The organism is Paenibacillus sp. JZ16, assembly GCF_015326965.1.
Classification (GTDB): domain Bacteria; phylum Bacillota; class Bacilli; order Paenibacillales; family Paenibacillaceae; genus Paenibacillus_AQ.
The window spans coordinates 1,903,158-1,960,828 of the sequence record NZ_CP017659.1 but is presented as its reverse complement, the minus strand read 5'-3'; the positions used below and the strand labels follow the sequence as shown (position 1 = coordinate 1,960,828).

Genomic DNA, 57,671 nt, shown 5'->3' with positions numbered 1-57,671 from the left:
GCAGCGGGGACAGCGAGTATTTCATTAATAGGCAATCATGCCGACTCAAGGATATTACGGAGCTGTTCATGGACACCGGAATTGGTAAAGAAGCCTATTCCATCATTGGACAAGGCCGGATCGAGGAAATATTGAGTACACGTTCAGAAGATCGCCGGGGGATTTTTGAGGAAGCATCCGGGATCGTTAAATATAAATCCCGTAAAAAAGAGTCTGTACGCAAGCTGGATGAAACAGAGCAAAATCTGCTTCGCATCCACGACTTGGTCACGGAGCTTGAGGATCAGATCGGACCACTCAAAGAGCAGTCCGAGAAGGCCATTCGCTACAAGGAGCTTCGGGAGAAGCTGAAGCACAAGGAAATCTCGCTGTATGTGTATCAGATCGAACAGATACATACCTCATGGAGCGAGGCCAATGCCAAGCTTGAACAGCTGAAGGAAGAACAGCTCGCGCTGTCCACCGTTGTATCCGCGCACGATGCCAAGCTGGAAAGTGACAGATCAGCGCTGCGCCAGCTGGAGCAGGAAGTTGAGGATCTGCAGAGCCAGCTGCTTCAATTCAGTGAGCTGTTCGAGAAGAGCGAAGGCTATGGCGAGGTGCTCAAGGAACGCCGCCGCAACCTGGAACGTACGCGCGAGCAGCTGGAAGAAAGTTTGCAGTCAGGCGATCAACGTCTAGGAGCGCGCGTAGGCGAGCTTGCGAGCATGAAGAGCAAGCTGCAGGAGCTACAGCAGGAATTAACCCAAGTGCGGGACCAGCTGTCAGCGGAAGAAGCGAAGCTGGTGGGCGTAACCGGCGGAATCAGCCAACAGCAGGAAGAGAGCTTGAAGGGGAATTTACTGGAGCTTATGAACCAAATGGCTCAAGCCCGGAATGAAATCCGTTACGCCGACCAGCAGCAGGAAGCGCTGGATCGGCGGATGAATCGGGCGCAAGAGGAGTCGGGTAAATGGGAAGCCCTGAAAGAGGATCTGCTCCGCCGCAAAGATAGCATCGATCGAAGTATTGAACGCTTCGGTAAAGAGATTGCAGAACTCCGCAGCGGTTATATCAGCGAGAGTGAGCGATATCAATCCCTGCAGAAATTGCAGGAAGAGACGCAGGGAGCGCTTCGGAAATGGGAGCAGAAGCGGGAGGCGCAGATTTCCCGCCGCGATACCATGAAAGAGCTTCAGGACGATTTTGACGGATTTATGCTGGGGGTTAAGGAAGTACTGAAGGCTTCCCGCAAATCCGTGCTCCACGGGGTCCATGGTGCGGTGGCCGAACTGATTCGTGTACCGGAAAAGTTGGAGCTTGCGATGGAGACAGCCCTTGGCGCATCGGTTCAGCATATCGTCATGGAGAACGAATCCGTATCCAGGCAGGCGATTGCCTTCCTGAAGCAGCGCCAGTTAGGACGGGCAACCTTCCTGCCTTTGGACGTCATTCGTCCACGGAACGTATCCGCTTCGGATCGGCACTTGGCAGAAGGAGAAGCCGGGTTTGTAGGCTTTGGCTCCGAGCTGGTGAAGTATGATTCAAGATACAGCAACATCGTCGGCAGCCTTCTGGGCAATGTCGTGATCGCCGAGACCTTGGAGCAAGCGAACAAAATTGCTGCAAGATTCTCCTATCGCTTCCGTGTCGTCACACTCGAGGGCGACGTGGTCAATGCAGGCGGATCCATGACAGGCGGCAGTCAGCACAAGAAAACGAACAGCCTGCTGGGACGCAAGCGTCAGTTGGAGCAGCTGGATCAGGAAATCACGGAGACCGAGAAGCAGCTGGAGAAGCTGCAGCAGGGCATTGAAGGCGTCCGGAATCAAATGATCGAATCTCAGGATAAGCTGGACGAGCTTCGTAAAGCCGGAGACGACAAGCGAATCGAGGAACAGCAGGCTGCAGGGGACCGCAAGCAGCTTGAGCATGAGTTGCGCCACGTCCTCGAACAAGCCGAGCTGGCAGGCGAGGAGAAGAGCAGTCAAGAGAAGGAAGCCAAAGAGATTCAGGCAAGCCGTGAACGCGCGCAGAAGCTGTTGTCTGAGCTGGAGGAGGAAGAGAAATCAACCCATCTGGCGATCCAAGCTGCAGAATTTGCCCGTAAAGCTAATGAGTCGGCGAAGGAAGAGCTTCAGAGTCAGCTGACAAACCTTAAGGTTCGCGAAGGAAAGCTGGATCAGGAAACCTTCTCGCTGGAGGAGCAGCTCAAGCGCCTTCAGTCGGATGTCGACAACCACGAGAAGGAGCAGAAACAAAACCGTACGATGCTGGCCTCCGTTCAAGCCGACCTGAATCAGAACGAAAGCGAAAGCGTAAAGCAGATCGAGGATCTGAACCAGTACAAGCTGAAGAAGGAAGAGGCTACGCAGCAGCTGGAATTCAAGCGGGCTGCACGCACCGCGCTTAGCCGGAAGCTGGAGCTGGAAGAGAGCGAAACCAAGGAACAGCGCACGCAGCTGCGGGCCGTGGATGATCAGCTTCGCCAGACCGAGATTGGGGTAAACCGGCTCGACGTTGAGCTTGAGAATATATTGAAGAAATTAAGCGAGGACTACGAGCTGAGTTATGAGCTTGCCAAGCAGCGGTATCCGATTCCGGAAGACATCACTGCCGCTCAGAACGAAGTGCGTGACTTGAAGAGGTCGATAACTTCCCTGGGAGATGTCAATCTTGGGGCCATCGAAGAGTATCAGCGCGTTAATGAGAGATACCTGTTCTTAAGTGAGCAAAAGGCGGATCTGGTTGAAGCGAAGACAACCCTGTACCAGGTCATTAAGGAAATGGACGATGAAATGTCCAAGCGTTTCAAGCTGACGTTTGATGCGATCCGGCGCGAGTTCGGCACGGTATTTACGAAGTTGTTCGGAGGTGGACGTGCCGACCTGGTCCTGATCGATCCGGACCGATTGCTTGAGACGGGGATCGATATCGTTGCGCAGCCTCCTGGCAAGAAGCTGCAAAATCTGCAGCTTCTCTCCGGTGGTGAGCGTGCATTAACCGCTATGGCGCTGTTGTTTGCCATTTTGCAGGTGAAGCCGGTTCCGTTCTGCGTACTGGATGAGGTCGAAGCTGCGCTTGATGAAGCGAATGTGGTGCGGTTTGCCCAGTATCTGCGGGAGTTCTCTGAGCAAACGCAGTTTATCGTGGTCACCCACCGCAAAGGAACGATGGAAGAGGCTGACGTGCTGTACGGCGTCACGATGGAAGAAGGCGGCGTGTCGAAGCTGGTGTCCGTCAAGCTTGAGAATGAGGAAGCGGAGATTGCCTAATTTAACATAACGACATGGAGGGTACGTATGAGCTTTTTTAAGAAGTTAAAAGAGAGCATTTCCAGCAAAACGGAAAACGTAACAAAACAGTTCCGGGACGGACTCGAGAAAACGCGGAAGGGATTTATCGAGAAAGTGTCGGACCTGGTCATTCGCCGGAAAAAGATCGATGAAGAATTTTACGAGGAGTTGGAAGAGATTCTGATTGGCGCTGACGTCGGCGTCAATACGGTGATGGATCTGATGGACGATCTTCGTGCCGAAGTGAAGAAACGGCGGATCGAGGACGCTGCCGATCTGCAGCCGGTCTTGTCCGAGAAGCTGATGGGACTCCTTCGTGATGACAGCAGCAATGAGCTGAGAGAGAATCCGGATGGAATTACGGTCATTCTGTTTGTAGGCGTTAACGGAGTCGGCAAAACCACCACGATTGGTAAGCTGGCACATCGTTACAAGCAGGAGGGCAAGAAGGTTTTGCTCGCCGCTGGCGACACATTCCGTGCAGGTGCGATTGAACAGCTGGAGGTATGGGGAGAACGGGTTGGCGTTGAAGTCATTAAACAGCAGCCCGGCTCAGACCCGGCAGCTGTTATGTTCGATGCGGTTCAAGCAGCCAAGCAGCGGCAAGCGGATGTTCTGCTCTGCGACACGGCGGGACGTCTTCAGAACAAAACGAATCTGATGGAAGAGTTGAATAAAATCTTCCGCGTTATTCAACGCGAAATCCCGAGCGCTCCGCATGAGGTGCTGATGGTCCTTGATGCGACGACAGGACAGAATGCGCTAAGCCAGGCGAAGCTGTTCGGAGAGAAGAGCGGTGTGACCGGCCTCGTATTAACCAAGCTGGATGGTACGGCTAAGGGTGGCATCGTTATCGCGATTCGGCAGGAGTTGAATCTTCCGGTGAAGCTGGTAGGCTTGGGAGAGAAAATGGGCGATCTCCAGACCTTTGACTCGGAGCAGTTCGTTCATGCCCTCTTTGCGGGTTTGATTAAAGAAGAAGAGAATGCCGCAGAACAACAAGGCTAGGCACTTGTCTAGTCGCTATGTATACAAAAGGACCGAAAGTATAACTTTCGGTCCTTTTCCATGTTCGGTTCAATCTACGGGCACATGCATTTTTATGAAGAGACGATTCGAACGAACTCAATCGAACGAAGCGGGATGATGGCAGTATCTGTAGGAGGACCATAGATGATGGGTGGTACTTTTAAGGTGATGGTTCCCTCGCCCACTTCGGTCAGCGTGCCGATGATCACATCTCCCGACACCGTTACTTCGGTTTCCGAGCCGATAAATCCTTGCAGCCAATCCACGTAGCGCATATCGGTTAACCTCCTTGCCGTAATGAAAGTTTGAAGCTGACATTCCGTATCATCTGAAGGTATTACTGAACGGAAGTAATATTGGCAAATGGAATCAGCACAAGGTCACCCGATGCTTCACGGAGCTGAACACCATCTTCAGCAGTAGCCAGAACGACTCCTTCCAGCGTAACAAACGTTGTGCTGACCCGTACTTGTTGGCCGGTACGGACTTCGAAAAATTGAATCAGCTCCGGATTAATCGTTAAACCCGTGAGAACCTGACTCTCCAGTGACTCTACCCGTTCGGTTAGTTGACTGGTTTCCTGGCTTAGAAGTTCGACCTGCCGTGTTAACATTTTGACTCTGCCGGCAAGTCTTCTGCAGAACAGGAAGCAACACATAGTCATTCTCCTTTCTGTATTACCAACGGTTGTGCTCCTCGATATGGTTCTTTAAATCCAGAAGTGAAGCGGTGCTTTCTTCCTCCGCTGCGCGGATCATGGGCATAACTCGCTGCACATGACCAGGGCCGTATTTAAGGAAGGTTTCGGTTTTATCGACCAGCACATCAAGCGGCTGACGATAATCCGTAAAGTACTGACCGAGACGAAAAGAGCTCAGCAGGCTATGCACTTTGCTCATGGTGCTAAGCGCCAGCACAGGCTTGCCGCCGCGTAAAGCGGCTAGCGTCGGGTGAAGCTTGAATGATATCAGATAGTCCACGGATTGTATGAAGCTGTAGGTGAGCTCGATATCCATGAGAAACGGCAGTGTTTCAATGGAAGCGCCGGGGGTTAGCTCCCTTACCTTCTGCTGCAATTGCAGACATGTGTTGTAATCGGAGTACGCGTTGCCCGGATGATGAATAACAGGAATAAGGACGGCATGATAACCTTTGGCGATAAGATGCCCCAGCAGTTTGGTCATGTTCTCCATCGGGAACGATTCATAGGAAAACACAACAACGCCAACGGTGGGGCGCTTAGAGAATCGTTTCACCGGGATATCGGGTTGACGGTAGCCGAATACCATATCAGGGGCGGTTTCAACATTTCGGTGGAAGCCTGCCCGCCTGGCGATGGCCGACGATCGCTCATCCCTGAACACTGCGCGGTTTGCCTTGGAGATCATCTCCCGGTAGGCGGATACCTGCTCCTCAGGCCAGGTGTGTTCCGGGTAGGCGTCCACGATGCCGACACCGTAGACCCAGGTAGGCTGTCCTTTGAGCTGCGGAGGGAAGTAATACGAATTGAATGAGTAGGGTGTAATTAAATCGCCACCACCGATGATGAAGGCATCCGTCTGGCGGGGATCCAATCGGGAGTTCCATGGATAGACGTGATGATCGTGGAATACCTGGCGAAGGGTGTGAAGAAATAAATCATCACCGAAGTTTCCCATTCCATAGTACCCGGAAGCGGCAATATGCATTTACGTATCACCTCCTTTTCAAGCGTTGTCTAGCTCTTGCCTGTTTGCTGACACCAGGCTTCGAAGAGGCTGCGGTTACGTTGGCTGGTGCTGCTGCCATAAAGGACGCGATGATACAAGACGGCATCGACCTGAACCGGTGAGCTGTGCTTAAGAAGCCTGGCGGTGACATCGATATCTTCGAAGATACGCCCGAGACGATCCTCCCGATTCCACCAGCCCCCAATGGCGATTAGGGATGACTTGCGATACATTCGAGGGACAAGCGGGTGCCCATGTTGAGTCGTTCGATTTACGGAAGCAGACCAAGACGAATAAAGATGGCCCGAATCAACATTTTTTCTCCATAGAGGACCGAACTGCCGGGTTCGTTCCCAGCATCCATACCGCCCCGTGGCCATTCTGCCGTCCGGATTCTGGTCAAGCGCGTCGGACAGGAGTTCGATCGCATCCGGTGCCAGCCAGTCATCTCCATCCAATTCCAGAATATATCGCCCCTTTGCTTCAAAGAGCAGCCGATTCATCATGATCGCCTTTCCGCGGTTACGCGATTGGGACAGGACCCGAATTCTGCTGTCAAGATAAGCACAGGCTTCCTCGAGACTGTCGTCCTCCGAGCCGTCATCGCCTATTAGCAGCTCCCAATTATCGCTTGATTGAGCCAATACGGAACGGATGCTCCAGCCTAAAGAGTCCTTCATATTATGAATGCTCATCAGAATGGAGACGACAGGTTGCGGAGGAATTTCAGGGGATAAAGCCCCTTTCGAGCTGGCGGTATTCTCTCGTATCCTTGTTGCCGACAGAATAGGGAGAATATACTCCAGATCTTTTTGATACGGAGGATTTTGCGTCGGGTCCAGATGCATCGTAAGGCTTGGATCGGCGGGCAGCAGATCGTAAGACAGAAATTTAGCAGCCGGAAGCCTGTTATCCCAGCGGGTGAGAGCAGCAAGCAGCCAGGTTTTTCTCCAATATAGAGGGGCACCGTTCATGCATATACAGACAACACGATCTGGAATATGGGGTGGTATCGGAATGCAATGCTGTGCGCTTTTATGGGAAAAAGACAAGGTACCGCTCCATAGAATCCACTCATGATCTATTTGTGAGACTTCCTGAATGATTTGTTCACGATAGGCTGTCGTATCGATGGCCCTGTAGCCGAATGGCTGGGTACGGATTCTGGCATAAGGTTTCAATGGGGGTTCATGCCTTTGTCCAGGATGGCCTGACGGATCACTTGATCGGCTTTCAATCCGCGTTCAACCCAGCGATTCTCTCTGGCGTAGGCAATGCGGCCCAGTTTATGCTCTTCCGTGTCCGGGTGATGGAGCATGGAGGACAGTTTGCCCAAGAAATCATCATGGGTGGTCGCTGTAGTAACATGCGGCTCCATGGCGATGCATTCCGGCAGAGCCGTCGACAATACCCTGACACCGGATGCCAAATACTCGTATGCTTTGACTGGATTGGTTGCCAGCGTAATCGGATGATATTGGAAGGGGATCAATGCAACGTCTATATGAGTCAGATAACGCTTGAGCTCCTGGTGCGGCTTTTCACCGAGTATATGCACATTGGGGAGCTTCGAATAATCACCGGAGCTGCCGTAAGGAGCTCCAATGGAAACGAATTGGACGTTTGGAAAACGGAGGGCCGCCTTAGCGAACAGCTCATGATCTACCCAATAAGCCCAGGCGCCGATATAAGCGACAACAGGACCCGGAGGGAGATCGGTGGGTCTTTCACTGAATGGAATATGGAAAAATGAAGAGTCTGCGCCATTCGGGATCAGGGTAAGCGGTTTATCCGGATATGCCAGGGACAACCGGGTGTGAATCACCTCTGCGGTACATACGACATGGTCCGCTTCATCAATCATTTTAGGTTCATATTTTGCCCAATGCGGAAATTCATCACAGCAGTCGTAGATGGTGACGTCGGGTTTGAAGAGTGTGGAAATGCGCGTACGGAGCTTAGACCAGGTCGTCCAGACGACAATCGGATGTTCTTTGCGAAGGGCAGGCAGCTTTTTGTGCAAAAAGGTTTTGGTATCTGTGAACAGGAACACATTCGGTTCAATTTCTTTGAATTCCTTATCCAGCGGTGCCAGGTTTTCGAAGAAAACCTGATGACCAAGCGCGCCCAATTGAGCCATAAGCTGCTGCGGTCTCTGTTTCATATACGACCAGTTCATCGTTCTCGGATAAATGATAACAGCCAAGAGGTTTCCTCCTTTCTTTGTACTCGGGATAATATATGCGTTGCTAGCTTCATAGAATTGGACGAATAAGCCGAATCGCAGAAAAATGGTTGATTTCTACAAGCTTGCTCATGACCGGAACGAATCTATCAACTTTCCATATAATGCTTAAGATATGAGGTTTCAGATCTATCTTTTCATATAAAACGAGGGGGAGTGAAGGTTCGTGAAACATAAAAATGTTCTGGTTATATTCGGAACGCGTCCGGAAGCGATTAAAATGGCACCTTTGGTCAAGGAATTGGAGTCAGCCCCGGGATTAACTCCAATCGTATGCGTAACCGCCCAGCACCGGGAGATGCTGGACCAGGTGCTTCGTTTTTTTGAAATCCAGACGCAAACGGATCTGAATATCATGAAGGAAGGGCAATCCTTATACAATTTGAGCGCTGACCTGCTAAAAGGGATGGAGAAGGTATTCCAAGCGAGAAAATATGATCTAGTGCTGGTCCATGGAGATACCACAACGGCATTCATTGGTGCTTTGGCAGCTTATTACGCAAAGGTTCCGGTGGGACATGTGGAAGCAGGGCTGCGGACGTATGACAAATACGCGCCGTTTCCAGAGGAGATGAATCGCGAGTGGATCGGCAGGGTGGCGGATATGCATTTTGCTCCGACGGCGCTGTCGGCAGCAAATCTCAAAGCCGAGAATCGATCGGCTCACGTGTATGTAACGGGAAACACGGGAATCGATGCAATGAAGTGGACGCTAAAGGCTCCCTTTAAACATCCGATACAGCACAAATTACGGCAAGATAGCCGCTTAATACTGATGACCATGCATCGGCGGGAGAATTGGGGAGAACCGATGAAAGGGGTATTTGAGGCTGTGAAGCGGGTGATCCAGAAGCACCCTGACATTGAAGTGATATATCCGGTCCATCCGAACCCCGTACTGCAGGAGGCGGTCGCGCAAGAGCTTGAGGGGCACGAGCGAATCCACTTGACCGAACCGCTCGATGTCGTTGATCTCCATCATATCATGCAGCGTTCCTATCTGGTCTTGACGGACTCCGGCGGCATACAGGAGGAAGCGCCGTCACTGGGGAAGCCGGTTCTGGTGCTGAGGGATAAAACCGAACGCCCCGAAGGGGTTACAGCAGGCACTCTAAAATGCGTTGGTACGGAGTGTGAAGCGGTTCAGGCAGAAATAGAGCGACTGCTGACGGATAAGGAAGCGTACCACAGCATGGCCAGAGCCCATAATCCGTTTGGCGACGGCACCGCGTCCCGCCAAATCGTCAGCGCCATCCAGCGATTCTTCCAATCGCAGAGGGGTTGATATAGGGGACGGCTTTGATTTTGCATGCCCGAAGGGCGTATAATGAAGTATAAGTCGGGTTCAAAAAGTCAGTTTTTTGAATAACCTCTATAAGATTTCAAGCGAAAGGATACCTGTTATGGCCAATACTTACACTTATCCACGCAGAGAAGAGATAGCGAATGCAATAACACATGGCATAGGAGCGGCACTGAGCGTTGCTGCGCTGGTGCTGCTGATCGTATTTTCAAGTTTGAAAGGAAATGCCTGGCATGTGGTGAGCTTCACAATCTACGGATCAACGATGCTCCTGCTGTATTTGAGCTCCACGCTCGTACACGGTTTGAGAGACGGGAAAGCCAAGGATTTCTTTGAGTTTATGGATCACTCTTCCATTTACTTGTTCATCGCAGGGACGTATACGCCATTCCTGCTGGTTGCCATCCGGGGATCGCTGGGCTGGAGTCTCTTTGGGATCGTATGGGGCATTGCGCTGTTCGGTGTCGTGTTCAAAGCATTTTTCGTCAAGAAGTTTCTGTTCCTCTCCACGATATTCTATATTGCGATGGGCTGGCTGATTGTCATTGCCTGGAATCCGTTAACGGCGGTTGTAGCGTCGCAAGGCATGAATTTGCTTGCCCTTGGGGGCGTACTGTACACGCTGGGTACCATATTCTATGTATGGCGGGGGTTTCCTTACCATCATGCCATCTGGCATTTGTTTGTTCTGGCGGGTTCGATTCTTCACTTTTTTGCGATACTGATATACCTTCTTCCTATCGGTTGAACGGGTAGGAAGAAGGCTTCCTGCACATGAAGAAGGATGACAAGGGAAATGGCTTGACATCCTTCTTTGTTTTTTGTATGATAAGGTTCGTTAAGCGAACTGTAAAGTGTTTTTCCTTGACGAGGGGGTGCCCTTAAATGAGTCAGGAGAATCGGCTCGAGAAGACGAACCGGATCAATTTGCTGTTCGATTTCTATGAGCAGCTGCTGACAGAGAAACAGCAGACCTTTTTGAAATATTATTTCCATGATGATTTTTCCCTTGGAGAAATCGCTGGTGAATTTGAGATTAGTCGTCAGGCCGTCTATGAGCATATTAAGCGCGCAGAACAGGTGCTCGAGTCCTATGAAGAGAAGTTGGGCCTCTTGAGCAAGCATGAAACGCGCATCCGGGAGCTGGATAAGTTTCGGGTAATGGTGGAGCGTAGCGACCTGGGTGAACATGATAAGAATGTAATGACCGATATGGTCGAACGATTAAAAGTATGGGATTAAGTATGAACGGAGGTGGCGGATATGGCGTTTGAAGGATTGACCAGCAGACTACAGAATGTGTTTAGCAAGCTTCGTGGTAAAGGCAAGGTGTCCGAGGAAGATGTAACAGCCGCCATGCGTGAAGTCAGACTCGCGCTTCTCGAAGCCGACGTTAACTTCAAAGTGGTTAAGGATTTCGTATCCAAAGTAAAAGAGAAGGCCATCGGCAAGGAAGTGATGGACAGCTTTACGCCCGGCATGGTGATCATTGACATCGTTAATAAAGAACTGACGGAGTTGATGGGAGGAAGCCAAGCCAAACTGGCGAAGAGCAACAAGCCGCCAACAGTTATTATGATGGCCGGTTTGCAAGGTGCCGGTAAGACAACGACTTCGGGTAAGCTGGCCAAGCTGCTTCAGAAGCAGAACAGCCGACCGCTGCTCGTTGCCGGCGATATTTATCGTCCAGCGGCGATCAAACAGCTCGAAGTACTCGGCAGTCAGATCAACGTACCGGTGTTCTCGCTAGGAGACAAGACAAGCCCGGTTGAAATCGCAAAACAGGGCCTCCAGCATGCCAAAGATAACGGTCACGATTATGTCATTATCGATACCGCCGGCCGTCTTCATGTCGATGAAGAGCTGATGGAAGAGTTGAAGCAGATTCACAGCGTAGTGAATCCTGATGAAGTCCTGCTTGTCGTTGACGCGATGACGGGTCAGGATGCGGTGAATGTCGCGGAAAGCTTCAATCAGCAATTGACGCTCACGGGCGTCGTACTGACGAAGCTGGACGGCGATACCCGAGGCGGTGCCGCCCTCTCGGTTAAGGCCGTTACCGGATGTCCGATCAAATTCGCCGCACTTGGCGAGAAGATTGATGCGCTCGAACCGTTCCATCCGGAACGGATGGCATCGCGGATCCTCGGCATGGGCGATATGCTGTCGCTTATCGAGAAAGCACAATCGAACATTGATGCAGACAAGGCCAAGGAAATGGAACGCAAAATGCGCAATGCCGAATTTACGTTCGAGGATTTCCTGGAGCAGATGGATCAGGTCAAGAAGCTCGGTCCTCTGGATCAGCTGATGGATATGATTCCCGGCATGGGCAAGATGAAGCAAGCCAAGGATCTCAAGGTGGACGAGAAGCAGATGGGACGCATTGAGGCTATTGTTCACTCCATGACAACAGCGGAGAAGCAGCAGCCTGACATTATCAATCATAACCGTCGTAAACGGATTGCGGCGGGAAGTGGAACCTCGCTGGCTGAAGTGAACCGGCTTATCAAGCAGTTTGACGAAATGCGCCGCGTGATGAAACAGTTCTCGGATATGATGGGTCCTAAAGGCGGCAAGAACAAGGCCATGAAACAACTGAAAGGCTTGACTGGCGGAAAAGGCATGAAATTCCCGTTCCGTTAAGTTACGGTGATATCGAATGGACATTTTTTGAAGGAGGTGAATTTTCAAATGGCAGTACGTATTCGTCTGAAACGCATGGGTGCTCACAAGGCTCCTTTCTACCGCGTGGTGGTTTCTGATTCCCGTTCCCCGCGTGATGGCCGTTTTATCGAGGAAATCGGTTATTACAATCCGGTTGCTCAACCGGCTGAAGTTAAGATCGATGAAGAGAAAGCACTGAACTGGCTTCAAAATGGTGCGCAAGCATCTGACACGGTTCGCAACTTGCTTAGCAAAGCGGGCGTAATGAAGAAGTTTCATGAGCTGAAGCATCAGAAATAAGACTGATCGCGAGGGTTATCTATGGAAGAATTAGTTCGCGTTATTGCTAAGGCTTTAGTGGATCATCCAGAAGATGTGACTGTGAAGACCGTTGAGAAGGAGCACTTGATTGTATATGAGCTGTACGTGCATCCTGACGATGTCGGGAAGGTCATAGGCAAACAAGGGCGTATCGCCAAATCATTGCGTACAGTCGTAACATCGGCGGCGGTTAAAATGGATAAGCGGGTGACCGTTGATATCATTTCTTAAAATATACGAAAGGGGGTTAGGATGCATGTCCTAGCCCTTTTTCGTACATGCTGAAGAAATCAGCCGGTCATACTAGCGTGAACGTTCATTAAGTGATGCAGGAGGAAGACCATGTCTGAAAAGTTGTTTACTGTAGGGAAAATCGTGAATACGCACGGCATCCGTGGGGAAGTTAAAGTCATGCCGCATACGGATTTTGCCGACCAGCGATTTGCTCCAAAGAGCCAGCTGTACATTGTCCCCGAGAAGGGGAGCAAGATTGAAGCAACGGTGGATACATCCCGTTTTCATAAAAACATGTACATCCTTAAATTCAAGGAGCTGCATGGCATCAATGATGCCGAGAAATATAAAGGCTCGCTGCTGAAGATATCAGCGGATCTTCAAGAGGAACTTCCGGAGAACGAGTACTACTTCCATGAGATTATTGGCTGCAAGGTGATGACCGATGAAGACCCTGCTGAGGAGCTCGGCACGATCTCCGAAATTCTGACGCCGGGCGCTAACGATGTGTGGGTTGTCAAAACGCCTCAGGGAAAAGAAATTCTTCTTCCGGCCATACCGGATGTCGTACTTGATGTAGACAAGGAAGCGAAGCTTGTCCGCGTGCATCTCATGGAAGGGTTGTTATAGTCCATGCGGATTGATGTGCTGACGCTGTTCCCCGAGATGTTCGATGGCGTATTTCAATCGAGTATTTTGGGTAAAGCGGCCGAGAAACAAATTGTGAGCTTGAATGCAATCAACTTCCGCCAGTATGCGGGAAACAAGCACGGTCAGGTCGATGACACTCCATATGGCGGAGGCGGAGGGATGGTGTTAAAGCCGGACCCGATTTTTGCTGCGGTGGAGGATATTCTTGCTTCCAATGGGAATGAGATTGCAAACCATGGCGGCGATGGGGCTAATCCTGCCGAGGAGATTCCAGCGGAAGTCTCCGGAACAGTCAAGCCTCCGCGAGTCATTCTGATGTGTCCGCAAGGAGAGACTTTTACGCAGAAGAAGGCGGAAGAATTATCACAGGAAGACCATCTGGTGTTTATATGCGGGCATTACGAAGGTTACGATGAACGAATTCGTGAGTTTCTTGTTACCGATGAGTTGTCCATCGGAGATTATGTGCTCACCGGTGGAGAGCTGCCGGCGATGGTTGCCATCGATTCTGTAGTCCGATTACTTCCGGGTGTACTTGGCAATGAAACCTCAGCGGTGACGGATTCATTCAGTACAGGCCTGCTTGAATATCCGCACTATACACGTCCTGCTGAGTTTCGCGGCTGGAAAGTGCCGGATATCCTGCTAAGCGGTCATCATGCGAATATCGACGTGTGGCGTCGGGAACAAGCGCTTAAGCGGACATGGGAGCGTCGCCCGGAATTGTTAGACAAGCTGGAATTGTCGAAACAGGATCGAGCGTATATAGACAAGCTACAGCGAGAAGCGGGATCCTCATAAGCTTTTTTGCTCAATCGAAGAACAGATCTGTGAGCACAGGTCTGTTCTTTTTTTTATTCCTTAAACGAACCGGTTTCAAGCTGGCACCCCAGAACAAAATTCGTATGAAATGAATAGTGTGATAAATAGGCGTTTGCGGATGTATGAGATCGTAAGGGGTGAAATCGATTGAGGCAAGAAAGAAGGAAGCGTAGGGACAGCAAGGCTGTCATTCAAGGACTTACATCTGGACGAATCCGTGTAGGAAGGAACCAAGCCACTCGATTCGTTACATTGATCTGTCAATTAACGTCACTGTTACGCGCATTTGTGGAACAGCCGGTTAACGAGAATTTCACGCTTATCAAAATACAATTGCAGAGCCTTAACGACCTGGTCTCGGGAATGAGGTTTTCGCTGCGAGAACGGCGGGGGCTTAGCCAGGCCGTGCAGCAAATTGCAAGGATTTCCAATGCGGACAATCTGGAAGGGATCCTAACAAGATTGAACGAAGTCATGACGTTGTTTCAATCATATGGAGAACGACTCGGAGTCGGGGGCGAGATCGGAACGGATATCGAGGCTTCACAACAAGGTATTCAATCTAGGCTGGAGTATGCGTTTCCGAGTGCGGATGCTGTGCCGTTGGTCAATTTAATGAACAATCTGCCTTTATATATTATGAATGCAACGACGAATCCAGGGGCATCGTCGCGCCATCAGCTTGCAGAAGTACTCCAAGGAATTAACCGGCAGGCTGCGAGATTAGGGAGTTCCGGACCACAGTTAAGTAGGCTGCAAGCAGCAGCGGATGGAATTCAAGCTTCGCTTTTGAATGGAGCTTCGCCTGAATTTTTGAATGAACAGTTGACTAATTATACGAATGCTCTTTCAGGAGCGGTAGCGACGTTAAACATTCCAGTGACTGTCCAACAAGCTGCCGTTCAATCTCTGGCAGTTGTAGCAAGGACGAGCGCTGTGAGCGTTCAGGGTCTAACAATCCAGGAAACCCTAGGAAGCGTACCGAGTAACGCTCGGCCGGGCGTGACTGGAGCAACGGGGGCAACAGGAGCAACAGGAGCAACAGGAGCAGCAGGAGTGACAGGGGCAACCGGGGTCACAGGAGGAACAGGAGCAACGGGGGCAATAGGCCCGGCAAGCGCCACGCGAGCTACCGGAGAAACTGGCGCTACGGGAGCAACTGGGGTAGCCGGAGCAACAGGGTCAGTAGGGGCTACAGGAGCTGCAGGCGTGACGGGAGCCACGGGGACAGCAGGTCTCGCTGGTGCAACCGGTGTGACAGGACCGACGGGAGCTACCGGAGCTACCGGAGATGCGGGTGTTACAGGGCTAACGGGAGCAACTGGTGCAACGGTGGCAACTGGTGCAGGGGCTACAGGAGAGACTGGAGCTACAGGGGCAACTGGGGTGACGGGAGCAACTGGTGAAACTGGTGTCACGGGAGCGACTGGAGCAACTGGAGCAACCGGAGTCACGGTGGCGACAGGCCTGACAGGAGCAACTGGTAAAACTGGTGTCACGGGAGCGATAGGAGCAACTGGGGCAACAGGAGCAGCAGGGACCACGGGTGCAATCGGAGCAACTGGGGTAACTGGAGCAACGGGTGCAATCGGAGTAACGGGATCGACGGGTGTAACGGGTGCAACAGGGTCAACGGGAGCAGCAGGAGCAGCAGGAGTCACGGGTGCAACTGGGGTAACAGGAGCCACAAGAGTAGCAGGAGCAACTGGTGGTATAGGTCCAACGGGAGTCACAGGAGCGACCGGTGCAACAGGCCCGGCAGGCCCGACGGGTCCAACCGGCTCCACTACCCTTGTGGGAGGTAGTGTCATCTATGCCAGCAACGGTGCCACTCAAAATGTGGCCACCAATTCACCGGTTTCTTTTTCATCCAGTATGCTTCAAGGCGTAACCTTTAATGGTACAACAACGTTGACTATCGTGACAGCTGGTTTTTACTACTTTGATTGGCATGTTTCTATTGCTAATGGTCAGGCAGCTCCCAACACGTTTGGGATCGTTGTGAATGGAAATACCACGAGTACGGCGAACATGAACTCCATTTCGACCAACGCCGAAGTCTCAGGATCTGCCGTCATCAATTTAAGCGCAGGTAACACTGTAGGGCTCTATAATTTATCGCCAGTGGCCAAGTCGATTACAGCTCCTCAAACCGGTGCCAGAATTACTATCTTTAGAATTGGCTCATAACCCAGCATTGTATACTTCAGGGGCATTTTTTTAATAATGACTGATACAGCCCCTTCATTGGTGGGTAATATGTATCTGGAGAAACACTTGAGAGACGGGGAGGCATCTAGTCATGACAGAACATCGACAACAACAGGAAGCGAAAATAGAAGATACAAACAATACAGAAGTCCAATTTCAAACGGTAGACGACATTCTTGAATACTATGGCAAGCGCCACAAAGGACTGCACGACTCGAAAGAAAGCGTAAATTAAGTTCAGCCTAACCGCTTCCTCGCATGATTTTTCATGCTGGAAGTGGTTTTTTTATGAACGAAAGCTCGGTGAAAAACTGGCCTAACCATGAGGGTGTAAAGATAAAACACTTGATTCGGACTGCGAAATATGTTATTATTTCTTTTGTTGTGAATACGGTGGTCCGCTGCGGATAATGAAGGAAATACATAGAGTTTCCGGAAGATGCAAGAACACCTGTGTGAGAGGAGGGAGTCATAGATGAATATCGTTCAAGCGATTACTCAAGAACAACTTCGTAAAGATATTCCGAGCTTTCGTCCTGGTGATACTTTAAAAGTACACGTTAAGGTTATCGAGGGAACTCGTGAGCGTATCCAGTTGTTTGAAGGTGTAGTAATTAAACGTCGCGGTGGCGGAATCAGTGAGACTTTTACCGTTCGTAAAATTTCTTACGGTGTTGGTGTGGAAAGAACTTTCCCAATCAACTCGCCTAAAATCGATAAAATCGAAGTGGCTCGCCGTGGTAAAGTGCGTCGTGCGAAGCTTTATTATCTTCGTGAACTGCGCGGTAAAGCAGCGAGAATTAAAGAAATTCGTCGTTAATTACAAGGCGGTAGAAAGGGGCTTGTGCGTATATACAAGCCCCTTTTGTATATCCAAAAATCGTTATCATGCGAAAGCGATCTATAGGGAAGGACGGTGGGTTATGGAGAAAGATCAACACCAGGAGGCCATTGAAACCAACGTGGGGAAACCGGCCAAAAAGGCTAAGAACGAGCTTGTAGAATGGCTGAAGGCTCTTCTCATTGCTCTGGTTCTCGTCGTTCTCATTCGCTGGCTTCTCTTTAAACCGTTTATTGTGCAGGGTCCATCCATGGAACCTAACTTTGTATCCAATCAGAAGCTGATCGTCAACGAGATTTTATATGATATCCGCAAACCCGAGCGTGGAGAAGTTATCGTGTTCCATGTTCCTGATGAGGGCAGGGATTTCATTAAACGCGTAATTGCAGTTGCTGGTGATACGGTTAAAGTTGAAGGCGATAAAGTGCTTGTCAACGGGGAGCCTGTGAATGAAACCTACATACAGGAAGCAATTGATCAAGCTCATGCTGAAAACAGATTATACAATAACACGGACTTTCCGAACTCGTTCGTTCAGGACGGCGTTGTGCCAGAAGGCCATGTGTTTGTGATGGGGGACAACCGCTCCAACAGCACGGACAGCCGTATGATAGGATATGTTCCTTTGGGGGATATTATCGGGCGAGCAGACTTGATCTTCTGGCCGATTAAAGACATAGGGCTCATCAACCATTAGCCATGGCGCTATAGAAACGATGAAAGTTTGCAGAGCAAAGTAGAGGTGACGACGTTGACAATACAATGGTTTCCCGGACATATGACCAAAGCGCGCCGCCAAATTCAGGAGAAGCTGAAGCTGATCGATGCTGTAATTGAACTGATCGATGCGAGGCTTCCGCTCTCAAGCCGAAATCCCATGATTGACGAGATTTTGCAGGGCAAGCCGCGGCTCATTATTATGAACAAAGCCGATTTGGCAGATCCTGAGGTAACAAGGCAATGGCAAGCCCATTTCAAAGAAAACGGCTTAACCGCCTTCCCTGTAGATGCATCCACGGGGACAGGTGTTAAGGATATTCCGAATCAGATCAAGCTGCTGCTGAAAGAGAAGATTGACAAACAAATCGCCAAGGGCATGAACCCGCGAGCTATGCGGGTGTTGATCGTGGGGATTCCGAATGTAGGCAAATCCACGCTGATTAACCGGCTTGCCGGCCGGAACATCGCCGAGACGGGAGACCGTCCGGGTGTCACCAAAGGGCAGCAGTGGATTAAGGTTGCCGGCGGTGAGATGGAATTACTGGATACACCCGGTATCCTGTGGCCAAAGTTCGAGGATCAGAATGTAGGGTACCGCCTGGCGGTCACCGGCGCCATTAAAGAGGAAATATTGAATGTAGAGGATATTGCCTTTTTTGCGATCAAATATTTCTCTAACTATTATTGGGAATCGATGAGCGAGCGCTTTGATCTTAAGGAGCGCCCCACGGATCTGGATAACCCGGATGAAATTGTCGCGGTCATGGAAGCGATCGGAAAAAAACGCGGCTGTATCGTAAGCGGCGGAAGAGTCGATCTGGAAAAAGCCTCAAGCATTTTCCTGCGTGAGCTTCGCGCAGGTAAACTAGGGCGATATTCCATGGAATCGCCTTATTGAATCGTTAACGGAGAATGGGAGGATGAACTGCCTCTCACTCCAGCTCAACCCGAAAGAACCGTTCTGCCCGAATACCGGGAGAACGGTTCTTTTTTTTCAATATAGGGATAAACATCAGAGGCATGCCCACACACACTATCGTAAGAAAAACTTTCTTTCCTCGTGTTCCGACCTTCTGTCCAAGTATGTCGATCAGCGTCTTTCTGTGGATCAGCTGGAGGTCCATGGTGGAGTCTCAGCTCCTTCTGCAATCCCCTAGTCTATTTTTTCAGTCGATGCCCTGAATAGCGGTTTTGTTTGGATATGCGTGACTTGATAGGGTAACGCCGGTTCTTTCACCCGGGACAACAGCATGTTGGCCGCAGCAATTCCCATTTCATCGCTATAGATATGTACCGTTGATAAATGGGGTTCAACGATGCGCGATTCAGGCGCATTATCGAAGCCGCATACGGCAATGTCGCCCGGGATGGCGATATGGTTATTCTTCAAGGCTTTCATCACATTGACCGCAATAAAATCATTGGCGCATACAAATGCGGACGGCATCTGTTTCATCTGTTTCAGCCGCTTCTCCATCCAGTCGGACTCGGAGAAAAACTCACGGTCCGGGTTTAGAACACATTGTTCCAGATCCAGCCGGATCCCCATTTCGGTCAAGGCCCGATTAAATCCCACCCAGCGTTCATTAAAGCTCTTGCAATGATGGATGTCCCCGATAAATCCCAAAGACATGTTGCCCTGCTCTATGAGCCGCCTGGTCATGTGGAAGGTGCTGTGTTCATTCTCCATCAGTAGTAAATCCGCTTGCAAGTCCGGGTAGAACATGTCAGCGGCACAATCGATAAATACGGTAGGAAGGCCGAGGCTTGTGAGCTCCTTGCTGTATTCCATATCAAATAACTCAATACAGATGATTCCATCCACTTTGGAGGATTCAAAATTGTTAGGCAGCGTCCGAGAATTTCGATCGATGTCCCGGACGATATGAATGGACAGGTTATAGCCTTCCGCGCTGATTCGTTTCTCAAGCCCGCTGATTAAGCGCGAGCCAAAATGGGAGGTGCTCGGAAGATTCGCCGTGAGAAGAGCGATGTTTCCCGGGGTTTTGGTCAGCAGGTTGTCCGTCTCCATGAAGGCAAATTGTTTGTATTTCAATTCGATTGCTTTTTTGATGACCCTGCTGCGCGTCTCGTCCGGAATACTTTCGCTGCCGTTCAAAGCTTTGGATGCCGTATTTCTGGAGATCCCCAGTGCATCCGCAATATCTTGAATTGTGACTTTTTCTTTCGTCATGTATCTGATTTCACCTCAAATGATCAACTTCATACCAGTCTCGTTGTTTCTCCCAGGCGCTATTGACCTGAATATCTTAAATCAAATGTATAATAGATTAGCTAAAATAGCAACCTCAAATTTACAAATGCACAGTCAATTTAACATTTAAACAACAGGGATTTAGTTGGAATTGACTTCGTTATTCCATTACATTTGTTAAAACATCATCTAACAAGGATGGAAAGGGTGGAAATCCGTAATTCTACGTAATAAACGACATGAATTACCCGTGTTTATGACAAATGGATGAAGTAAACGAACAATGTATATTGTCAATTGCACAAATAAATTTTTACAAAAACGATTGACTGAAGTTACATCATTTGATAAATTGTAAAAGCGACATTCAACAAAAGTGAAAAATGAAAGCCTTTTCTGTAAGCAATATGTAAACTTCTCTAGAAAGAACGGGGGAACAGGTTTGGAAAATTCAATGGAACCAGCCAACCAGGGGGCAGGGATAATCAGAGAACGGAGTTCTGCGGGGCGAATGCTCGCTTTCATCAAGAAAAACTATTTTCTGTACATACTGCTAGCTCCGGCGCTTATATTGACCCTTATTTTCAAATACGTCCCGATGTACGGTGCCGTAATCGCATTTAAGGATTTCAGTCCCATTAAAGGGATTCTGGGCAGCGAGTGGGTTGGGCTCAAGCATTTTGAAAAGTTTATCGCCTCGCCGAATTTTGACGTCATTTTTATGAATACGCTTAAATTGAGTTTTTTTGGTCTGATCTTTAGCTTTCCGGTGCCGATCCTGCTTGCGCTCATGTTAAACCAGGTTCGCAGGGCGACGGTCAAGAAAAATGTTCAGCTGTTTCTATATGCACCCAATTTCATCTCGGTGGTCGTCATTGTCGGAATGCTGTTTATCTTCTTGTCGCCAACGGGGCCGATTAATCAATTGGTCATTTGGATGACGGGTAATCCGCTTATGTTTATGTCGCAGCCGGAATATTTCAGGTGGATTTATATCCTATCGGATATATGGCAGAGTGCCGGATGGGCCTCCATCATCTATGTGGCTGCTCTTGCGAATGTGGACCCGGAGCTGCATAACGCGGCCAGCCTGGACGGAGCTAACCTGCTCCAGCGCATTCGAAATATCGATCTGCCCACGATTAGGCCGATTATGGCGATCGTCTTCATACTTGCGGCAGGGGGCATTATGTCTATTGGCTTTGAAAAGGCTTATCTGATGCAGACCTCCATGAATCTTCCCACTTCTGAAATTATCGCTACCTATGTATACAAGGTCGGCTTACAGTCAGGCGATTACGCGTACTCGGCAGCGGTTGGTTTATTCAATTCCGTCATCAATGTCATTTTGCTCGTGACGGTGAACTTTATTGTCCGAAAACTCAATGAAGGCGAAGGCCTCTACTAGGAAAGGAGACATATTCATGGCCGTTAAACATTCACGCTTCGACCGCTTTCTGTTGTCATTAAATGCAATCTTTTTAACGCTTGCCGTACTGGTCGTGGTCGTTCCATTGGTTTACATTGTCGTTGCTTCGTTCATGGATCCCACCGTGCTGCTGAATCAAGGACTATCTTTTAAAATTTCCGATTGGAGCCTGGAAGGATATCAGATGATCCTGTCCAATCCTGCGATGCTTCGCGGATTTGGCAATGCGGTGTTCTATTCAACAGCATTTGCGCTTCTCACGGTAACGGTTTCGGTCTGTGCGGGATACGCCCTTTCGGAGAACCGGCTGGCCGGACGACACTTTTTCATGACGCTGTTCATTATCACCATATTTTTCGGAGGCGGACTGATTCCTACGTACTTGCTCGTGAGGGAGCTTGGCATGCTCAATACGGTATGGGCCGTGATCATCCCGGGTGCGGTCAATGTGTGGAATATCATTTTGTCCAGAACCTTCTTCAAAGGGGTACCGAATGAATTGAAGGAGGCTGCTAATGTGGACGGGGCTTCCGATATGAAAATCTTTGTCCGGATCGTTCTGCCGCTATCCAAGCCCATTATCTTTGTGCTCGCGCTGTATGCCTTCGTTGGCCAGTGGAACGCATTCTTCGATGCCATGATCTATCTGGACGATCCCAAGCTGCACCCGCTGCAGCTCGTTCTTAGATCGATTCTGATACAAAACCAGGCTGCGCCGGGCATGATCAGCGACCAGCTTGCGATGGCGGAGCTGAAACGGCTCTCGGAAATGATTAAATATTCGGCGATCGTGATATCCAGCCTTCCGCTGCTGATTATGTATCCGTTCTTCCAAAAGTACTTTGAAAAAGGTGTTATGGTAGGCTCGCTCAAATAGTGGCCCGCCCTCAACATAGTAATCCAAATATATGATTCGGGAGGTCATTGATATGAATAAGAAGGGATTCAAGAAACATAACCGTAAAAAAACGGTAACGCTGACAGCTCTGGCAGCCGTGCTGCTCTTGGCCGGATGCGGCAGTGGCGGTGAGGCACAAAGCGAGTCGCCGGACGGTAAGGTCACCCTGAACGTCCTGACGCAAAGCTCTCCGCTGGCTCCTGCCGACCCTAACGAGAAGCTGATCAACAAGCGGTTGGAGGAGAAAACCGGCATTCACATCAAGTGGAAGAACTACACCAGCGATGTATTTGCGGAAAAACGCAATCTGGCCGTGGCGAGCGGCGATTTGCCGGATGCCATTTTCGATGCCGGATACGGAGACTATGATCTACTGAAATTGGCGAAGGACGGGGTTATCATTCCCGTGGAGGATTTGATCGAACAGCATATGCCCAATCTCAAAAAGGTACTTGAGGAAGCACCGGAATACGTCAACATGATTACGGCGCCGGATGGGCATATTTATTCCTTCCCATGGATCGAGGAGTTGGGTTCAGGGAAAGAGCGGATTCAATCGGTGGATAACTTCCCCTGGATTAACGTGGAGTGGCTCGACGCCTTGGGGCTTGAGATGCCAACCACCACGGAAGAGCTAAAAACGGTATTGAAAGCGTTCAAAACCCAAGATCCGAACGGCAACGGACAGGCGGACGAAATACCGCTTTCCTTCATTAATAAGCCGGGCGGCGAGGATCTGACATTCCTGTTTGCTTCATTCGGCTTGGGCGAGAACTGGGATCATACCGTTGTTACGGATGATGGCAAGGTGGTGTTTACCGCAGCAGAGGAGGGGTATAAGGAAGCCATAGCATTCATTCACGAATTATATGAAGAGGGATTAATCGACATTGAAGCCTTCCAGCAGGATTGGAATACCTACCTGGCTAAGGGAAAGGACCACCGGTACGGCATGTATTTTACGTGGGATAAAGCCAACATCACGGGCATGAATGATACGTATGACCTGATGCCGCCGCTTGCAGGACCATCCGGTGAGATCAATGTGACGAGAACGAACGGGATCGGTCTTGACCGGGGAAGATTGGTCATTACCAGCAGCAACAAGAAGCTGGAAGAAACGGCAAAATGGATCGATGCGATGTATGAACCGCTCCAATCGGTTCAGAACAACTGGGGAACCTACGGTGACGATACCCAGCAGAATATTTTTGAGCTGGACGAAGCCAAAGGGATGCTGAAGCATCTTCCGCTTGAAGGCACGGCTCCGGTAGAGCTAAGACAAAAAACAAGCATCGCGGGGCCGCTTGCGATCCTGGACGAGTATTATGGCAAATACACCACGATGCCGGATGATGCTGCGTGGAGGCTCAAACTCATGAAAGACGTCATGGTACCGCATATGAAAGCGGAGAATACGTATCCGAAAGTGTTCTTCTCCATCGACGAGTTGGATCGCTTATCCACGATTGAAGCGGACTTGTTCCCTTACCTGGAAAGAATGCGCACCGAATGGTACCAGAATGGAAAAGTAGATCAGGAATGGGACGCTTATCTGAAGGAATTGGATCGACTTGGACTTCAGGAGTGGCTGACGATTAAACAAACGGGATACGACAGGAACATGAAGTAACCGTGTGGAATGCGGCCGCCGTTGATGCATATGGTTGAAGTACGGTCGTAAACCCATGATAACGATAATGAAGGAGATCACCGAATGTCTAAGACAAAACAACAAAACTATCGAAATGCCTATCATTTTTCACCACAGAAGTACTGGATGAATGATCCCAATGGCATGGTTTATTTTAAAGGGGAATACCATTTGTTTTATCAGCATCATCCCTTTGGCACCACATGGGGACCCATGCACTGGGGGCATGCGGTCAGCAAGGATCTGGTTTCCTGGGAAGAGCTTCCCATTGCATTAGCGCCGGATGAACGTGGCACGATTTTTTCGGGGAGTGCCGTTGTAGATTGGAACAATTCCAGCGGATTTTTCGACGAAGGGCCCGGGCTTGTGGCGATTTTCACTCACCATCATGATGCGCCGAGCGCGCAGCAAATGATTCAGTATCAAAGTCTGGCGTACAGTAAGGACGAAGGAAGAACCTGGAGAAAGTATGAAGGAAATCCGGTCCTTCGCCATGACAGCTATGTTGATTTTCGGGATCCCAAAGTGTTCTGGCATGAGCCGTCATCGCAGTGGGTGATGATTGTGGCGTGCGGACAGACGGTATGTCTTTATCGATCTTCCAATTTAAAGGAATGGGTATTTGCCAGCGAGTTTGGAGAGGGCATCGGATCTCATGACGGAGTATGGGAATGCCCCGATCTGTTCCCTCTTACTACGGAGGACAATGGAATACGATGGGTCATGCTTGTCAGCATTGGCGATGATCCGGCCTACGTCGAGGGCTCCAGAACGCAATATTTTATTGGAGATTTTGACGGAACAGCGTTTATTCCGGATGAGCGCTCCAAGTGTGATGTGCGGTGGCTGGATTACGGCAGGGACAATTATGCCGGAGTCAGCTGGTCCGACATTCCTGCACCGGATGGCAGAAGGCTGTTCATTGGCTGGATGAGCAATTGGAAATACGCAAACCTGACACCGACGGATGGTTGGAGGGGGGCCATGACCTTGGTGCGGGAACTCAAGCTGGAGACGCTGCAAGGTGAAGTCATGGTAACGCAGCAGCCGATTCGTGAAATCGAAGAGTATCGTCATGAGGTGCTTTCCTTGCGTGATATAGCCGTGGATGAAGCTGCTGTCCGATTAGCGGCTGTACGGCTGGAGAACTTCGAGATCCTTGTCCGCTTTGATCCAGCATCTTCGCTTGGTTTGAAGGTAAGGGCAGGATTAGGACAAGAAACGTTGGTCGGTTGGGATGCAAGGTTAGCCGAAGTATACGTGGATCGCAGCCGTTCAGGGCAGGCGGATTTCCACAAAGATTTCCCCGGCAAGCATGCGGCACCGTTAAAGACACCGGGCTCTATGCTGGAACTGCGGATCTTCGTGGACCGTTCGTCCGTGGAGCTGTTCGCGGATCGCGGGCAGGCGGTGATCACGGATTTAATTTATCCTGATCCCGCATCAACGGGCATAACCGTGTTTGCTGATGATAACCGGAAGGTCATAGAATCCCTCCATATCTATGAGGTTTCTTCATCTGGTGGCCAGTTAAAGTAATATGAATCGATAAGACATAAGGAGATCCGGCAGTATGCATATTGGAGCAATGGAAGCGGGCGGCACCAAATTTGTCTGCGGTATTGGAAGTGAAGACGGAATCGTCAAGGACAGCATCAGCTTTCCGACAGGACAGCCGGAAGGGACATTATCCAGAGCCATTTCCTACTTCAAGGATCATGAGGTAGAAGCCATTGGCATCGGGTCATTTGGCCCCATCGATCTGAAACAGGAGAGCCCGACATACGGATATGTAACGTCAACACCGAAACCTGGATGGTCGCATACAGATGTCCTTGGTAAGATGAAGTCGCATATGAACATTCCCTATGGCTGGGATACGGATGTCAATGCAGCTGCTTATGGAGAAGCGACTTGGGGAGCAGCGAGGGGGCTGAGCAGCTGCGCTTATTATACGGTGGGTACAGGTCTTGGGATCGGCCTTTATGCCGAAGGACGACTGGTTCATGGATTGGTTCATCCGGAAGGAGGCCATGTTCCCGTTAAACGCCATCCGGAAGATGGCTTTGGAGGAACCTGTCCTTACCATGGCGATTGCTTGGAAGGATTGGCAGCAGGGCCGGCGCTTGAAGCCCGATGGGGGTTGAAAGGACATCTGCTGCCGGCCGACCATCCCGCTTGGGAAATCGAAGCCTATTATATAGCGCAATCCATAACCGGACTGATCCTGACGAATTCCCCGGAGAAGATCATACTGGGCGGCGGGGTTATGCAGCAAGCTCAGCTGTATTCCCTCATTCGTGCAGAGGTGAAGCGCAATTTGAACGGATATGTGCTTGCCGACGAAATTGTACACGATATCGAGAATTATATAGTTCCTCCGGTATTAGGCACCCAGTCCGGTTTATGCGGCGCATTGGCTCTGGGAATCCGGGCATGGCAAGATTCGCAACGATAAACAATTGGGAGATCAGCCCGAGTGTTCGGGCTGTTCCTTCCTATATAACGTGTGGTAAAGAATCGAAACGAGGTGGTTATATGAAATTACCGCAGGATGTACATACCATGTTGCTGCGCACGATGTCTGCCATCACGATGACCTTATTGCTGGCGACAAGCGTCATTCCGGATTCGGCATGGGCTGCGTCAGCGATCCAAGAAGCGAATGCAGCTTTGAAAGGGAAAGGAGAAAACGATATTTTTGAAAGCGTATCCAATGTAAAGACCAACCTCGAAGGGTGGCAGTTGAAGGGCAGTGGCAATATGGAACAAACGGCAGAAGGTTTACGGCTTAGTTCCGATTCAAGTGAGAATGCAGCGGCGATCTCAGCAACCAGAGCGGATGATTTTGTCTATGAAGCCGATGTGATGATTACGGATATGCAAGCAGATGCTTCGCTGGTCTTTCGTTCAAGCGTTGACGGCTGGTCATCGTATATGCTGCAAATCGTACCCAGTGCAGGCTTGGTTCGCCTCAAGGATGCCCGCGAAGGGAACGGAAGATTGAAGGTTGAAAAAGCGCTCTCGTTGAGTCAAGGGGAAATCGTTCACCTTAAGGTCAAGGTGGTAGGCAGCAATATCAAGGTGTTTTGGGGAAACCAATATGAACCGATAATGGAAGTCGATGATACGGCTTATTCCACAGGACAGCTGGGTCTACATGTGTGGGATGGTTCCGCCCTGTTTCAAAATATCAAGGTGAGCGAGTGGAAAGGCAACTTGTTCGGACCGGTAAATACGAGCGGGGACTGGCAGCCTGACATCAAAGGGCTTAAGGGATCGGCATCGGAAGGGCTCGAAGCCTACAGAATCTATAAGAATGCGGCTGCGGATTATGTGCTGGAAGGAAATATCACCTTAGGGGGACAGGCTGAAGCCGGGTTCTATTGGAGAGGGAACGATCAAGGAACGGAGGGATACGAAGCCATATTCAGGAGAGAGGATGATCAGGTTCGGGTAACGCTGGAAACCTCGGATGGAAAGGTGATTGGCGCATCGAGCCGTACATACCCAAGCCTGCCCACAAGTGTGCATCATGTAGAGATCCACGTCTCCGGAGACAGAACTCAAGTCACTGTAGATGGTTACGAACCCGCTGCGATCCGCATTTCCGACGGAAGTTACGCGGACGGATCGATCGGGATGAAGGTAAAGTCCGGAACGGCTTACTTTCAGGACGTGTACGTAACTCCGATGGAAGATTATTATACGGAGGAATACCGCCCGCAGTATCACTATAGCCCAATCCGAGGCTCGGTAAGCGATCCGAACGGATTGGTCTATTTCGAAGGGGAGTATCATCTTTTCCATCAGGACGCAGGCCAGTGGGCGCATGCGGTCAGCCGGGATCTGCTGCATTGGAACCGGCTGCCGATCGCACTGCCTTGGAACGATCTCGGACATGTCTGGTCGGGTTCCGCCGTAGCCGATACAACGAACGCTTCAGGTCTGTTCGGGGATTCTGGAGGCAAAGGACTCATTGCCTACTATACATCCTTTAATCCTGATCGGCCGGGCGGGAATCAGAAGATCGGACTTGCTTACAGCACCGATCACGGACGGACCTGGACGTATTCGAAAGAACGGCCGATCCTCATCGAGAACCCGGGCAAACAGGGCGAGGATCCCGGAGGATGGGATTTTCGCGATCCCAAAGTGGTTCGGGATGAAGCCAACAACCGCTGGATCATGGTGGTATCAGGGGGAGATCATATTCGCTTCTATACCTCCGACAATCTGGTCGATTGGTCCTTAACGGACCGTTTCGGGTATGGGGAATATATCCGTGGAGGCGTGTGGGAATGTCCGGATCTGTTTCAGCTTGCCGTGGACGGCTCGGGTCAGCGCAAATGGGTGTTGATGATCAGCAGCGGCGCTAATCCGAACACCCAAGGCTCCGATGCGGAATATTTTATCGGCGATGTGACGCCAGACGGCAAATTTATGAATGATCATACGGCGGGGACCGTGCTGAGAACGGATTGGGGCAAGGAATTCTATGCCTCCATGTCCTTCTCCGACCTGCCGGACAATCGTAGGATCATGCTGGCATGGATGACGAACTGGGATTATCCCTTCAGTTTTCCGACTTCGGGCTGGAAGGGCCAGCTGACCATACCTAGAGAGCTGTCGCTCAGAACGACGAGTGAGGGGATACGTCTGCACCAGTCTCCAATCTCTGAGCTTGAGACCCTCCGGAATACGGTCATCCATGTGAACAACAGGGAAGTGACGGAGACCTCGCAGAATGTGTTAAAGGGAATTCAGGCCGGCGCGTTTGAAATCGAGGCGGAAGTCGAGATTCCGACAGACAGCAGCGAGCTGGAATTCGGCTTCCGGCTGCGGGAAGGCGGCGGACAACAGACGGTGGTCGGTTATAATAATGCCGCGCATCACATGTTCATTGACCGTTCGGCATCGGGAACCACGGATTTCTCCAGCCTGTTCTCGACCGAACACAAAGCTTTGCTGCACCCCATAGATGGAGTGGTCAAGCTGAGTATTTATGTCGATGAATCTTCCGTCGAGGTGTTCGGCAATGACGGAAACGTTGTGTTCTCGGACGTTATTTTTCCGGATCGGGCCAGACGGGGGATGAGCTTTTACACCCAAGGCGGCCAAGTAAAGCTGAAATCCCTTCAGGTGCATGAGCTGGATTCCGTGTGGAGGCATCTTGATCTATCAGAACCTGCTTCCCGAATCCTGTTGGATTCATACGAGCTGGACCTGTCCCAGGGAGAGACCGAATCGTTGTACGCAGCCGTGGATCGTGTCCAGGGCAACGGGAAGAAACCTTTGGTATGGACATCCAGTCATCCCGATACGGTCCGGATTGTTTCATCCGATGAGACCCATGCCGTATTGAAAGCTTTGAATGCGGGAGAAGCCGTGATTATGGCCTCAACGCCAAACGGAAAAATATCGGCGAGCACCCGCGTGTTGGTCACGAGCGGAACGTTCAAAACAAATCTGACGGGATGGAAACCGGACCTCAAGGCCTCGAAATGGGTTCTTACCGAGCATGGAATCCGGGGCAGCCATTCAAGCGATGCCAATTATATGGCGCAAGAGAAGGCAGGAGACTTCACGTTCGAAGGAGACATGCGGCTTGGGGAAGCAGGCGGTGCCGGGTCCATGCTGTTTCGGGCAAGCGGGGACGGACGCAGTGGATATTATCTGAATCTGGATCCTGGTATGAAGGCGATTCGGCTCTTCTACATGGTCGAAGGTCGATTCGAGGAACGTCAGGTCCTGGCCAGAGTCCCCGGTTTTATCCAAGGGGGAAGAACCTATCACCTGAGGATTGAAGCGAAAGGTCCGCATATTCAAGTCGACGTGGACGGGAAGACGGTAATCGATGTGATGGACGGGACATTTGCCGAAGGGCATTTTGGCGTCAATGTGTTCGGCGGGCAGGCTTCCTATCAAAATGTCTACGTCCGTCATTCGTCTGAAGCTCGTCTGAGGAAAACCAGCTTCATGAACGAAGCCATGAACCAGGTGATCTATACCGAGAAATCCGTAAACGGCGAACCCGTTACCGTGAAGGAATCAACGGGTACGGGGAACCCGTTATGGGTATTGGTACCAACAGGAGAGGACGATACGTATTCCATTCGTACGCCGGAAGGCAAGGCTTTGGATGTGGATACCGGGCAGAACCGGATTCAGTTATACACATATCTCGGTTATAACAATCAGCGATGGCGAGTGGAACGTCAGGAAGATGATACGGTAACCATCCGATCCGTGCACGATGGCCGGGCGATTGCCGTAAGGGCTGACGGTTCGGGGCTTGAAATGAATGAGCCGGATGCCGGTTCGGATCGTCAGCGATGGCGGCTTGGCCCTGAAGCCAAGGGAGCGATAATCGAATAAGGGGAGAGCTGCCGTTGCCGGCGGCTCTTTTTTTCGGGGTATATAACCGATGGTTCGGCGATGGACGAACCAATTCCTGCCGGGATGCGGGGACGGATAAAAGGGTGACGCTCCGTGGCGAGTATGATACTCTAGAAGAGTTACTAGATTGATAGAACAGATGGGAAACACCGTGTGCACGAATAGGTAACAAACGGTAATTCGGAACCAAAGGGGTTAAACCTATGACAGATTTATTAATGTATGAGCGAGAGTATTGGAGCCGTTATATACATATTGCAGGCATCGACGAGGTCGGCCGAGGCTGTTTGTTCGGCGATGTGGTCGCAGCAGCAGTCATTTTGCCGGAGGGGTTAGTGATTGAGGGGATCAACGATTCGAAGAAACTCAGTGCCAAGAAGCGGGAGACCCTCTATGACCTCATTATGGAACAGGCACTGGCGGTCGGCGTTGGTTTGGTGGACGCGGAAACGATTGACCGCATTAACATCAAACAAGCCGCAAGACTTGCCATGAAGATGGCGATCGAGCAATTGGCTGTTACTCCCCAGTTTCTGCTTGTTGATGCCGAGAAGGTGGAATGCGATATTCCCCAGCGTGCCATCATCAAAGGCGATGCGAACAGTCAGTCCATTGCCGCGGCCTCCATTATTGCCAAGGTGACTCGCGACAGATTGTGCGAAGGGGAATGGGAGACGCGTTATCCGGAATATGGAATTGCCGTACATAAAGGCTACGCTACCAAGTTTCACCGTGAACAGCTGCAGCTGCACGGACCTACCGCGATGCATAGAAGAAGTTTTCTGAAAAATATGGAGATTGAGCAATTGTCGCTATTCTAGATTTCGATGCAGCCCGCCCTCGTCAAAAGGCGGGCTGCTGCCGATATATAAGGTATACAGAAGGTGTGGGAGGAACTATCGTGAACATCGGATCGTTGATTCGCGGACTCCTGGGAGAGCAAAAGCCGGGAGACGCCAAGACGTTGGAATTAAAGCCGGGTCAGGTCGTTCGCGGTGTCGTTATGAACGTATCGGAGGACGGGCAGGAAGCTGTGGTGCAGATCCAGGGCGTTCAAGTGAAGGCGAAGCTGGAAACGCCGCTTCGAGCCGGGGAAACCGCTCTTCTGGAGGTTCAGCCGCCGGGAGAGGGAGGGACGGCCGTACTCAAGCCGCTTAGTCAAACGCCAGGACAGCCGCTGTCCCCGTCTTCGATGGCTGAGGTGCTGGATTTTGCCGGTCTTCCGGATACGAAGGAAAACCGCGAAATGATCAAGGGTATGCAAAATGCAGGAGTCCCGTTGACGAAGGACAATATCGCCATGTTCCGTGAGGCATTGGCCGTGAAGCCTCCGCAGATTCCCGCGGCGGAATGGGCGGAGTCGGCTGCAATCGCTTTTCACCGCGGCCTGCCGATTACCCCCGAAAGTGTAAAGGGGCTGCATCAGGCTGTGTTTGGACCCCAGCTTCATCAACTGCTGCAATCGTTGGAGCAGCAGCTAGCGTCTGCTTTAAGCAACGGTAACGGAGGCGCTGCGGCTGCCGGAAAAAATGCAGCGTCCGCTGTGCCTTCGACAGCAGCTGGCGCAGAGGGGATCGCTGCCGCGCAGCAGCAAGCAGCAGCGGCGAACAATGCTGCTGGAGGTGCCGCACAGGCCGGCTCAGGTCAGCAGGCACTGCTGACCAAGCTGCAGGGCCTGCTGCAGCAGCTGCGCGGCGAGCTGGCGCAGCCATGGGCCAGCGGCGGCACGGCAACGCCTGCCGCCGGCCAACCCGCCGCCGTGCCAATGGGGCCGGCGGCGGGTTCAGGCGAAGGGGCCGCAGGCCCTTCGCCAAAGCCGCCCACCCCTGGCGCGGAGCCGTGGGTGGGGCGGCTCTTGAAGCTGCTCGGTGCGGAGCACGAGCAGCAGGCCCTGCGCGGGGCCGGGACGGGCCCCGCGGGCGAAGCGGCGCGCAGTGGCGGCGCCGCAGCACCAGCCGGGCAGCCTGCGGCGGCGCACGGCAGCAGCACGGCCGCCGCGCCCGGAGCGAGTGCGGCTGTGCCCGCATCGGCAGCTGCTCCAACGGCAGCAGGCGCGGCTGCCCCGCCTCCTGCTGCAGCGCAGCCAACCGCTGCTGCGGCAGCCCAAGCATCCCTGCCCGCCACTCCTGCCCCTGGCAGCGGTGGCGCAGCAGCGAGTACGCCAGGAGCCTCCGCCACGCCAGGGAATGCGGGGAATGCGGCGAATGCGGCGAATGCGAATCAGCAAGCTGTTCCGAATGCTCAGGCTGGTGCCGTGAATCAACAGGGCTTGACGCAGCCGGTTGTGCCATCCGGCCAGCAGAATTCTGTCCAAGGCGTACAACAGGCTGTCATGGCCTCAACACAAACGGGTGAATCGGCGCTTGCCCTGCAAGACACACTGAAGGGAGTATTGCTTCAGGTGCTATCCAGCCAAGAAACGCCGCCTGCGCTAAAGGAAGCGGCACAGCAACTCGTTCAGCATTTAACAGGCCAGCAGCTCTTGCTAAACACGGATCGCACGGCACCGTTTGCGCAGGTCACGATGTTCATCCCTCTGCATGGGGTCGATGGGGAACAGACGGCATCCGTACATATTCAATCCCGCAGAGGCCGCAAAGGCGAGCTGGATGCAACCAACTGCAGGCTTTTGTTTGACTTGGACATGAAATTTCTGGGCCCGACCTTGATCGATGTGCAGGTTGTTGACCGGATCGTCAGCCTCAGCTTTCGAAATGATCAAAGTTACGCCGCGGAGCTGTTTGAGGGAAAAAAAGAAGAGTTGGCTCAAGCTGTTTCGTCTATCGGCTACCAATTGCTCAGCGTAAAAACAGAACCGCTGCCCCTAGTTGCCCCGCCTAATTCAGACATGTCCGTACAGGGAACGGCAGCAGAATACACCCCGCAAACCTATAAAGGGGTGGACATGCGCATATGACCAAGCAAGAGAAAGAGCAAGGGCAAATAACAGCCATGAAAAAGGCAGTTGCCCTGAAATATACGCCTGGCGAGAGCGAAGCGCCGGTTGTGGTTGCCAAAGGGAAAGGGAAATTGGCGGAGTCTATATTAGACAAAGCTAAAGAGCATGGCGTCCCTGTCCAGGAAGATGCAGCTTTGGTGGAGATTCTCTCCAAGCTGGATCTGGATCAGCAGATTCCCGAGGAGCTGTACCAGCTTGTAGCGGAAGTGCTGACATTTGTTTATCGTGCGGATCGTCAAGCGAAAGATGGAGGGATGATGCCATAATGAACTCGCCTTCCGGCAAAAAGGACAGCCGCAAGCAAAAAGGAGCCGCTGCCGAAGAGCTGGCGGCCGCTGCCCTAATTGAAAAAGGATACCGGGTTTTGGAACGGAATTGGCGCTGCCGCTTTGGAGAACTGGACATCGTTGCCGAAACAGGGGAGACCCTTGTGGTGATTGAGGTCAGAAGCCGAAGCGGAACAGTCAGCTTCGGCACGCCTTCCGAGTCCGTGAACGCCCGCAAAATGATGCAGGTCCGAAACACAGCCCAGCAGTACGTTCATCAAAAGCGTTATTATGAACGGCCGGTCCGGTTTGATGTTATCTCCATTATTCTTCGCCCAGATCTGACGCCCGTCTCGATGGATCATATCGAGAATGCATTTTAGATGGATACGATCCAAAGCATCTATAAGGATACCAAAAAGAAGGTGATAGGAGCCGAGCTCCATCACCTTCTTTGCGCAGTACAGATTATTTATTCAATAGGAGCGAACTTCCATACCGTTGTTATCCAAATCATATCACTCTCCAGCTCCATTTCACAAATGAGTGGTTTCATCGGCGGTGATATATTGGCGATCCAGCTGACGGTATTGAATCGCTTCTGCGACATGCCGGCTCTGTATCCTATCGGATGCTTCCAAATCGGCGATGGTTCTGGCCAGCTTCAGGATTCGGTCATAAGCGCGCATGCTCAGGCCCAGCGTATCGATTGTCGCTTGCAGAAGCTCAGCCGAGTCCTTGTCCAGCACCGCATGTTTCCTCAGGAAGCTGCCGAACAGTTCGCTGTTCCAGCTGAACGGTAACTTGCTGTAACGTTCCAATTGAATCCTTTGTGCCGCATAAACTTGATCCCGCATTTGCTTGGAGGATATAGGTGTTGCGCCTCCAGGCCATTCCTTCGGCCGAGGCACGTCCACCTGAAGGTCGATCCGATCCATCAAGGGCCCCGATATTCTAGCGCGATATTGAGCAATTCGTGTAACGCTGCACGTGCAGCGTTGATGAGGGTGATCACTGCCGTAATAACCGCACGGACAGGGATTCATCGAACAAGCGAGCATGAAATGCGCAGGGAAGGTAAATACCGCTCGTGCCCGGCTGATGGTTACTTCGCGATCCTCCAAGGGCTGTCGCAGCACCTCCAGCACATGCCTTGAGAACTCAGGGAGCTCATCCAGGAAGAGAATGCCTTTATGGGCCAGACTGACTTCTCCCGGCTTTGGAATGGTACCGCCTCCGATGAGCCCGCCGGCCGATATGGTATGGTGAGGGGACCGAAAAGGACGTCTGGTCATTAACCCATCGGATGGCTTTAGCTTTCCGGCAGCACTGAAGATTTTCGTTGTGGTCAACGCTTCTTGGTCCGCCAGCGGCGGCAGTATGGTGGGGAGGCGCTTCATGAGCATCGTTTTACCCGTACCCGGGGGCCCAATGAGCAGAATATTGTGCATGCCTGCGGCAGCAATGGTCAGAGCGCGTTTGATATGCTGCTGGCCAATTACATCTCTATAGTCTTCCAGCTGCTTGTCCTGGAGGCCGTCCGCTTGTATTCTGCTTGGATGCGTGGCCCGATCATATCTGAGCTTTGCCAGCGAAACGGAAGCGATGGTTGCTCCTCCAGTTTCACGGTTATCGATAACTCCATCTGATCCATCCTGGACGAGCTCATTCAAGTGCCTGAGCCCATAAACTTCGATCCCCCCGATCAATGCAGCTTCCGGGGCATTTTCGCTCGGAAGAAGTACTCCGGCATATCCTTCCTTTTTCGCTTGCTCCACCATCGGTAACACCCCGGTGATGGGTCTTAGCGTACCATCCAGTGCAAGTTCGCCAAGGATCAATATTTGCCCGGCATTCGAAAAGGTCCATTGCTCGCTTGTTAGCAATATGCCAACGGCGATTGCCAGATCGAAGGAAGAGCCTTCTTTGCGCAGATCTGCCGGTGCGAGATTGACGGTTACCCGTTTTAAGGGATAGATAAAACCGCAGTTTTTAATCGCTGCCCGAACCCGCTCAATGGATTCGCGAATGGAGGAATCGGGCAGACCGATGATGGAGGTTTGGGGCAGTCCGTTCGCCAGGTCTACCTCGACCTGGATGACAACGCCGTCAATGCCGTGCAAGCAAGCGCTATGAAGTTTTCCGTACATAAATGAAAGCACCTCATTTCTGATATCAGTGGATTGAATCGCAAAAGAACATCCAAGATTCGAAATGGGTGCTTCCTCATTTTCGCTGGGTGACTCTAGTCCGTATTGTAAAAGTTTACCTCTTGGCTGTCAATTCGCACTCCTCTTCAAGATACTCCATCCAAGAGACAAGGACCCAACCGCGGTGCGGGATCTGAGTCGTGAATGTACCATAATTCAGAAAGTTGTCACTTCTTCAGAATCGTAGCTACAGTCAATAACGGGAAGGAATGTGAATAGTCAATCCATGGTTCCGGCAAGTAGAATCAAAATCATAAACGACATGCTGCTGTAAACAGTAGCTGGCGTTACATCATCATACATAAGGGAGAGGGTTGCGTGAACATTTGGAACCGAAAGCTCGGGTTGGTGGCATTGGCCGCCGTTATAACCGGCACATTATTGAGCGGATGCACAAAAGAAAACGTGGCAAAAGAGGAGAATCCTGAAAACGCCGCCTTAGGCAAAGAAGTCACACTAGAAATGATGACCTTCTCTCATACGAATTGGCCCTATAAGGAAAACTGGCCGATTTACCAGTACTTAAAAGAAGAAACCGGCATCTCCTTCAAGGTACAACCCGTGATGAGCGATTACACCACAACGATGAACCTGGCGATATCCTCGGGCGAAATACCGGATCTTATGATGGTCAACAGCTTGAACGCCGCCAATACGCACGGGGAGAGCGGAGCGTTTGTCGACTATTTCGAGCATTTGGAACAGATGCCGAACTATAAGAAGTTTCTCGAAGACCATCCCGAAGTGAAGGCAGCTATTCTGTCTCCAGAGGGAAGGAACTATTTTATGCCGTTGTATGGACTTGAGCAGCAGTCCAGGCGGTCATGGCTATACAGAGACGATATATTCAAAAAACACAATCTGACGCCGCCGACGACATACGACGAACTGTACACCGTCGCGAAAAAATTAAAGGAATTGTACCCTGACAGCTTCCCGATTGCCGTTTTCAACGGTTTGAGTCCGCTGGTCAATATGGCACCTGCGTTTAATACAAACAGCAGCTACTATTACGATTTCGAGAAGAATGAATGGCGCTATGGTCCGACAGAGGCCAACTACAAGAAAATGGTTGAGTATATGAATAAATTTTACACGGAAGGCTTGGTTGCGCCTGACTTCATGGCTCATAAACGCAAGCAATTTAACGATCTGCTGCTTCAGAACAAATCGTTTATCGCCAGCGATTATATCGGCATCATGGATGAACTTCCGTTAATGCTTGGGGATAAAGCAGCCGAGTTTAGTCTTGATTATATGGTTCCTCCTGTTGGAACGCCGGATGGCAAGTCCCACAATGTATTTGCCGGATTGCAGTCCGACGGGTTTGCGGTGGCGGCAAATTCCAAGGAGCGGGATCGGCTGCTGAAGTACCTTGATTTCTTGTTCTCCCCCGAAGGTATTGAGCTGGCAACCTGGGGTAGGGAAGGCGAGACGTTCACAACCGAGAACGGGGCTCGCAAATTCAACCCGGATTACAAAGAGTTCGGCGACTTGAGAACCAAGACGGGCATCGCAACAATCGGAGCGCATACGGTATTGGATATGACGGCATACGAGTCCATGTATTCCCCAAAAATGCGGGAAGCGATGAAAATCGCGCCAGACCATGAAACGAGACCCCAGCCAAGGCTTGCGTATACGAATGAAGAAAATGAAGTGCTCAGCATGGTCGGCGAAACGGTGAAAAAATTCCATGAGGAGCAGATCGCCAAGTTCATTCTAGGACAGAAACCGATGGATGATTGGGATGCTTACGTGAATGAAGTGAACAAGCTTGGCGTGCAGCAGGTGCTGGATGTGCATAAAAGTGCTTATGAGCGGACGCAAAAGTTCTTAAACGAAGCCAAGTAATGGATATCTGCGCGGCATACGGCAAGATGAGCGCACTGCTTTCTTTTCCCGGACCGGCTCTCGGCTAAGTAATGGCTGGTCCCGGTCCTTATGGGGGAAGCGGCCTGATGGATGAGTTTTGAACTAACGGGTAAAGGAGGATGCGTTTTTTTGCAACCACAGAAGAATCCGGGTTTCTTGACGAAAGTGAAGCGGGACAAATACCTGCTGCTGCTGCTTCTGCCCTGTGCTCTGTATTACATCATCTTTAAGTACGTTCCCATATTCGGCATTTCGATCGCCTTTATGGACTACAACCTATTTAAGGGGATCACGGAGAGTGACTGGGTGGGTTTCAAATATTTCAGCATGTTTTTTAATACGCCTGATTTCTGGCCTGTTCTCAGAAATACATTCCTGCTGGGGTTATACAAGCTGATCTTCGGCTTTCCGGCACCTATCATCCTTGCTTTACTCATTAATGAAGTGAGCAAGTCGTTTTTGAAACGGTTTGTCCAAACGGTCAGTTATCTCCCGCACTTCATATCCAATGTCGTTGTAGCGGGGATCGCGGTTATGTTCCTGTCCCCGACAGGCGGGGTAGTCAACCAGCTGCTGAGTGCCGTCGGACTCGAACGAATCAACTTTTTGGTTGAGGCCTCCTGGTTCAGGTCGATCTATGTAACGACCGACGTATGGCAGCATATCGGATGGGGGACCATCATCTATTTGGCTGCTTTGACGGCAATCGATCCGCAGTTATATGAAGCGGCACGGATGGATGGGGCTAACCGGTGGAAGCAGGCGCTGAACATTACGCTTCCCGGCATCGCGCCTGCAATCGTGATTATCCTGATACTTGATATCGGAAAAATACTGGAAATTGGCTTTGAGAAAGTATACCTGCTCGCAACTCCCGCCACTTATGAGACAGCTGATATTATATCCACCTACGTGTACAGGGTCGGCTTAACGCAAGGCAACTACAGTTATGCCACGGCGATTGATCTGTTTACCGGCATCATCAGCTTCATCTTCATTATCGCGGCGAATTCGTTCAGCCGGCGGGTTAGCGGAAGCAGCATCTGGTAAAGGAGGAACGTGATGAAACCGAAATGGAATTGGTTTGACGCGCTCAATGCCTTGATCCTTTCCGGGATCGTGCTCGCGTGTCTATATCCGTTTGTTTATATGCTGGCCGTGTCCCTGAGCGATTCCGCATCGATCGCCTCAGGGGAAGTGTGGCTATGGCCGAAGGGCTTCAATCTGGATATGTATCAGTATGTGTTCGAGGACGGTCGGGTGCTGAAAGGATATAAGAACACGCTGATTTACGTGATTTCAGGGACCGCCATTTCTTTGATTGTAACGGCACTAGGGGCTTATGCACTGTCCAAGACCAAGATGGTCATGGGCAAACCGATCCTGATGCTGATCGTCTTTACGATGTTTTTTAACGGCGGGATGATTCCGACGTTTCTGGTCGTGAAGGAGCTGGGCTTTGTCAACACGATATGGGGCATGGTACTGCCCGGAGCGGTAGGTACCTGGAATCTGCTCATCATGCGGACTTTCTTCATGGGCATGCCTCAAGAGCTCGAGGAATCCGGAAAAATAGATGGACTGTCCGAAATCGGGATTTTCTTCCGGATTGTGCTCCCGCTATCCAAGCCGGTGCTGGCCACCATCGGCTTGTATTATGCCGTCGGGATGTGGAATAACTTTATGGGGCCGCTGCTGTATCTGCGGGATGCCGATATGCAGCCCCTCCAGGTCATTTTAAGAAACATCGTGCTGTCGGGGCAATTGACGGGGACGGATGGTCCGGTTGTGGGCGATATCGTGGTGGTGGAGGATGGCTTGAAATTCGCTACCATTATGGTGTCTACCTTGCCGATCCTGCTTGTCTATCCGTTTATACAGAAGTATTTTGTAAAAGGGGCTTTGATAGGCTCGGTTAAGGGTTAGCGTTAAAGGTAAAGCGGTCGGCCGCTCACCTGTGTGTTATCGGATCCAGTTGGTTTTCCGGTAATCACCCGGTGTTTGGCCGGTTATTTTTTTGAACATGCGGATAAAGGAAGTGACATTACGGTAGCCGATCCGGTTGCCAACTTCCTGAATCGGCATATTTGTCGTCTGCAGTAGTTCTATCGCTTTTGTTATTCGAATCGCATTCAATTGGTCGCTAAAGTTGCTCCCCGTCTTCTCTTTAATATACCCGGATAGATAAGTTGGCGACATGTTGAGTTTAAAGGCAAGCTGCTCGAGTGATATATCTTCAGCGTAATGGGACTCCAAATAATGAATGACATATTGAATGATATCGTAATGTTCTTCACGTTTCAGACGGATCGCATGGGCTGCATGGGCAAGCTCGTCGAGCAGGATTTCCCGGTATTGCTCGGGGGTTACGCTATAAGCAAGCTTTTGTGCGTAATCCGGAAGGGCGTCGATATTGATTTTCAGCAGTTCTACTGTCCTTCTCATGCGGACCGAGACCGATTTGGCAAAGTGGCTTAGTTGATCGGCCGTGGCCTCTTGCCGCTGCAATCGATCCAGGGCGCGCTCAATGAGCGATTGGCAGCTGCTCTCGTTGCCAGCCTGTAAGTTCACGTAAAATTCGTGTTCCTGCTCGGCAGTGAATCCTGTTACATCTTCTCGGCGTTCCTTCTCCCAGATGATCTGGGTTTCCTCAATCGGCATGGCTTGTTGCAGGAGCGACATGGCTTCTGCATAAGCCCGGTCAAAATCAGAGGTTTGCTGGAACACGGACGAAACCGCAATATTCACGAGATAGGTGCTTTGATCTTGATCAAAAATCTGTTTGAGCTGATTGAGACACTGCTGCAGCATGTCGGATTTTTCTTGTGTATACACAATGGTTAAAATCTGCTTGCCCTCCATCTGAAGGGTATGGGATATGGGAAACGATTCTTGGATCTGCAGCGTGATCATGTCTTTGATCTTGCCGGTTGCCCTTGTCATTAAGGCATCAAGCTGACGCGAAGGGACGTGCCGGTATCTCAACTGATAAAGGATAACCATAAATTCACCCTCGCCGACCCAAAGTTCGTTGGAAGCGTTGGTATCAAGGGCAATGTTTTTGAACTGGGCCAAATAATGGTAGCTTGTCAGCAGCGGTTTGGTATGGTCCATCCATTCCTTGATGATCTTACGTTCATGCTGCAAACCCTTCAGATGGTTGGAAATGGCGCTGAATTCGGAGATACTCCCTTGATATAGCTCCATCTCCGCTTGGCCCAGGCCCGTAACCATTCTCTTGAGCGGCAGGTTGATTTTTCGGGAGAAAACCCATGATGCCAGAATACCAATAAGCAGGGTAGCTGCAAATAAGAGTACAGCCATCCAGTTCATGCGGCTGATGCTTTGATTGAGTTCCTTATGGGGAATAATAGAAACGTAGGTAAGACCGGAGCGGGCGCCTTTTTCGAAAAAGTAATAGGTTCCCTTCTCCATCATCCATTCCGATTGGCCGTCCCATTCCGGCAGTGGCAGGGATTTAGCATCCGGGGCGGATTCATACAGGGTTGTTCCCTCCGAGTCCACCAGCAGAAAACGGGAATCGGCCATTCCATTATATGATTCATACCAGCTTTTCATATTTACGAAAGCGATGATCTTCCAGGGGCTGCCTTGTACGTTCGTAATTAAAGGCATCAGCTGCAATTCACTCTTCTCGGTTCCGATGGTGAACGTGCGGCTGGGAAGCATGTGCAGAAAACCGTTTGCGTGATCTCTACGCTTCCAGAATTCGTATGAATAGGAGTCGCTTTTGTAGTAATGCTTAAACATGCGGTCATCATCGACGATGCCATCCCGCTCAAGCAGGAAGGAATGATTTTGGTAGTAAATCATGACATTATTTAAGTGGTAGTAGGGCTGGCTTACCAGGGTCCGAATCTGATCCATGACCGTATCCACCTGCAGATAATTGATGCCTTTCTTTCCCCCGGAATCGGCCTGCCTGCTGATATTGCCGACAAATTCATCGTGCTGAAGGTTGAGGAGGAGATTTTTCCATGTGGAGTACTGCTTCTCAAAATGATCGACGGTGTTTCGAATCAGGGTCAGATTATATTTGACAATTTCATTGTTAACATTGCGGGAGTAGAATGTCATCGACCATAGATTATAGGAGGAGAGCAGGAAAATCACGACGAGAAAATACACGAGCATTTTGACAAATAATGAATGCAGCGGAAAAAATGACTTCAACCAACTCATGCTGAATCTCCTTATAATTGCGTTCACTAATCTTTCAATCATTCTACCGGATAGCAGAAAAAGGATAAAGAGTTTTATTTTGCGTCACAGTTTAACGCGAACAAAAAGGGATTTAATGGTATAATAGTAATCAATACACTAATTATTACGGGGAGGGGAGAGGGATTCGGTATGACAATTTTATGGGAAAATATCATCCTTACACTAGTTGCAGGATTGTTAGGCATTGCCGTTGTCGTATTGGGGATTGTCGGATTGATAAGCTTTGCACGAAAAAATAAATGAATTTTACATATTTCTCCAATTTATATCTGGAAGGAATCATACCCATGCCAAATCGAGTGGATAAACTGTGAACTTTTTAAGGTAAGCGTTTTAAAAACATGTTACAATAGCTTGGGTTTAATATATAAAGGTTGACAGGGTAATCTTTCATAGATTAGTTCCGTGTTAGCCAGCCTTGTTCCAGTCATGTTGATAGGAGGATTCGAGAATGAATATCCATGAATATCAAGGAAAACAAGTACTGAAGCAATATGGAGTAGCTGTTCCGAACGGCAAGGTAGCGTTTACGGTAGAAGAGGCAGTTGAAGCTGCACAATCTTTGGGAAGTCCCGTAACCGTTGTCAAAGCACAGATCCACGCAGGCGGTCGGGGTAAAGCCGGCGGCGTTAAAGTGGCGAAGAACCTGGACGAGGTTCGTGCTTATGCTGAAGAAATTCTGGGCAAGGTGTTGGTGACTCACCAAACGGGTCCGGAAGGCAAGGAAGTCAAGCGTCTCCTCATTGAAGAGGGCTGCGATATTCGCAAAGAGTATTATATCGGTGTGGTCGTTGACCGTGCTACCGGCCGTGTCGTTTTGATGGCGTCCGAAGAAGGCGGTACCGAGATCGAAGAGGTTGCCGCAGCAACTCCCGAGAAGATTTTCAAAGAGGTCGTAGATCCAGCGATCGGACTTCAAACATTCCAAGCACGGAAATTAGCGTATTCCATTAATATTCCGAATGAACTGGTAGGAAAAGCCGTTCAGTTCATGCTGGCCTTGTATAAGGCATTTGTAGAGAAGGATTGCTCTATCGCTGAAATCAATCCGCTTGTCGTAACCGGGGACGGAAACGTCATGGCTCTAGATGCCAAACTCAACTTTGACTCCAATGCGTTGTTCCGTCATAAAGACATCCTTGAGCTGCGCGACCTGGACGAAGAAGACGAGAAGGAAATTGAAGCATCCAAATACGACTTGAGTTACATAGCTCTGGATGGCAACATCGGCTGTATGGTTAATGGCGCCGGTCTTGCCATGGCTACGATGGACATCATTAAGTACTATGGCGGGGACCCTGCAAACTTCCTTGATGTTGGGGGCGGTGCAACAACGGAGAAGGTAACGGAAGCCTTCAAGATCATTTTATCCGATCCTCAAGTAAAAGGAATCTTTGTCAACATTTTCGGTGGTATTATGCGCTGCGACGTTATCGCTACCGGTGTTGTCGAAGCTGCTAAACAGCTGGGCTTAACTCGTCCGCTGGTTGTACGCTTGGAAGGAACGAACGTAGACCTCGGCAAGCAAATTTTGGCTGAGTCCGGTCTTAACATCGTACCTGCTGATTCCATGGCCGACGGAGCACAGAAGATCGTCTCCCTCGTTCAGTAATATTTCATTCCTGAAGGGGCATGGCACGATGGGCTTCGAAAGCCCTGCCGTGCGGTTGCTTTCATTTTCAAATAACAATAGGGGATGTGAATCAATCGTGAGTATTTTGATCGATAAAAATACAAAAGTTATCACGCAAGGGATTACAGGTAAAACAGCCCTTTTCCATGCAAAAGGCGCCCTGGATTACGGTACACAGATGGTCGGGGGGACTTCACCCGGCAAAGGTGGAACCGAAGTCGAAATTACGCTTGAGAACGGTGAAACCGTCAAATTGCCGGTTTACAACACCGTTGAGGAAGCCAAAGCCAAAACAGGCGCAACCGCTAGCGTAATTTATGTACCCCCGGCTTTTGCAGCCGATTCCATTCTGGAAGCTGTTGATGCCGAGATGGATCTGGTTATCTGTATTACAGAAGGCATTCCGGTGCTGGATATGGTCAAAGTATCCCGCTATATGGAAGGCAAGAAGACTCGTTTGATCGGACCTAACTGTCCGGGTGTTATTACGCCGGGTGAATGCAAAATCGGCATCATGCCTGGTTACATCCACACGCCAGGACATGTCGGAGTTGTATCGCGCAGCGGTACCCTGACATATGAAGCCGTTCATCAGCTGACTGCTCGCGGCATCGGACAATCCTCCGCCGTAGGGATTGGCGGCGACCCGGTTAAAGGGACGGAGTTTATCGATGTATTGAGACTCTTTAATGAAGATCCTAACACCAAAGCGGTTATTATGATCGGTGAGATCGGCGGTACAGCGGAGGAAGAAGCGGCTGAATGGATCAAAGCGAACATGACTAAACCAGTGGTAGGCTTCATTGGCGGCGCAACGGCGCCTCCAGGAAAACGCATGGGCCACGCAGGCGCGATTATTTCTGGCGGTAAAGGGACAGCCAAGGAGAAAATCTCTGTACTTGAAGCGTGCGGTATCAAGGTAGCTCCTACACCTGCTGAAATGGGCTCAACCCTGGTTAGCGTGCTTGAGGAGAAGGGTCTCCTGGAGTCTTGCACGACTCACTAGATCTAGATTTTTATGCAATTCTAGCTAAGGCGTAACTTAAGGTAAGCAACCTTTTATTTCCTAAACAGGAAATGAAGGGTTGCTTTTTTGTTTTTGATTTTATATTTTAAGGAGGTCCCATTATGAAGGTAGACAGCTTACTGCTGATCGCATTGCATGAAAGCGAAGGTGTCGGATGGAAGACCATTAACCGAATCATATCGAACGGTGAGCTGCATGAGGGGTTGCTGTCTTATGATGCGAATGATTGGAGGGCCTGTGGTTTGTCTGTCGAAAAAGCGAATAAACTGGCCAAGGACTTCCCTTCCGCTGTCGAAAGAAAGCAGATCGATCTGTCGAATGCGAATGATGCCGGGTATCGGCAACATGAAGCCGGGGTATGGAATTTGACAAACCGTTCAAAAATACGTATTATAACAGCCCTCGATGATATCTATCCGGACAGATTACGATCTTCGCCACAGGCTCCTTGGGTGTTGTATTGCATCGGCGATCTACATCTGCTGTCGAGGCCTGGGATTGCGATGGTAGGTACAAGAATGCCTACGGCATATGGGCGCAAAATTGCAACGATGCTATCCGAGGAGTTGGTACGATCAGGGTTCATGGTTGTCAGCGGCATGGCCAGAGGCATTGATAGCGTAGTCCACGATGCGGCTTTGCGAAGCGGGGGACCGACAGTGGCGGTTCTCGGAGCCGGCGTTGACGTTATATATCCACCGGAGAACCGATCACTGTATGAAGAGATTGCGGCTAAGGGGCTTATCATTTCCGAATACCCGCCAGGCACCAAGGCGCTACCGGGGTTCTTCCCTCAGCGTAACCGGATTATCGCGGGACTCACGTTAGGTACCGTGGTGGTGGAGGCGGATGCCCGCAGCGGATCGTTGATTACGGCGGATTTAGCCCTGGAGGCGGGAAGGGACGTGTTCTCCGTTCCGGGTCCTGTTACTTCACCCAAGAGCAGAGGGACTTTGGATTTGATCAAGCAAGGAGCCAAGATGGTCACGGAAGCAAGGGATATAATAGAAGAATATGATTCCTTGTTGCCAAAAGTGGCCTCCGGTACATACAATAAGGAGCGGCGGGCCCCTCGTCAGGAGCAGCCCGATGAACTAGCCGGGTTGACAAATGACGAACGACAAATATACCATATGCTCGAACAGGGTCCCGGGTCGCTGGATGAAATGATCGAGTTAACCCGGTGGGATTTTGGACATTTGCATTCAGTTCTGTTATCTTTAATCATAAAAAAGCAGATTACCCAATTACCCGGTGCTATATATAAGATCATTTAATGGGAAAGTTTGAATGTTGGAGAGGAGGATGAACCTGTGGCGGATTCACTCGTCATCGTAGAGTCGCCTGCTAAGGCGAAAACGATTGGCAAATATCTCGGCAGCAAGTATATCGTGAAGGCTTCGATGGGTCATGTTCGCGATTTGCCGAAGAGCCAGATCGGGGTTGAAGTAGAAAACGACTTCAATCCGAAATACATTACGATCCGCGGAAAAGGTTCTGTCTTAAAGGAACTTAAGGATGCTAGCAAAAAGGTGAAAAAAGTGTACCTCGCAGCTGACCCCGATCGCGAAGGGGAGGCCATTGCATGGCATCTTGCGCATGCATTGGAGCTGGATGATACTCAAAGCCTGCGGGTTGTATTTAATGAAATAACAAAAACAGCCGTGAAGGATGCCTTCAAGACGCCGCGCAAAATTAACATGGATCTGGTCAACGCGCAGCAGGCAAGACGTATCCTGGACCGATTGGTTGGTTATAAGATCAGCCCTATTCTATGGAAGAAAGTGAAAAAGGGACTCTCTGCCGGCCGTGTTCAATCGGTAGCTGTCAAAATCATTCTCGACCGCGAGAATGAGATCAGCGCTTTCGTGCCGGAAGAATATTGGACCATTACGGCCAAACTGGCCATTAAAGGTTCTGCATTCGAAGCCAAATTCACGCAGCTTAATGGCGCAAAGAAAGAGCTCACCAATGAACAGGAAGTAAATGAAATTCTTCAAGCGATTCGGGATGCTTCCTTCCAAGTCAGCGAAGTAAAAGAGCGAGAGCGTCAGCGCCATCCGTCTCCACCGTTTACAACGAGTTCCTTGCAGCAGGAAGCTGCACGTAAACTTGGTTTCCGGGCGGCTAAGACCATGTCCGTTGCCCAGCAGCTGTACGAGGGCGTCGAGCTTGGCAAGGAAGGCACCGTCGGTTTGATTACCTACATGCGTACGGACTCCACGCGCATCTCAGGGACGGCTCAAGAAGAAGTAAAAGAATACATCACCGAGAAGTATGGTGATCCGTTCGTTCCGGAGAGCCCGAGACAATACTCGAAAAAAGCAGCCAACGCTCAGGATGCGCATGAAGCGATTCGTCCTACATCGGTGCTGCGGGATCCTGAATCCATGAAGCCGTTTATGAGCCGTGATCAGCTCCGCTTGTACAAACTGGTCTGGGAGCGTTTTGTGGCAAGTCAGATGTCTTCTGCAGTGCTGGATACGCTTTCTGTTGATATTGCCGCGGGCAAGGCCGTCTTCCGCGCAACAGGTTCGAAGGTTCGTTTCCCTGGATTCATGAAGGTTTACGTCGAAGGCAACGACGACGGGACGACAGAAGAAGATAAATACCTGCCGGAGCTTCATAGTGGCGACATTCTGGAGAAGCAGGACATTGAGCCGAAGCAGCACTTCACGCAGCCACCTCCGCGTTATACGGAAGCACGTCTTGTCCGGACGCTGGAAGAGCTCGGCATAGGGCGACCTAGTACGTATGCACCGACACTGGAGACGATCCAGAAGAGAGGCTACGTTGCCATCGAAGAGAAGAAATTCATGCCAACCGAGCTCGGTGAACTTGTCATCGAGCAGATGGAGCAGTTCTTCCCGGAAATTCTCAATGTGGAGTTTACGGCTAACATGGAAGAGGACCTCGACCATGTGGAGGAGGGCTCCGAAGATTGGGTCAAAGTATTGGCAGAGTTCTATGAATCCTTCGAAAAGCGCCTTGAAGTAGCAGAGGAAGAAATGAAGGAAATCGAAATCGAAGATGAGGTTTCCGACGAGATCTGCGAAAAGTGCGGAAAGCCGTTGGTCTATAAGCTGGGCAGGTTTGGCAAGTTTCTTGCATGCTCAGGCTTCCCGGATTGCCGGAATACCAAGCCGATCGTGAAAGATATCGGCGTGGCGTGCCCGAAATGCAAGGAAGGCCATGTCGTGGAACGACGAAGCAAGAAGGGGCGCGTCTTCTTTGGATGTGATCGTTATCCCGAATGTGATTTCGTATCATGGGATAAACCGTCAACGAAGCCGTGTCCGAATTGCAGCAGCTTAATGGTAGAGAAGAAAAGCAAGCAAGGCATCAAGCTTCAATGTACTTCTTGTGATTATTCCGAAATGGTCGAGGAACAAGACGACGCAGCAGATTTGTAAGGCATACAGGGGGTAATGACGTTGACAGATTCACAGAGGGTTACGGTTATCGGTGCAGGGCTTGCCGGCAGTGAAGCTGCCTGGCAGATCGCTAGCCGGGGCATACCCGTTACATTATATGAGATGCGGCCGGTCGTTAAGACGCCGGCTCATCATACGGACAAGTTCGCTGAGCTTGTATGCAGTAATTCGCTTCGGGCGAACGGTTTAACCAACGCAGTAGGGGTATTGAAGGAAGAAATGCGGATGCTGAACTCGCTTGTCATCGGTTCGGCAGACCGCAATTCCGTCCCGGCTGGCGGCGCATTGGCCGTTGACCGTGACGGTTTTTCGGGAGAAATTACGGAAACTCTGCATCAGCATCCTTTAATTGAGGTTGTAAATGAAGAAATTCAGCATATACCTGAAGAAGGCATCGTTGTTATTGCAACTGGGCCGCTGACCTCGCCCGCGTTGTCATCACAGATTCGTGAGCTGATGGGTGAGGACTATTTCTATTTTTACGATGCGGCTGCTCCGATCGTGGAAAAAGATTCAATTGATATGAGCAAGGTTTATCTGGCATCCCGTTATGATAAAGGCGAAGCGGCTTATCTGAATTGTCCCATGACAGAAGAAGAGTTCGACGCTTTCTATGACGCTCTTATCAATGCCGAAGTCGCTCAATTGAAAGAGTTTGAGAAGGAGATTTATTTCGAGGGCTGCATGCCGATCGAGGTCATGATGAAGCGTGGTAAACAAACCGCCTTGTTTGGCCCGATGAAGCCTGTTGGATTGGTGAACCCGCATACAGGCAAGCTGCCGCACGCTGTGGTGCAGCTCCGTCAGGATAATGCCGCAGGTACCCTCTACAATCTTGTCGGTTTCCAGACTCATCTGAAGTGGGGTGAACAGAAGCGGATCATTTCCATGATTCCGGGACTTGAGAACGCCGAAATTGTGCGTTACGGTGTCATGCACCGCAATACGTTTGTCAATTCGCCTAGACTGCTGGAACAAACCTATCAGGTGAAAACACGGCCAAATCTGTATCTGGCGGGACAAATGACGGGCGTAGAAGGATATGTTGAATCGGCGGCATCCGGATTGATTGCCGGGATCAATGCAGCAAGAGCCGCTCAGGGGCAGGAGGGGATCGTATTCCCTCAGGAATCAACTATCGGGAGCATGGCCTATTACATAACCCATGCAGATCCAGATAACTTCCAGCCGATGAATGCGAACTTCGGCCTTCTTCCGAGTCTCGAGAAGCGCATTCGCAACAAAAAGGAAAAAAACGAAGCGCTTGCAAGCAGAGCGCTTGACGGAGTACGCGTATTTATTAATGCTAACGAACTAAATACAATCTAATCTTATTTTCTTAGGGAGGTCTTGCCATCATGGAAATGACTTTTCACGCCACTACAATTTGTGCAGTACGGCATAATGGCACAGCAGCTATTGCCGGCGATGGCCAAGTTACATTTGGTGAAAGTGTAGTCATGAAGCAGACCGCCAAGAAAGTGCGCCGTCTTTACCGGGGACAAGTTGTCGCCGGTTTTGCCGGTTCTGTGGCGGATGCTATCACGTTATTTGAGAAATTCGAAGGCAAGCTGGAAGAGCACCATGGAAATCTGCAGCGCGCCGCTGTTGAACTCGCGAAGGATTGGCGTCAAGACCGTGTGCTTCGCAAGCTTGAAGCTTTGATGATTGTTATGGATAAAACCGGGATGCTGCTGATTTCAGGTGGCGGCGAAATCATCGAGCCTGATGATGATGTGCTGGCCATTGGGTCAGGCGGCAATTTTGCCTTGTCGGCAGGACGGGCGCTTAAGCGTCATGCCGGACATATGGAAGCGAAGGATATAGCCAGAGAAGCGCTTCAGATCGCTTCTGAGGTGTGTGTCTATACCAACAGCAATATTATTGTCGAAGAGCTGTAAGGATGCCATACAGCAACATATAGCCATATCAGGGGTGGAGGTATTCGCGATGAGTAAAGAATCGATGACGCCAAGACAGATTGTATCCGAGCTGGATAAATACATTGTAGGCCAAAAGGAAGCTAAAAAATCGGTCGCTGTAGCACTTCGGAACCGCTATCGCCGGAGCTTGCTTACGGATGACGAGCGGGATGAAATCGTACCGAAGAACATACTGATGATCGGTCCCACCGGCGTCGGCAAAACGGAGATTGCAAGAAGGCTTGCCAAGCTGGTTCATGCACCGTTCGTTAAGGTCGAGGCGACAAAGTTTACCGAGGTTGGATATGTCGGCCGTGATGTGGAATCCATGGTACGGGATCTTGTGGAAACCGCGATCCGGATGGTGAAGCTGGAACGCACCGAGAAGGTTAAGGACAAAGCCGAGGAAATGGCGAACGAGCGGATCGTTCAGCTGTTGGCGCCTTCAACCAAAGGGCAGAAGAGTCAGCGAAATCCCTTTGAGATGCTGTTTGGCGGTGCGAATAACGATACCCAGACCGAAGATGAGGATGCGGACGATAAGGACGTTAGTCTCAAAGAGAAGCGGAGACAGGTGCGCTTTAACCTGCTGTCCGGTAAGCTTGAAGACGAAACGATTGAGATTGATGTCGAGGATGCTGCTCCAAACATGTTCGATATGTTTGCGGGGCAGGGCAATGATCAGATGGGCATGAACATGCAGGAAATGTTCGGCAATCTGATGCCAAAGCGCACAAAGCGCCGCAAGCTGTCAGTGAAAGAAGCCAGGAAAGTACTGACGCAAGAAGAAGCAGGCAAGCTCATTGATATGGATGATGTCATCCAGGAATCCATTCGTCGGGCAGAGCAATCCGGCATTATATTTATCGATGAGATCGACAAGGTTGCCAGCCAGGGCCGCCAATCGGGTCCGGATGTGTCCAGAGAAGGTGTGCAGCGCGACATTCTGCCTATCGTGGAAGGCTCGACGATTATGACGAAATACGGACCGGTAAAAACGGACTTTGTCCTCTTCATCGCGGCAGGTGCTTTTCATATTGCGAAGCCATCGGATTTGATTCCCGAGCTTCAGGGGCGTTTTCCGATTCGGGTGGAGCTCAGCAGCTTGTCACTCGACGATTTTGTATCCATTTTGACCGAGCCGAAAAATGCACTAACCAAGCAATACGTAAATCTGCTGCGTACTGAGGATCTTGAGGTTGAGTTTTCTCCAGAAGCGATACGGGAAATCGCCCAAATTGCGGCTTCGGTTAACCAGAACACGGAGAATATAGGCGCGCGGAGACTTCATACGATATTGGAGAAGCTCCTTGAAGACCTGTCATTTGAAGCGCCTGAGTTGACGCTGGACCGCATGGTGATCACGCCGCAGTATGTCCGGGAGAAACTTGCCGGCATTGCCCAGGACCGGGACCTGAGCCAGTATATTCTGTAGTTGCATGCATATAGGTCTATTTGCCGGGTATGCGAAAGTAAATAATTGTCGATATTCATCCCTTCCCTTGCAGCAAGTTGTCGAAGCGCTTTCGCATGTTGGAAGGGATCGGGACGGATTTCGTAATTTTTTGTGAATTTTATGGTCCCCATCAGGACCTACCCTTCGGGAAAAATCGCTTAAATTTTACAGATTTAGTGATACGATTTGCAATAATATAGAAAAAAACCGGATAAAAATGAACACAAAGCCCTTCTTTTTGGTAAAAGATAGGGCTTTTTTCTTATTGTAAAAAGTCCCAAACTTTAAGAAACTTAGTTTATGTGACATCATGTTGTCTTTTTCTACTTAAGACCTAGGTTAGTTCATACGGATTATATGATTTGTCGAAAAAAGAGGATTTAGCTAGGAAGAGTGGAATACCTTTCTGCAAAGTCCAGTCAGGAGGAATGAGCTAGTGAATCTGTTGAATAATAGTTCTTTTCAACGGCTTCAAAGCGGTTTGGATGCAGCTAATCTCAGAAACAATGTGATTGCAAACAACATCGCCAACGTGGATACTCCTCATTTTAAGAGATCCGAGGTATCCTTTGAGAGTCTTCTGAAAAAAGAAATGGATGGGGCCCAATTGTCATTACAGGGCAGAAGAACAGATCCCAGACATTTTGTCATTGGTTCAACCGGGGGGATTCCTGAGGCTTCGGTCATGAAGGATGGCAGCAGCTCCATGAATAACAACCAGAATAATGTCGATGCAGACAGAGAAATGTCGCTGCTTGCAGAGAATCAGCTCCGTTATAATTCATACATACAAGCTGTAAATGAGCAGATTCGAATGATGCGTACAGCTATTGAAGGGAGATAGGGTTCATGAATATTAGCAATAGCTTCGGTATTAATGCATCAGCTCTAACAGCACAACGGCTTCGAATGGATGTCATCTCCTCCAACATAGCCAATGCGGAAACCACTCGCGCGCGAATCGAGAACGGCCAAGCCGTTCCGTATCGTCGAAAAACGGTTGTTTTACAACCGCAGCAGGAATCATTTGAAGGACTTCTTAGAGCTCAGATGAATGGTCAGAATGCGGGACAAGGGGTAAAGGTTGCGCAGGTACGGGAAGATCAAACCCCGCTGAAACAGGTATATAACCCTACACATCCTGATGCGAATGCGGAAGGCTATGTCTTTATGCCTAACGTGGACATTACGAAGGAAATGGTGGATATGATAGCAGCTACCCGTTCGTACGAAGCTAATGTTACGGCGATCAATGCTTCGAAAGCGATGATTATGAAGGCGCTGGAGATCGGTAGATAACAAGTGAAAAATACATAAGCCCATATTGTAGGAGGAGAGAGAGAAATGATTCAAAATGCAATGTTCAGTGTTCAGGGCGTGCAGCCGCTTCAACTGCAGGAGCAAGTGAAAAATGGAGCGACTCCATCCGAATCGATTCGCGATTTTGGCTCTTACCTGAATGAAGCACTGAACTCTGTGGCATCACAGGAACAAAATGCACATGTTATGAGCGATAAATTAATGATTGGACAAGTAAACGTAGATCAGGCGATGATATCCGCCCAACAGGCTCTGTTGAGCATTCAGCTCACAACACAGGTCCGAAACAAAGTGGTAGAAGCCTATCAAGAGATCATGCGCACGCAAATCTAAATGTTTCTAGCAAAGTTTCGGATGGGGTGACAATGTGAACGAGAGAATTACCCAGTATCGGGAGAGAATGACCCAGTATTGGAACCAATTCAGCAACAAACAAAAAATAATGTTAATCGCTACAATAGCATTTGTTTTGATTGCTCTAATCGTACTAACGATGCAGTTCTCCAAGACGAAGTACGAAGTAGCATTCCGGGATTTAAATTCCAGCGACGCTGCAGGAATCATCAGCCACCTGGAGACCCAAGGGATTTCCTACAAGCTGAGCGAGGATGGCAGAAGCATCCTGGTTCCGAGTACGAGCGCAGCTAAAGTCCAGATTGATGTAGGGTCGCAAGGACTTGTACAGAATGGTACGATCGGATTCGAAACCTTCGAGAAGAACGCATCAGCCATCGGGATGACAGATAACGAATTCGAAGTGAAATATGTAAATGCACTGAATGGCGAAGTGGAACGACTGCTTGAGAAGATGCAGGGCGTCCAGGATGCAACGGTATTGTTGAATTTGCCAAAAGAAAGTGTATTTGCAAAAAACGGAAACGAAGATCAAGCCAGCGCCTCCGTAGTTGTGCAATTCAAACCAGGCTATCGGCCTAATCAAGAAGTCATAGACGGGTATTATAACCTCGTGAAGACGGCCATTCCGAACTTACCGGTTGAGAACATTACAATCACCAATGACGAAGTCGAGCTGCTCGCAACAGCTAAAGGCGGTCAAGGTGGATTGATGGGTAAGGTGGAAGAAAACTTCGCGCTTCAGAAAAAATTCGAAAGCGACGTTAGGCAAAATGTTCAGCAGTTTCTCTCGCAGTACATGGGATCGAATAAAGTCAATGTTCTGGTCGCTTCCAAACTGAACTTTGATCAGGTGCAGAGCAAGGAAAACATCGTAACCCCTGTTGATGAAGAAGAAATGAAGGGGATTGAGCTCAGTGTTCAGGAGATCCAGAAGAACTATTCGGGAACCAGTAGTCCAACCGGCGGAGTAGCCGGCGTAGGCGAAGAAGCTGTTCCGGGATATCCAAGCGATTCTGGAAGCGGGGAAACGAACTCGGAAGAGCTCTCCAAAACCGTTAACTATGAAGTTAACCGGATTACGAAGGATATCATAGCAAGTCCATATACTGTTAAAGATTTAACCATTAATGTCTCGGTTGAACCACCTGCCGGTCAACAAACTTTGGATGACGCGACAAGAACGGCAATACAGAACATTCTGGTTAATATCGTGCGTGCATCGCTCTCGGATACAGGCTCTACTTATACAGACGCTGATTTGTCCAAAAAAGTTTCGGTTATTTCACAGGTATTTAATGTAAATGCGGATGAAAATCCGAAAACCGTTCTTTCTCAGCCTGTATTATGGGGGATTGGTATCGCTGCGTTGGCGTTAATTGCTGGAGGAACCTATTTCATAATCCGCAGACGCAGAAAGCAGCAGGAAGAATTTGAAGATGATATTCAGCTTCCGCCAGTTACGGAATTCCCATCGATTAATCTCGAAAGTATAACCAATGAAAGCCAGGTTCGTAAACAGCTCGAAACCTTGGCGAAGAAGAAGCCAGATGAATTCGTGAATTTACTTCGCACATGGCTAGCTGAGGAATAGAGGTGGAAGCATTGGCTAAGGGAAATAACCAAATGTTAAGCGGACGTCAAAAAGCGGCTATACTGCTCATTACACTTGGCCCGGAAGTGTCTGCTCAAATATTTAAGCATCTTCGAGATGAAGAAATTGAACAATTGACGCTGGAGATTGCGAATGTTCGTAAAGTCGACAGTGATGAAAAAGATAGCATTATTCAGGAATTCCATCAAATTTGCCTGGCCCAGGAATACATCTCGCAAGGCGGTATTAATTACGCTAAAGAGATTTTGGAGAAGGCGCTTGGACAGCAAAAAGCGATGGAAGTGATCAACAGACTGACAGCAACGCTTCAAGTAAGACCGTTTGACTTTGCCCGCAAAGCGGACCCAAGCCAAATTCTGAACTTTATCCAGAACGAAAATGCACAGACCATTGCACTCGTCTTGTCGTATCTTCAATACGAGCAGGCATCCGCAATCCTATCTTCACTTCCGCAAGAGAAGCAGGCCGAAGTAGCGCGTAGGGTTGCAGTCATGGACAGTACTTCACCAGAAGTCATCGCCCAGGTTGAACGCGTGCTGGAACAGAAGCTGTCGGCGACGGTTACTCAGGATTACACGAGTGCGGGTGGCATTGAATCCATCGTTCAAATTCTGAACGGTGTGGATCGCGGTACGGAACGAACGATCCTCGATTCCCTGGAAATCCAGGATCCCGAGCTCGCCGAAGAAATCAAGAAGCGGATGTTCGTATTCGAGGATATCGTCAACGTGGACAACCGTTCGATCCAGCGTATTATCCGCGATGTCGAGAACGCCGATCTTCAGCTTGCACTCAAGGTGGCAAGCGAAGAAGTACGGGACGTCATTTTCCGCAACATGTCCAAGCGCATGGCCGAAACCTTCCGCGAAGAGATGGAATACATGGGACCGGTGCGGCTGCGTGATGTGGAGGAAGCTCAGACTCGGATTGTAAGCACGATCCGAAGACTCGAAGAAGCGGGCGAGGTCATTATTGCCCGTGGCGGAGGAGATGACATCATTGTCTAACTTGATCAAATCGTCCCACTATAAACCGATGGATGTGTTGAAAGAGTTGGATCTTGCTCGTCGTTACGCTTCGCCAACCGAGGAAACGGTAGAGGAATATACTCCGCCGACTGCCGAGCCGGCTGCCGTACAAACACTGGCTGAAGCCGAACGTTTAAAGCATGAGATGCTAAAAGATGCTCAGGAGTTTGCCGAACGACAAATCCGCGAAGCTTCGGAAGAGGCGGAACGGCTGTTGGCCGAAGCGCAGCAGCAGATTGAAGCGTGGTGGACCGACAGAAGGCTTCAGGACGAGGATTTGTCCGAAACGCTGAAGATGGAAGGCTTTAATCAAGGATATGCCGAAGGTTCAGCCAAGGCAGAGCTTGAGATGAAGGAATTGATGGAGCAAGCGACATTACAGGCGAGTGAATTGCTTCAGCTTGCCCATCAAGCCAAGGATGATCTAATTCAGGAAGCGGAGCCTTTTTTGGTGGAGCTCAGCTGCAGCATCGCGGAGAAAGTACTGGATCGTCAGCTGACGATCGAACCTGATTTCACGCTGGAGCTGATTCGAAAGAATCTGGCACGCAAGCGGGAAAAAGGAGTCATCTCCCTCTGCGTAGCTCCTGAACAATTCGAATTTGTATACGCGGCACGGGAAGAGCTCGGATTATCGATCGACTCTCAGGCAGAACTTCAAATTTTGCCGGATTCCACGGTTAAGGATCGCGGCTGCGTGATCAGGTCTTCTTTCGGAAGCGTGGATGCCCGGATCGATACACAGCTATCCGAGATCAAAAAAGAGCTCGTGCGGTTCGCTCTTGATGACGAGGAACGGAGAAATCAAGATGAAGAAGCTGAATAGCGCGCGGTACATGGATCATCTGAAGCATCTGGACCCCGTTCGCATCAATGGTAAAGTTACACAGGTAATCGGACTGATGGTGGAGTCCGAAGGGCCGGATGCAAGCATCGGCGATGTTTGTTATATCTATCCCACGAAGCAAACCAAGCCGCTCAAGGCGGAGGTCGTGGGTTTCAGAGACAATAAGGTGTTGCTGATGCCTCTCGGCGAGCTTCACTCCATTGGTCCTGGCTGTGATGTAGTCGGTACCGGCAAACCACTGAGCGTGCAAGTGGGTTCGGAACTGCTTGGCAAAGTGCTCGACGGATTGGGACAACCGCTGGACGGATCTATCATTCCGGCGCGCATGCCGCACTATTCAACCCATAACGTTCCACAGAACCCGCTTAATAGGCCGAGGGTTCAGGAGCCGATCAGCATCGGCGTCCGCGCGATTGACGGATTGCTCTCCATCGGCAAAGGCCAGCGGGTCGGTATATTCGCCGGATCCGGTGTCGGGAAGAGTACCCTGATGGGAATGATCGCGAGAAACACTTCTGCCGATGTCAATGTCATAGCTTTGATCGGGGAACGTGGACGCGAAGTGCTGGATTTCATAGAACGGGATTTGGGTCCCGAAGGGTTAAAACGGTCCGTCGTAATTGTTGCGACCTCGGATCAACCGGCACTCATCCGCATTAAAGGGGCCTTGATCGCTACAACGATCGCCGAGTATTTCAGGGATCGCGGCCTGAATGTGATGCTGATGATGGATTCCGTTACCCGCTATGCGATGGCACAGCGAGAAGTAGGACTAGCCGTAGGAGAGCCGCCGGCCATGCGCGGTTATACTCCGTCTGTATTTGCCAGTCTGCCGAAGCTTCTGGAACGAGCAGGCA

At 50.3% G+C, this 57,671-nt stretch carries 50 protein-coding genes (2 of these 50 cut by a window edge); 42 read left to right on the top strand and 8 right to left on the bottom strand.

Features of this window, described 5'->3' with window-relative positions:
• A protein-coding gene (gene smc, locus BJP58_RS08750; RefSeq protein ID WP_194543602.1) for a chromosome segregation protein SMC crosses the window boundary here: on the top strand, positions 1 to 3,254 show its 3' portion. 316 nt of this gene lie to the left of the window's left edge; the window shows 3,254 of its 3,570 coding nt (coding positions 317-3,570); the start codon falls outside the window, past its left edge; it ends in the stop codon at positions 3,252 to 3,254.
• A 27-nt stretch (positions 3,255 to 3,281) separates the two neighbouring features.
• A complete protein-coding gene (gene ftsY, locus BJP58_RS08745; RefSeq protein WP_071220046.1) occupies positions 3,282 to 4,283 on the top strand; it encodes a signal recognition particle-docking protein FtsY in 1,002 nt (333 codons plus the stop codon).
• A gap of 92 nt (positions 4,284 to 4,375) precedes the next feature.
• Here ftsY and BJP58_RS08740 read toward each other — a convergent pair whose 3' ends face one another.
• The 5 genes from BJP58_RS08740 to BJP58_RS08720 form a co-directional block, all read right to left on the bottom strand.
• Positions 4,376 to 4,579 carry a hypothetical protein gene (locus BJP58_RS08740; RefSeq protein ID WP_071220047.1) on the bottom strand — a complete coding sequence of 68 codons (204 nt, stop codon included), beginning with the start codon at positions 4,577 to 4,579 and terminating at the stop codon, positions 4,376 to 4,378.
• Positions 4,580 to 4,641: 62 nt separating this feature from the next.
• The gene (locus BJP58_RS08735; protein ID WP_233355007.1) at positions 4,642 to 4,917 is read right to left on the bottom strand and encodes a hypothetical protein; all 276 of its coding nucleotides are present in this window, start codon (positions 4,915 to 4,917) and stop codon (positions 4,642 to 4,644) included.
• Between the two features lie 64 nt (positions 4,918 to 4,981).
• Positions 4,982 to 5,992: a polysaccharide pyruvyl transferase family protein gene (locus tag BJP58_RS08730; protein ID WP_194543601.1), complete on the bottom strand. Its 1,011-nt coding sequence runs from the start codon at positions 5,990 to 5,992 to the stop codon at positions 4,982 to 4,984.
• 29 nt (positions 5,993 to 6,021) lie between these two features.
• A complete protein-coding gene (locus BJP58_RS08725; protein ID WP_194543600.1) occupies positions 6,022 to 7,194 on the bottom strand; it encodes a glycosyltransferase family 2 protein in 1,173 nt (390 codons plus the stop codon).
• Positions 7,191 to 8,219 carry a glycosyltransferase family protein gene (locus BJP58_RS08720; protein WP_194543599.1) on the bottom strand — a complete coding sequence of 343 codons (1,029 nt, stop codon included), beginning with the start codon at positions 8,217 to 8,219 and terminating at the stop codon, positions 7,191 to 7,193. Before BJP58_RS08720 ends, BJP58_RS08725 begins: the two co-directional genes overlap by 4 nt.
• Positions 8,220 to 8,424: 205 nt before the next feature.
• On the opposite strand from BJP58_RS08720, the gene wecB reads away from it, so the two are divergent.
• The 13 genes from wecB (at position 8,425) to ylqF (ending at position 18,926) form a co-directional block, all read left to right on the top strand.
• On the top strand, positions 8,425 to 9,543 hold the full coding sequence (gene wecB / locus BJP58_RS08715) for a non-hydrolyzing UDP-N-acetylglucosamine 2-epimerase (protein ID WP_199341204.1): 1,119 nt from the start codon (positions 8,425 to 8,427) through the stop codon (positions 9,541 to 9,543).
• Between the two features lie 118 nt (positions 9,544 to 9,661).
• Entirely contained in the window at positions 9,662 to 10,309 is a 648-nt protein-coding gene (trhA, locus tag BJP58_RS08710; RefSeq protein ID WP_194543598.1) for a PAQR family membrane homeostasis protein TrhA, read from the top strand.
• A gap of 137 nt (positions 10,310 to 10,446) precedes the next feature.
• Positions 10,447 to 10,803, top strand: a complete 357-nt coding sequence (locus BJP58_RS08705) for a putative DNA-binding protein (RefSeq protein ID WP_071220053.1) — start codon at positions 10,447 to 10,449, stop codon at positions 10,801 to 10,803.
• 21 nt (positions 10,804 to 10,824) lie between these two features.
• Complete coding sequence (gene ffh / locus BJP58_RS08700) at positions 10,825 to 12,207, top strand: signal recognition particle protein (protein WP_071220054.1); 1,383 nt, start codon at positions 10,825 to 10,827, stop codon at positions 12,205 to 12,207.
• A 48-nt stretch (positions 12,208 to 12,255) separates the two neighbouring features.
• Positions 12,256 to 12,528 (top strand): 30S ribosomal protein S16, encoded by a 273-nt coding sequence (rpsP, locus tag BJP58_RS08695; protein ID WP_006211361.1) that lies wholly within the window; start codon positions 12,256 to 12,258, stop codon positions 12,526 to 12,528.
• Positions 12,529 to 12,549: 21 nt separating this feature from the next.
• On the top strand, positions 12,550 to 12,780 hold the full coding sequence (locus BJP58_RS08690; RefSeq protein WP_006211360.1) for a KH domain-containing protein: 231 nt from the start codon (positions 12,550 to 12,552) through the stop codon (positions 12,778 to 12,780).
• A gap of 111 nt (positions 12,781 to 12,891) precedes the next feature.
• On the top strand, positions 12,892 to 13,413 hold the full coding sequence (gene rimM / locus BJP58_RS08685) for a ribosome maturation factor RimM (RefSeq protein WP_194543597.1): 522 nt from the start codon (positions 12,892 to 12,894) through the stop codon (positions 13,411 to 13,413).
• Between the two features lie 3 nt (positions 13,414 to 13,416).
• On the top strand, positions 13,417 to 14,235 hold the full coding sequence (trmD, locus tag BJP58_RS08680; protein WP_194543596.1) for a tRNA (guanosine(37)-N1)-methyltransferase TrmD: 819 nt from the start codon (positions 13,417 to 13,419) through the stop codon (positions 14,233 to 14,235).
• A gap of 168 nt (positions 14,236 to 14,403) precedes the next feature.
• The gene (locus BJP58_RS08675; RefSeq protein WP_233355006.1) at positions 14,404 to 16,446 is read left to right on the top strand and encodes a collagen-like repeat preface domain-containing protein; all 2,043 of its coding nucleotides are present in this window, start codon (positions 14,404 to 14,406) and stop codon (positions 16,444 to 16,446) included.
• 112 nt (positions 16,447 to 16,558) lie between these two features.
• Positions 16,559 to 16,702: a hypothetical protein gene (locus tag BJP58_RS08670; RefSeq protein WP_181469736.1), complete on the top strand. Its 144-nt coding sequence runs from the start codon at positions 16,559 to 16,561 to the stop codon at positions 16,700 to 16,702.
• 240 nt (positions 16,703 to 16,942) lie between these two features.
• Positions 16,943 to 17,287, top strand: a complete 345-nt coding sequence (rplS, locus tag BJP58_RS08665) for a 50S ribosomal protein L19 (protein WP_015736355.1) — start codon at positions 16,943 to 16,945, stop codon at positions 17,285 to 17,287.
• A 103-nt stretch (positions 17,288 to 17,390) separates the two neighbouring features.
• Entirely contained in the window at positions 17,391 to 18,005 is a 615-nt protein-coding gene (lepB, locus tag BJP58_RS08660; RefSeq protein ID WP_036663956.1) for a signal peptidase I, read from the top strand.
• 54 nt (positions 18,006 to 18,059) lie between these two features.
• Positions 18,060 to 18,926: a ribosome biogenesis GTPase YlqF gene (gene ylqF, locus BJP58_RS08655; RefSeq protein ID WP_194543595.1), complete on the top strand. Its 867-nt coding sequence runs from the start codon at positions 18,060 to 18,062 to the stop codon at positions 18,924 to 18,926.
• 255 nt (positions 18,927 to 19,181) lie between these two features.
• Here the strand turns inward: ylqF and BJP58_RS08650 are convergent, their stop codons facing one another.
• A complete protein-coding gene (locus BJP58_RS08650; RefSeq protein ID WP_194543594.1) occupies positions 19,182 to 20,222 on the bottom strand; it encodes a LacI family DNA-binding transcriptional regulator in 1,041 nt (346 codons plus the stop codon).
• A gap of 532 nt (positions 20,223 to 20,754) precedes the next feature.
• Between BJP58_RS08650 and BJP58_RS08645 the strand changes: the two genes are divergently transcribed.
• The 10 genes from BJP58_RS08645 (at position 20,755) to BJP58_RS08600 (ending at position 34,231) form a co-directional block, all read left to right on the top strand.
• A complete protein-coding gene (locus BJP58_RS08645; protein WP_233355005.1) occupies positions 20,755 to 21,651 on the top strand; it encodes an ABC transporter permease in 897 nt (298 codons plus the stop codon).
• A 16-nt stretch (positions 21,652 to 21,667) separates the two neighbouring features.
• Positions 21,668 to 22,549 carry a carbohydrate ABC transporter permease gene (locus tag BJP58_RS08640; RefSeq protein WP_194543592.1) on the top strand — a complete coding sequence of 294 codons (882 nt, stop codon included), beginning with the start codon at positions 21,668 to 21,670 and terminating at the stop codon, positions 22,547 to 22,549.
• Between the two features lie 52 nt (positions 22,550 to 22,601).
• Positions 22,602 to 24,203, top strand: coding sequence for an ABC transporter substrate-binding protein (locus BJP58_RS08635; RefSeq protein WP_194543591.1), 1,602 nt, complete (start codon positions 22,602 to 22,604; stop codon positions 24,201 to 24,203).
• Positions 24,204 to 24,287: 84 nt separating this feature from the next.
• Positions 24,288 to 25,763 carry a glycoside hydrolase family 32 protein gene (locus tag BJP58_RS08630; protein ID WP_194543590.1) on the top strand — a complete coding sequence of 492 codons (1,476 nt, stop codon included), beginning with the start codon at positions 24,288 to 24,290 and terminating at the stop codon, positions 25,761 to 25,763.
• Positions 25,764 to 25,797: 34 nt separating this feature from the next.
• A complete protein-coding gene (locus tag BJP58_RS08625) occupies positions 25,798 to 26,682 on the top strand; it encodes an ROK family protein (RefSeq protein WP_194543589.1) in 885 nt (294 codons plus the stop codon).
• An 80-nt stretch (positions 26,683 to 26,762) separates the two neighbouring features.
• On the top strand, positions 26,763 to 30,602 hold the full coding sequence (locus BJP58_RS08620; protein ID WP_194543588.1) for a GH32 C-terminal domain-containing protein: 3,840 nt from the start codon (positions 26,763 to 26,765) through the stop codon (positions 30,600 to 30,602).
• A gap of 224 nt (positions 30,603 to 30,826) precedes the next feature.
• On the top strand, positions 30,827 to 31,444 hold the full coding sequence (locus tag BJP58_RS08615; RefSeq protein ID WP_194543587.1) for a ribonuclease HII: 618 nt from the start codon (positions 30,827 to 30,829) through the stop codon (positions 31,442 to 31,444).
• An 80-nt stretch (positions 31,445 to 31,524) separates the two neighbouring features.
• The gene (locus tag BJP58_RS08610) at positions 31,525 to 33,540 is read left to right on the top strand and encodes a hypothetical protein (protein ID WP_194543586.1); all 2,016 of its coding nucleotides are present in this window, start codon (positions 31,525 to 31,527) and stop codon (positions 33,538 to 33,540) included.
• Entirely contained in the window at positions 33,537 to 33,848 is a 312-nt protein-coding gene (locus BJP58_RS08605; RefSeq protein ID WP_194543585.1) for an EscU/YscU/HrcU family type III secretion system export apparatus switch protein, read from the top strand. Before BJP58_RS08610 ends, BJP58_RS08605 begins: the two co-directional genes overlap by 4 nt.
• On the top strand, positions 33,848 to 34,231 hold the full coding sequence (locus tag BJP58_RS08600) for a YraN family protein (protein ID WP_194543584.1): 384 nt from the start codon (positions 33,848 to 33,850) through the stop codon (positions 34,229 to 34,231). The genes BJP58_RS08605 and BJP58_RS08600 overlap by 1 nt, the downstream gene beginning before the upstream one ends.
• A 153-nt stretch (positions 34,232 to 34,384) precedes the next feature.
• On the opposite strand, the gene BJP58_RS08595 is transcribed toward BJP58_RS08600, so the two are convergent.
• Positions 34,385 to 35,998, bottom strand: a complete 1,614-nt coding sequence (locus BJP58_RS08595) for a YifB family Mg chelatase-like AAA ATPase (protein WP_194543583.1) — start codon at positions 35,996 to 35,998, stop codon at positions 34,385 to 34,387.
• Positions 35,999 to 36,376: 378 nt separating this feature from the next.
• Here BJP58_RS08595 and BJP58_RS08590 point away from each other — a divergent pair, with 378 nt between their 5' ends.
• From BJP58_RS08590 to BJP58_RS08580, 3 genes are all read left to right on the top strand, one after another.
• Positions 36,377 to 37,912 carry an ABC transporter substrate-binding protein gene (locus BJP58_RS08590; protein ID WP_233355004.1) on the top strand — a complete coding sequence of 512 codons (1,536 nt, stop codon included), beginning with the start codon at positions 36,377 to 36,379 and terminating at the stop codon, positions 37,910 to 37,912.
• Positions 37,913 to 38,023: 111 nt separating this feature from the next.
• Positions 38,024 to 38,983, top strand: a complete 960-nt coding sequence (locus BJP58_RS08585) for an ABC transporter permease (protein WP_374198190.1) — start codon at positions 38,024 to 38,026, stop codon at positions 38,981 to 38,983.
• A gap of 12 nt (positions 38,984 to 38,995) precedes the next feature.
• A complete protein-coding gene (locus tag BJP58_RS08580) occupies positions 38,996 to 39,859 on the top strand; it encodes a carbohydrate ABC transporter permease (RefSeq protein ID WP_071220069.1) in 864 nt (287 codons plus the stop codon).
• 36 nt (positions 39,860 to 39,895) lie between these two features.
• Here the strand turns inward: BJP58_RS08580 and BJP58_RS08575 are convergent, their stop codons facing one another.
• Positions 39,896 to 42,136 (bottom strand): helix-turn-helix domain-containing protein, encoded by a 2,241-nt coding sequence (locus BJP58_RS08575; protein WP_194543582.1) that lies wholly within the window; start codon positions 42,134 to 42,136, stop codon positions 39,896 to 39,898.
• A 493-nt stretch (positions 42,137 to 42,629) separates the two neighbouring features.
• On the opposite strand from BJP58_RS08575, the gene sucC reads away from it, so the two are divergent.
• The 14 genes from sucC to fliI all read left to right on the top strand — a co-directional run.
• On the top strand, positions 42,630 to 43,790 hold the full coding sequence (gene sucC / locus BJP58_RS08570) for an ADP-forming succinate--CoA ligase subunit beta (protein WP_006211339.1): 1,161 nt from the start codon (positions 42,630 to 42,632) through the stop codon (positions 43,788 to 43,790).
• 97 nt (positions 43,791 to 43,887) lie between these two features.
• Entirely contained in the window at positions 43,888 to 44,817 is a 930-nt protein-coding gene (gene sucD, locus BJP58_RS08565) for a succinate--CoA ligase subunit alpha (protein WP_071220478.1), read from the top strand.
• A 122-nt stretch (positions 44,818 to 44,939) separates the two neighbouring features.
• Entirely contained in the window at positions 44,940 to 46,115 is a 1,176-nt protein-coding gene (dprA, locus tag BJP58_RS08560; RefSeq protein WP_194543581.1) for a DNA-processing protein DprA, read from the top strand.
• Positions 46,116 to 46,151: 36 nt separating this feature from the next.
• Positions 46,152 to 48,251 (top strand): type I DNA topoisomerase, encoded by a 2,100-nt coding sequence (gene topA / locus BJP58_RS08555; RefSeq protein WP_194543580.1) that lies wholly within the window; start codon positions 46,152 to 46,154, stop codon positions 48,249 to 48,251.
• Between the two features lie 15 nt (positions 48,252 to 48,266).
• Positions 48,267 to 49,601, top strand: a complete 1,335-nt coding sequence (trmFO, locus tag BJP58_RS08550) for an FADH(2)-oxidizing methylenetetrahydrofolate--tRNA-(uracil(54)-C(5))-methyltransferase TrmFO (RefSeq protein ID WP_374198191.1) — start codon at positions 48,267 to 48,269, stop codon at positions 49,599 to 49,601.
• Between the two features lie 29 nt (positions 49,602 to 49,630).
• Positions 49,631 to 50,173, top strand: a complete 543-nt coding sequence (gene hslV / locus BJP58_RS08545) for an ATP-dependent protease subunit HslV (protein WP_006211334.1) — start codon at positions 49,631 to 49,633, stop codon at positions 50,171 to 50,173.
• Positions 50,174 to 50,222: 49 nt separating this feature from the next.
• Positions 50,223 to 51,629, top strand: a complete 1,407-nt coding sequence (gene hslU, locus BJP58_RS08540; protein WP_194543578.1) for an ATP-dependent protease ATPase subunit HslU — start codon at positions 50,223 to 50,225, stop codon at positions 51,627 to 51,629.
• Between the two features lie 457 nt (positions 51,630 to 52,086).
• Complete coding sequence (gene flgB, locus BJP58_RS08535) at positions 52,087 to 52,494, top strand: flagellar basal body rod protein FlgB (protein WP_071220075.1); 408 nt, start codon at positions 52,087 to 52,089, stop codon at positions 52,492 to 52,494.
• Positions 52,495 to 52,499: 5 nt separating this feature from the next.
• Positions 52,500 to 52,949 (top strand): flagellar basal body rod protein FlgC, encoded by a 450-nt coding sequence (flgC, locus tag BJP58_RS08530; RefSeq protein WP_194543577.1) that lies wholly within the window; start codon positions 52,500 to 52,502, stop codon positions 52,947 to 52,949.
• Between the two features lie 45 nt (positions 52,950 to 52,994).
• Complete coding sequence (gene fliE, locus BJP58_RS08525) at positions 52,995 to 53,303, top strand: flagellar hook-basal body complex protein FliE (RefSeq protein WP_071220077.1); 309 nt, start codon at positions 52,995 to 52,997, stop codon at positions 53,301 to 53,303.
• Positions 53,304 to 53,337: 34 nt separating this feature from the next.
• Positions 53,338 to 54,918 (top strand): flagellar basal-body MS-ring/collar protein FliF, encoded by a 1,581-nt coding sequence (gene fliF, locus BJP58_RS08520; RefSeq protein ID WP_194543576.1) that lies wholly within the window; start codon positions 53,338 to 53,340, stop codon positions 54,916 to 54,918.
• Between the two features lie 11 nt (positions 54,919 to 54,929).
• Positions 54,930 to 55,946 (top strand): flagellar motor switch protein FliG, encoded by a 1,017-nt coding sequence (gene fliG / locus BJP58_RS08515; protein ID WP_071220479.1) that lies wholly within the window; start codon positions 54,930 to 54,932, stop codon positions 55,944 to 55,946.
• A complete protein-coding gene (locus tag BJP58_RS08510; RefSeq protein WP_194543575.1) occupies positions 55,939 to 56,793 on the top strand; it encodes a FliH/SctL family protein in 855 nt (284 codons plus the stop codon). Before fliG ends, BJP58_RS08510 begins: the two co-directional genes overlap by 8 nt.
• Positions 56,777 to 57,671 carry the 5' portion of a flagellar protein export ATPase FliI gene (fliI, locus tag BJP58_RS08505; RefSeq protein WP_194543574.1) on the top strand. 425 nt of this gene lie beyond the right edge of the window, so the window shows 895 of its 1,320 coding nt (coding positions 1-895); the start codon lies at positions 56,777 to 56,779; its stop codon lies off the right edge, out of view. Before BJP58_RS08510 ends, fliI begins: the two co-directional genes overlap by 17 nt.

What these genes read in the sequence shown, in the direction of transcription:
- BJP58_RS08705 (WP_071220053.1), top strand. Translation starts at nt 10,447, where the DNA reads ATGAGTCAGGAGAATCGGCTCGAGAAGACGAACCGGATCAATTTGCTG.
- BJP58_RS08735 (WP_233355007.1), bottom strand. Translation starts at nt 4,917, where the DNA reads ATGTTAACACGGCAGGTCGAACTTCTAAGCCAGGAAACCAGTCAACTA.
- dprA (WP_194543581.1), top strand. Translation starts at nt 44,940, where the DNA reads ATGAAGGTAGACAGCTTACTGCTGATCGCATTGCATGAAAGCGAAGGT.
- BJP58_RS08585 (WP_374198190.1), top strand. Translation starts at nt 38,024, where the DNA reads ATGAGTTTTGAACTAACGGGTAAAGGAGGATGCGTTTTTTTGCAACCA.
- flgC (WP_194543577.1), top strand. Translation starts at nt 52,500, where the DNA reads ATGAATATTAGCAATAGCTTCGGTATTAATGCATCAGCTCTAACAGCA.
- BJP58_RS08730 (WP_194543601.1), bottom strand. Translation starts at nt 5,992, where the DNA reads ATGCATATTGCCGCTTCCGGGTACTATGGAATGGGAAACTTCGGTGAT.
- trmFO (WP_374198191.1), top strand. Translation starts at nt 48,267, where the DNA reads ATGACGTTGACAGATTCACAGAGGGTTACGGTTATCGGTGCAGGGCTT.
- BJP58_RS08595 (WP_194543583.1), bottom strand. Translation starts at nt 35,998, where the DNA reads ATGTACGGAAAACTTCATAGCGCTTGCTTGCACGGCATTGACGGCGTT.
- BJP58_RS08605 (WP_194543585.1), top strand. Translation starts at nt 33,537, where the DNA reads ATGACCAAGCAAGAGAAAGAGCAAGGGCAAATAACAGCCATGAAAAAG.
- lepB (WP_036663956.1), top strand. Translation starts at nt 17,391, where the DNA reads ATGGAGAAAGATCAACACCAGGAGGCCATTGAAACCAACGTGGGGAAA.
- trhA (WP_194543598.1), top strand. Translation starts at nt 9,662, where the DNA reads ATGGCCAATACTTACACTTATCCACGCAGAGAAGAGATAGCGAATGCA.
- BJP58_RS08650 (WP_194543594.1), bottom strand. Translation starts at nt 20,222, where the DNA reads ATGACGAAAGAAAAAGTCACAATTCAAGATATTGCGGATGCACTGGGG.
- rpsP (WP_006211361.1), top strand. Translation starts at nt 12,256, where the DNA reads ATGGCAGTACGTATTCGTCTGAAACGCATGGGTGCTCACAAGGCTCCT.
- rimM (WP_194543597.1), top strand. Translation starts at nt 12,892, where the DNA reads ATGTCTGAAAAGTTGTTTACTGTAGGGAAAATCGTGAATACGCACGGC.
- trmD (WP_194543596.1), top strand. Translation starts at nt 13,417, where the DNA reads ATGCGGATTGATGTGCTGACGCTGTTCCCCGAGATGTTCGATGGCGTA.
- BJP58_RS08635 (WP_194543591.1), top strand. Translation starts at nt 22,602, where the DNA reads ATGAATAAGAAGGGATTCAAGAAACATAACCGTAAAAAAACGGTAACG.
- BJP58_RS08600 (WP_194543584.1), top strand. Translation starts at nt 33,848, where the DNA reads ATGAACTCGCCTTCCGGCAAAAAGGACAGCCGCAAGCAAAAAGGAGCC.
- BJP58_RS08740 (WP_071220047.1), bottom strand. Translation starts at nt 4,579, where the DNA reads ATGCGCTACGTGGATTGGCTGCAAGGATTTATCGGCTCGGAAACCGAA.
- BJP58_RS08580 (WP_071220069.1), top strand. Translation starts at nt 38,996, where the DNA reads ATGAAACCGAAATGGAATTGGTTTGACGCGCTCAATGCCTTGATCCTT.
- BJP58_RS08690 (WP_006211360.1), top strand. Translation starts at nt 12,550, where the DNA reads ATGGAAGAATTAGTTCGCGTTATTGCTAAGGCTTTAGTGGATCATCCA.
- BJP58_RS08620 (WP_194543588.1), top strand. Translation starts at nt 26,763, where the DNA reads ATGAAATTACCGCAGGATGTACATACCATGTTGCTGCGCACGATGTCT.
- sucC (WP_006211339.1), top strand. Translation starts at nt 42,630, where the DNA reads ATGAATATCCATGAATATCAAGGAAAACAAGTACTGAAGCAATATGGA.
- hslU (WP_194543578.1), top strand. Translation starts at nt 50,223, where the DNA reads ATGAGTAAAGAATCGATGACGCCAAGACAGATTGTATCCGAGCTGGAT.
- BJP58_RS08630 (WP_194543590.1), top strand. Translation starts at nt 24,288, where the DNA reads ATGTCTAAGACAAAACAACAAAACTATCGAAATGCCTATCATTTTTCA.
- ffh (WP_071220054.1), top strand. Translation starts at nt 10,825, where the DNA reads ATGGCGTTTGAAGGATTGACCAGCAGACTACAGAATGTGTTTAGCAAG.
- hslV (WP_006211334.1), top strand. Translation starts at nt 49,631, where the DNA reads ATGGAAATGACTTTTCACGCCACTACAATTTGTGCAGTACGGCATAAT.
- BJP58_RS08615 (WP_194543587.1), top strand. Translation starts at nt 30,827, where the DNA reads ATGACAGATTTATTAATGTATGAGCGAGAGTATTGGAGCCGTTATATA.
- fliE (WP_071220077.1), top strand. Translation starts at nt 52,995, where the DNA reads ATGATTCAAAATGCAATGTTCAGTGTTCAGGGCGTGCAGCCGCTTCAA.
- BJP58_RS08640 (WP_194543592.1), top strand. Translation starts at nt 21,668, where the DNA reads ATGGCCGTTAAACATTCACGCTTCGACCGCTTTCTGTTGTCATTAAAT.
- BJP58_RS08575 (WP_194543582.1), bottom strand. Translation starts at nt 42,136, where the DNA reads ATGAGTTGGTTGAAGTCATTTTTTCCGCTGCATTCATTATTTGTCAAA.
- ftsY (WP_071220046.1), top strand. Translation starts at nt 3,282, where the DNA reads ATGAGCTTTTTTAAGAAGTTAAAAGAGAGCATTTCCAGCAAAACGGAA.
- BJP58_RS08670 (WP_181469736.1), top strand. Translation starts at nt 16,559, where the DNA reads ATGACAGAACATCGACAACAACAGGAAGCGAAAATAGAAGATACAAAC.
- rplS (WP_015736355.1), top strand. Translation starts at nt 16,943, where the DNA reads ATGAATATCGTTCAAGCGATTACTCAAGAACAACTTCGTAAAGATATT.
- BJP58_RS08625 (WP_194543589.1), top strand. Translation starts at nt 25,798, where the DNA reads ATGCATATTGGAGCAATGGAAGCGGGCGGCACCAAATTTGTCTGCGGT.
- BJP58_RS08645 (WP_233355005.1), top strand. Translation starts at nt 20,755, where the DNA reads ATGCTCGCTTTCATCAAGAAAAACTATTTTCTGTACATACTGCTAGCT.